The organism is Streptomyces sp. NPDC039430 (assembly GCF_055639435.1).
Genome location: NZ_JBVKAK010000001.1, coordinates 1,060,534 through 1,118,204, shown reverse-complemented (window position 1 = coordinate 1,118,204; position 57,671 = coordinate 1,060,534). Strand labels below are relative to the sequence as shown.

The window sequence follows — 57,671 nt, the reverse complement described above, 5'->3', positions numbered from 1 at the left end:
AATCGGGACCCAGCGCTGGATCTCGGGGTCCTGGCAGGCCGCGAGGACGTCATCGACGTCGTCCGGCGTGAGGGGGCGCAGCAGCAGGCGCTCGGTGGTGAGAGTGACGGGTTCCATAGCCGGATTCTGCTGAGCCGGGTCCCCCGGCACGAGTGCTTTTCCCGTCTCACCGGCACCTTCCACGGGTCCCGCGCGTTCTCCTTGCGGGTGTCGGCGGGCCCGCGTGACCTCGGCCCTCCCGGCGCGGGCGGGTCCTCGCTTACGATGGCCGTTGCGGTGGGGCCCGCCTGCCGTGCCCGCGCCCGTGTCCGTATCCGACCCACGTGCCAGGCCCGACCGGCAAGGAGACCAACCTCAGTGTCCGTCTTCAACAAGCTCATGCGTGCAGGCGAAGGCAAGATCCTGCGCAAACTGCACCGCATCGCGGACCAGGTCAACTCCATCGAAGAGGATTTCGTAACCCTCTCCGACGCCGAGTTGAGGGCGCTCACCGCCGAGTACAAAGAGCGGTACGCCGACGGTGAGAGCCTTGACGACCTGCTCCCCGAGGCCTTCGCGACCGTCCGCGAGGCGGCCAAGCGCGTCCTCGGCCAGCGTCACTACGACGTGCAGCTGATGGGCGGAGCCGCCCTGCACCTCGGCTATGTCGCCGAGATGAAGACCGGTGAGGGCAAGACCCTCGTCGGCACGCTGCCCGCGTATCTCAACGCGCTGTCAGGCAAGGGCGTCCACCTGATCACGGTGAACGACTACCTGGCCGAACGCGACTCCGAGATGATGGGCCGCGTCCACAAGTTCCTGGACCTCAAGGTCGGCTGCATCCTGGCGAACATGTCGCCCGCGCAGCGCCGTGAGCAGTACGCCTGTGACATCACGTACGGCACGAACAACGAGTTCGGGTTCGACTACCTGCGCGACAACATGGCGTGGTCCCAGGAGGAGCTGGTCCAGCGCGGCCACAACTACGCCATCGTCGACGAGGTCGACTCGATCCTCGTGGACGAGGCCCGTACGCCGCTGATCATCTCCGGCCCCGCCGACCAGGCCACCAAGTGGTACGGCGACTTCGCCAAGCTGGTCACCCGGCTGACGAGGGGCGAGGCGGGCAACCCGCTCAAGGGCATCGAGGAGACCGGCGACTACGAGGTCGACGAGAAGAAGCGCACCGTGGCCATCCATGAGCCCGGTGTGTCCAAGGTCGAGGACTGGCTGGGCATCGACAACCTGTACGAGTCGGTGAACACCCCGCTCGTCGGTTATCTGAACAACGCCATCAAGGCCAAGGAACTGTTCAAGAACGACAAGGACTACGTCGTCATCGACGGCGAAGTCATGATCGTCGACGAGCACACCGGCCGTATCCTCGCCGGCCGCCGTTACAACGAGGGCATGCACCAGGCGATCGAGGCGAAGGAAGGGGTGGACATCAAGGACGAGAACCAGACCCTCGCCACGATCACCCTGCAGAACTTCTTCCGCCTCTACGGCAAGCTCTCCGGCATGACCGGTACGGCCATGACCGAGGCCGCCGAGTTCCACCAGATCTACAAGCTGGGCGTCGTGCCGATCCCGACGAACCGGCCCATGGTCCGCTTGGACCAGTCCGACCTGATCTACCGCACCGAGGTCGCCAAGTTCGCGGCGGTCGTGGACGACATCGCGGAGAAGCACGAGAAGGGGCAGCCGATCCTGGTCGGCACCACCTCGGTCGAGAAGTCCGAGTACCTCTCGCAGCAGCTCAACAAGCGCGGTGTCCAGCACGAGGTGCTCAACGCCAAACAGCACGACCGGGAGGCGACGATCGTCGCCCAGGCCGGCCGCAAGGGCGCCGTCACCGTCGCCACGAACATGGCGGGACGCGGTACGGACATCAAGCTCGGCGGCAACCCCGACGATCTCGCGGAGGCGGAGCTGCGCCAGCGCGGCCTGGACCCCGTCGAGCACGTCGAGGAGTGGGCCGCCGCCCTGCCGGCCGCGCTGGAGAAGGCCGAGCAGGCGGTGAAGGCGGAGTTCGAGGAGGTCAAGGACCTCGGCGGGCTGTACGTCCTGGGCACCGAGCGGCACGAGTCGCGCCGTATCGACAACCAGCTGCGCGGTCGTTCCGGCCGCCAGGGCGACCCCGGCGAGTCCCGCTTCTACCTCTCCCTCGGCGACGACCTGATGCGGCTGTTCAAGGCGCAGATGGTCGAGCGCGTGATGGCCATGGCCAATGTGCCGGACGACGTCCCGATCGAGAACAAGATGGTGACGCGCGCCATCGCCTCCGCCCAGTCCCAGGTCGAGCAGCAGAACTTCGAGACGCGTAAGAACGTCCTGAAGTACGACGAGGTGCTCAACCGCCAGCGTGAGGTCATCTACGGCGAGCGGCGCCGCGTCCTGGAGGGCGAGGACCTGCAGGAGCAGGTGCGCCACTTCATGGACGACACGATCGACGCGTACATCCAGGCGGAGACCGTCGAGGGCTTCGCCGAGGAGTGGGACCTCGACCGGCTGTGGGGAGCCTTCAAGCAGCTCTACCCGACGAAGGTCACGGTGGACGAGCTGGAGGAGGCGACGGGCGACCGCGCCGGGATCACCGCCGAGTTCATCGCGGAGTCCGTCAAGGACGACATCTACGCCCAGTACGAGGAGCGCGAGAACCAGCTCGGCTCGGACATCATGCGCGAGCTGGAGCGGCGCGTGGTGCTGTCCGTCCTGGACCGCAAGTGGCGCGAGCACCTCTACGAGATGGACTACCTCCAGGAGGGCATCGGCCTGCGGGCCATGGCGCAGAAGGACCCGCTGGTCGAGTACCAGCGCGAGGGCTTCGACATGTTCAACGCCATGATGGACGGCATCAAGGAGGAGTCCGTCGGCTATCTGTTCAACCTGGAGGTCCAGGTCGAGCAGCAGGTCGAGGAGGTCCCGGTGCAGGACGCGGCCGAGCGTCCCTCGCTCGCCAAGAAGGACGACGCGGTGCCCGCGGGCACCGCGCGTCCGGAGATCCGCGCGAAGGGTCTCGACGCGCCGCAGCGGCCCGACCGGCTGCACTTCTCCGCTCCCACGGTGGACGGCGAGGGCGGCATCGTCGAGGGCGACTTCCAGAGCGCCGAGGGGCCGACGCGGTCGACGTCGGACGGGATGACGCGCGCCGAGCGGCGTAAGGCCCAGAAGGGCACGAGCGGCGGGCGTCGCCGCAAGAAGTAGGCCGCCGCCAAGCCTCCGCCGGAGGCGGTACGACGGACGAGGGCGGGCCGGGGCGCACAGCGAGTGCGCGCCCCGGCCCGCCCTCATGTGCGCCGCCACGTCCGTCCCCTCCCGTCCCTCGTCCGTCCGCCGTCCCCTCCTGTCCCTCGTCCGTCCGCCGTCCGCTCCCTGTACGTCCCTCATGCGCGTTCTCCGCCGAGCTCGACCGCGGCGCAGCGCCAGCGCAGGTCGGCGCCCTGTTCCAGCCGGAAGGCCATCGCGCGCACCTGGTCGCCCGCGGCGATGCTGGCGGCGGCCTCTACCGCTCCCGGGCGTGGCTGGAAGGCGCGGCAGGTACGGATGACGGGACGGGCGCCCCGTGCCCTGAGCGGGGTGCCGGGCGCGAGCCGGACGAGTTGCTCGTACGCCTCGCCGATGGTCTGGCCGAGCATCCAGTGCACGGGGCGGTGGCCGCTGAGGACGGCGAGCAGGCGCTCCGCGAAGAGTTCGTGCGGCGGCGGGAGGTGCGGGCGCCGCTGCGGGCGTACGGCGCCCGGCCTGCGCTGGTCGCGCCGGCCGGGCGGCCTCGCGGCGGCGGTGGTCCGGCCCCTCGCCGTGTCGGCCGCCGTGGTGGTGTTGCCGCCCGCAGCGACGGTGCTGCCCGGAGCGACGGTGCTGCTCGAAGCCGCGGTGCCGCTCGGGGCGGTGGTGCCGGTCGCCGTGGTGGTACTGGTCGTGTTCACGCAGATCGCCCCCGTTCTGCCCGGCCAGTTCGACTACCGGCCGGTAACTTCTGTTGGGGGATCTTTTACGGGCCCTTGGGGGACGCCCGCAAGACCGGTGCCGACGCGGAGCGCGCGGGGCCGGAATCACCTATCAGGGTGACCGGCGGACGATACCGGGCCCGGCGGCGAGGTGGCGTGCGGTGCCCGGTGGACGCCTGGGGGCTCCATGAGCGTCACCCCGAAGAGGGACTCCCGCACGTATCCTTAGGTGCTCTCCCGACTACGAAAGCGGCCAGCCATGCGCGTCTACGTCCCCCTGACCCTTCCTGGCCTCGCTGAGGCGCACAAGGCGGGTGAGCTGGGACCGGGACCGCTGACCGCGTACGCGGTGACCCCCGGGCTGCGCGAGTGGTACGTCTCCGACGACATCGAGGAACTGGAGTACGCGGCCCTCAACCGCGCCGCGGCCGCCTCGCTCCGGCTGCTCGCCGCCGATCCGGCGGCCGGGCGCCGCCGGGTGGTCGTGGCGGCCGATGGACCGGACCGGGAGGCCGTGTCGGATCCCGACCGCGGACTCGACGACGCGGGCCTCGGCGAGGTGCGGATCGCCGACCCGATCGCGCTGTCGAAGGCGGCCGCGGTGCACGTCGACTCCGACGAGGCGGACGCCGATGTGTCGGCCGCGGCGGCGGCACTGGGCGCGGCCGACCACGGGGACGACGACGCGCAGTTCACGGTGGACGGCGCGGAGGACCACGAACTGCTCTGGTACGGCGTCCAGGAGATCCCCAACCTGATCGGCTGAGCGGCCGACGGCGGCCCTCGCGGAGTTCCGGCGGGGCCGTTGTCAGACCCGGCCGGTACCGTTTTCGGCATGGGGAAGCAGAACACGCATCTGGTCTGGGACTGGAACGGCACCATCCTCGATGACATCCAGGCGGTCATCGGGGCGACCAACGCGGCCTTCGCGGAGATAGGGCTGGAGTCCATCACGCTGGACACCTACCGCGAGCTGTACTGCGTCCCGGTCCCGAAGTTCTACGAGCGGCTGATGGGCCGCCTGCCCAGCGACGCCGAGTGGGCCGTCATGGACGAGATCTTCCACCGGCACTACACGGAGCGGCGGACCGGCTGCGGGCTCACGGAGGGCGTCGAGGAACTGCTGGCGCAGTGGCGGCTGGCCGGGGACAGCCAGTCGTTGCTGAGCATGTACGGGCACGAGCAGCTGGTTCCGGTGGTGCGGGGATACGGGATCGAGAGCCACTTCGTCCGTGTCGACGGCCGGACGGGCCCGTCCGGCGGCAGCAAGGCGGTGCACATGGAGCGGCATCTGACCGCGCTGGCGTCGACGGGCGCGATATCCGCCGAGCGGACGGTGGTGATCGGCGACGCGGTCGACGACGCGCTGGCGGCGGCGCATGTGGGCGCGCGTGCCGTGCTGTACACGGGGGGTTCGCACAGCCGGGCCAGCCTGGAGGCGGTGGGCGTACCGGTGGTGGACACGCTCGCGGAGGCGGTCGAGACGGCGCGGCGCCTGACGTCCTGACGGAGACGGCGCGGCGTCTGACGCCTGACGCCGCGCGCGGCGTCAGGCGTCAGGACGGGACAAACGGGGGAAGCGCCGGGGCTCCGCCGGTCAGGTCACCGGGGCCTTGGCGCGCAGCACGGTGAGGAACTCGCGCATCCAGGCCGGGTGGTCGGGCCAGGCGCGGGACGAGACGAGCGTGCCGTCCACCACCGACTCGGTGTCCTGGAACGTGGCCCCGGCCGCCTGCATGTCCAGCTCCAGGGCCGGATACGCCGTCACCCGGCGGCCGGCCAGCTCGCCGATCGCGGCCGTCAGCAGCGGCCCGTGACAGATCTGGGCGACGGGCTTGTCGGCGTCGAAGAAGGACTTGAGGATCTTGCGCAGCTCCGGGTCGCCGCGCAGATACTCGGGGGCGCGGCCGCCCGGGATGACCAGGGCCGCGTACTGCGTCGCGTCGACCTCGGCGAAGGCCAGATCGGCGGGCCAGGTGTAGCCGGGCTTCTCGGTGTAGGTGTCGAAGCCGGGCTCGAAGTCATGGACCACGAACTGAAGCTTCTTACGGGTCGGAGCGGCGATATGGACCTCGTATCCCTCCTCGCGCAGGCGCTGGTACGGGTAGAGCACTTCCAGCGACTCGGCGGCGTCGCCGGTGACGATCAGAACCTTGGCTGCCATGACTGCTCCCGGAGAGAGTGTGTCGGTCTGTCCATCTGTCGACCAGTGTCGTCCTGTGGACCAGTGTCGTCCCGGTCGGCGCGCGTCGGCGAGGGTGCGTCGGCGAAGGGCGCCGTGCCGGGCGCAGCGGTGAGCCCCCGATGGGCGTCCGTGTCGCTGTCCAGAGTGTCAAAGTTGATACCCCGTATTTGTACACATGCGGCCCATGACGGCGCCCCGGTCAAGGGCGATAGCCTGGTGCCCGTGATCAGCGCGATATGCCGTGGGGGCAGCGAAGCCCCCCGCCTGCGCCCGGAGCGCGACAGCGCCCGGGCGATCGCTGGTCCCCCAGGACCGGTCCCCTCGGGACAGGAATCGGGGCAGGATCTTGACCCGGGTCGACTGCCAAAATTGGCCAATAACGCCCCGGACATCTCTCATCGCGGCATAACGTCGACTCAGACCGGAAACCCCGCGTCGTGGCGTTGTGTCGCTTCCTTCACCTACGTCACGCAACGGCGCGCGACAGGAGCCAGAGGACATGCAGACCAAGCTGGACGAAGCCAAGGCCGAGCTGCTCGAACAGGCGGCTCGGGCCGCTGAGAACAGCCCGGTGGGGGGAACCGGGGGGCTGGGGGCCCGCCCCCGGAAGGACGAGGCCTCGGCCGGATCCCGCGGCGCCGGCGGCCAGGAGGACGGCCCCGACCGGGACGGCCTTCTCGCGTACCTCCAGCGCTACTACCTGCACACCGCTCCCGAGGACCTGGCGGACCGCGACCCGGTCGACGTCGTCGGGGCGGCGCTCTCCCACTACCGCCTGGCCGGGAATCGCCCCCAGGGCACGGCGAACGTACGGGTGCACACCCCGACCGTCGAGGAGAACGGCTGGACCTGCCGCCACTCCGTGGTCGAGGTCGTCACCGACGACATGCCGTTCCTGGTCGACTCCGTCACCAACGAGATCTCGCGCCAGGGCCGTGGCATCCACGCCGTGGTCCATCCTCAGATCGCCGTACGCCGCGACGTCACCGGCAAGCTGATCGAGGTGCTGCCCGAAGAGGCGGTCACCTCCGCGGCGCCCCGGCACGACGTCTTCATCGAGTCCTGGATCCATGTCGAGATCGACCGCGAGACCGACCAGGCCGATCTCCGGCAGATGACCGCCGATCTGCTGCGGGTCCTCTCCGACGTCCGCGAGACCGTCGAGGACTGGGAGAAGATGCGGGACGCCGCGCTGCGCATCGCCGAGGAACTGCCCAGCGAGCCGACCGCCGACGATCTGCGCGACCAGGAGGTCGAGGAGGCCAGGGAGCTGCTGCGCTGGCTCGCCGCCGACCACTTCACCTTCCTCGGCTACCGCGAGTATCAGCTGACGGACAGTGACGCGCTCTCCGCCGTGCCCGGCACCGGTCTCGGCGTGCTGCGCTCCGATCCTGCGCACACCGGCGACGAGGACCACCCGGTCAGCCCGTCCTTCAGCCGGCTGCCCGCCGACGCCCGCGCCAAGGCACGTGAGCACAAGCTGCTCGTCCTCACCAAGGCCAACAGCCGCGCCACGGTCCACCGCTCCGGCTATCTCGACTACGTCGGCGTCAAGAAGTTCGACGCCAAGGGCAATGTCGTCGGCGAGCGGCGCTTCCTCGGGCTCTTCTCCTCGGCCGCGTACACCGAGTCGGTCCGCCGGGTGCCGGTGATCCGCCGCAAGGTCGCGGAGGTCCTGGAGAGCGCGGGGCTCTCGCCCAACAGTCACGACGGCCGTGATCTGCTCCAGATCCTGGAGACCTATCCACGCGACGAGCTGTTCCAGACGCCCGTCGACGAACTCCGCTCGATTGTCACCAGCGTGCTGTATCTCCAGGAACGCAGGCGCCTGCGCCTCTACCTCCGCCAGGACGAGTACGGGCGCTACTACTCCGCCCTCGTCTATCTGCCGCGTGACCGCTACACCACGGGCGTCCGGCTCCGGCTGGTCGAGATCCTCAAGGAGGAACTCGGCGGGACCAGTGTCGACTTCACCGCGTGGAACACAGAATCGATCCTCTCCCGGCTGCACTTCGTCGTCCGGGTCCCCCGGGGCACCCAGCTGGCGAAGCTCACCGACGCCGACACCGAGCGGATCGAGGCCCGGCTCGTCGAGGCCGCCCGCTCCTGGGCCGACGCCTTCGGCGAGGCGCTGACCGCCGAGTGCGGTGAGGAGCGCGCCGCCGAACTTCTGCGCAGGTACGGCTCCGCCTTCCCCGAGGGCTACAAGGCCGACCACTCCCCGCGCGCCGCCGTCGCCGACCTGGCCCATCTGGAGGCGGTCACCAGCGCCGAGGCGGGCTCGGACTTCGCGCTCTCGCTGTACGAGCCGGTCGGCGCCGGCCCCGGCGAGCGCCGCTTCAAGATCTACCGCTCGGGCGAGCAGGTCTCCCTCTCCGCCGTCCTGCCGGTGCTCCAGCGGCTCGGCGTCGAGGTCGTCGACGAGCGCCCGTACGAACTGCGCTGCTCGGACCGTACCCACGCCTGGATCTACGACTTCGGCCTGCGGCTGCCCCAGGGCGGCGGCGGTGACTTCCTCACCGAGGACGACCGTCAGCGCTTCCAGGACGCCTTCGCCGCCGTGTGGACCGGAGCCGCGGAGAACGACGGCTTCAACTCCCTCGTCCTGCGGGCGGGTCTGGACTGGCGGCAGGCGATGGTGCTGCGCGCGTACGCCAAGTACCTGCGCCAGTCCGGCTCGACCTTCAGCCAGGACTACATGGAGGACACCCTCCGCAGCAACGTCCACACCACCCGGCTGCTGGTCTCCCTCTTCGAGGCCAGGATGTCGCCGGGCCGTCAGCGCGCCGGCATCGAGCTGACGGAAGCGATGCTGGAGGAGCTGGACGGTGCCCTGGACCAGGTCGCGAGCCTGGACGAGGACCGCATCCTCAGGTCCTTCCTCACCCTCATCAAGGCCACGCTGCGGACCAACTTCTTCCAGCGCGCCGGCGACGGCGACAAGGCGGAGAAGGGGGAGAAGGGGGAGAAGGGCGAGCCGGGCCGGAAGACCGCCGCGGGCGAACAGCACAGCTATGTGTCGATGAAGTTCGACCCGCAGGCCATCCCCGATCTGCCCGCGCCCCGCCCGGCGTACGAGATCTGGGTGTACTCCCCGCGCGTCGAGGGCGTCCATCTGCGCTTCGGCAAGGTCGCCCGCGGCGGTCTGCGCTGGTCCGACCGGCGCGAGGACTTCCGTACGGAGATCCTCGGCCTGGTCAAGGCGCAGATGGTCAAGAACACCGTGATCGTGCCAGTCGGCGCCAAGGGCGGCTTCGTCGCCAAACAGCTGCCCGACCTGGCCGCGGACCGGGACGCCTGGCTGGCCGAGGGCATCGCCTCGTACAAGATCTTCATCTCGGCGCTGCTCGACATCACGGACAACATGGTGGCGGGCGAGGTCGTGCCGCCGGCCGATGTGGTCAGGCACGACGAGGACGACACATATCTGGTCGTCGCCGCCGACAAGGGCACCGCGAGCTTCTCCGACATCGCCAACGACGTCGCGGTCGCCTACGACTTCTGGCTCGGGGACGCCTTCGCCTCCGGCGGCAGCGCGGGCTACGACCACAAGGGCATGGGCATCACGGCGCGCGGCGCCTGGGAGTCCGTCAAGCGGCACTTCCGCGAGCTGGGCCATGACACCCAGACCGAGGACCTCACGGTCGTCGGTGTCGGCGACATGTCCGGTGACGTGTTCGGCAACGGCATGCTGCTCTCCGAGCACATCCGGCTGGTCGCGGCCTTCGACCACCGGCACATCTTCCTCGACCCGCACCCGGACGCGGCCACCTCGTACGCGGAGCGCCGCCGGCTGTTCGAGCTGCCGCGCTCGTCGTGGGCCGACTACGACAAGGAACTGCTGTCGCAGGGCGGCGGAATCCACCCGCGCACGGCCAAGGCGATCCCCGTCAACGCGCATGTCCGTGAGGCGCTCGGCATCGAGCCCGGTGTCTCCAAGCTGACGCCCGCCGAGCTGATGAAGGCGATTCTCCAGGCGCCTGTGGACCTGCTGTGGAACGGCGGCATCGGTACGTATGTGAAGGCCTCCACCGAGACCGACGCCGACGTCGGCGACAAGGCCAACGACTCGATCCGTGTCAACGGCGAGGACCTGCGGGTCAAGGTCGTCGGCGAGGGCGGCAACCTGGGGCTGACCCAGCTCGGCCGTATCGAGTTCGCCCGCCGCGGCGCCGGCGGCGAGGGCGGCAAGGTCAACACCGACGCCATCGACAACAGCGCGGGCGTCGACACCTCCGACCACGAGGTGAACATCAAGATCCTGCTCAACAGCCTGGTCACGGACGGCGACATGACCGTCAAGCAGCGCAACACCCTGCTCGCCGCGATGACCGACGAGGTCGGCGCGCTCGTGCTGCGCAACAACTACGCGCAGAACACCGCGCTCGCCAACGCCGTGGCCCAGGCCCCGTCCCTGCTCCACGCCCACCAGCGGTTCATGCGCCGTCTGGTGCGCGACGGACATCTCGACAGGGCGCTGGAGTTCCTGCCCAGCGACCGGCAGATCCGCGAACTGCTCAACGCGGGCAAGGGCCTGTCCCAGCCCGAACTGGCCGTGCTGCTCGCCTACACCAAGATCACGGTGGCGGAGGAGCTGATCCACACCGAGCTGCCCGACGACCCCTATCTGCGCAAGCTGCTGCACGCGTACTTCCCGCAGGCGCTGCGGGAGAAGTTCGCCGAGCAGATCGACGCGCACGCGCTGCGCCGCGAGATCGTGACGACGGTGCTCGTCAACGACACCGTCAACACCGGTGGTTCGACCTTCCTGCACCGGCTGCGGGAGGAGACCGGGGCGTCGACCGAGGAGATCGTGAGGGCCCAGGCCGCGGCCCGGGAGATCTTCGGGCTGAACGCCGTCTGGGACGCCGTCGAGGCGTTGGACAACCAGGTGGCGGCCGATGTCCAGACCCGGGTCAGGCTGCACTCCCGCCGGCTGGTCGAACGCGGTACGCGCTGGCTGCTGGGCAACCGGCCGCAGCCGCTGGAGATCGCGGGGACCATCGAGTTCTTCGCGGCGAGGGTCGAGCGGGTCTGGGCGCAGCTGCCCCCGATGCTGCGCGGCGCGGAGCTGGCGTGGTACCAGCGGATCCTGGCGGAGCTGACCGAGGCGGGAATCCCGGAGGAGCTGGCCCTGCGGGTGGCGAGCTTCTCGTCCGCCTTCCCGACGCTCGACATCGTGGCGATCGCGGACCGTACGGACCAGGACCCGCTGGCCGTCGCCGAGGTGTACTACGACCTCGGTGACCGGCTGCGGATCACCCAGCTGATGGACCGGATCGTGGAGCTGCCGCGGGCCGACCGCTGGCAGTCCATGGCCCGTGCCTCCATCCGCGAGGACCTGTACGCGGCGCACGCCGCGCTGACGGCGGACGTACTGGCCGTGGGCGACAGCGACTCGACGCCCGAGGAGCGCTTCATGGCGTGGGAGCGGAAGAACGCCGCGATCCTCGGCCGTTCGCGGGCCACGCTGGAGGAGATCCAGGGGTCGGACGCGTTCGATCTGGCGAATCTGTCGGTCGCGATGCGGACGATGCGCACGCTGCTGCGTACGCACAGCTGAGCGGTTCACCGAGGGAGGGGCGCCCGGCTCGCGATGAGCAGGGCGCCCCTTCTCGCGCGTCAGCCCCGGAGGCCCCGGGGCCACAGGGGCCTCCGGGGCTACTTCTTCTTGCCGGTGAACTCCTCGTACGCCGCGACGACATCCCCTGCCGGGCCGTCCATCCGCAGCGTCCCCGACTCCAGCCAGAGCGCCCGGTCACAGGTGTCGAGGATGGACTTGTTGCTGTGGCTGACCAGGAAGACCGTGCCGGCCTCCGCGCGCAGCTCGGCGATGCGCTCCTGGCTGCGGCGCTGGAACCTCGCGTCGCCGGTCGACAGCGCCTCGTCGATCAGCAGTACGTCATGGCTCTTGGCGGCGGCGATCGAGAAGCGCAGCCGGGCGCCCATCCCCGAGGAGTACGTGCGCATCGGCAGCGAGATGAAGTCGCCCTTGTCGTTGATCCCGGAGAACTCCACGATGTCGTCGTAGCGGCCACGGACCTGCTCCCGTGACATGCCCATCGCCAGCCCGCCGAGGATGACGTTCCGCTCGCCGGTCAGATCGCTCATCAGCGCCGCGTTGACGCCGAGGAGCGAGGGCTGACCACGGGTGAAGACCTTGCCACGGGACGGCGGCAGCAGCCCCGCGATCGCCTTCAGCAGGGTCGACTTGCCGGACCCGTTGGAGCCGATCAGTCCGATGGCCTCCCCTTTGTACGCGGCGAAACCGACGCCCTTGACGGCGTGCACCTCGCGCGCGCCGGGCGCCGAGCGGCGCGAGACGATCCGGCTCAGCGCCGAGGTGGCGCTGCCCCGGTCGCCCCGGGTGCCGTGCACCGTATAGGTGACATGGACGCCGTCGACGACGACGGTGGGGACGCGTTCCGGCGCGGTCGACCGCCCGGAGCTGTCCGTACCCGCGCCCGTGTCCGCCTCCGTATCCGTGCCCGCGTCCGTGCCCGTGTCCTTCTCCGTGCTCTTCCTCTCCTCAGCCACGTCCGTACTCCTCCTCGGCCTTCCAGAAGAACAGGAACCCGCCGACGCCCGCGAGCAGCGCCCAGCCGAGGGCGGCGGCCCAGACGTGCGGGGGCAGCTGACCGGCCGTGTAGCTGTCGATGAGCGCGAAGCGCACCAGATCGATGAAGACGGCGGCCGGGTTGTACCGCAGGATCACCGTCACCACATGCGGCAGATCGCCGCCGCCCGTGACCTTGTCGACGCTCCACATCACGCCCGACACATACATCCAGGTGCGCAGCAGGAACGGCATCAGCTGCGAGATGTCCGGCGTCCTGGCCGCGAGCCTGGCCACGGCCATCGAGACACCGGTGTTGAAGAGCGACTGGAGCAGCAGGGCCGGCAGCGCGAGCAGCCAGCCGACCGCCGGGTACTGGCCGAAGCAGACCAGGATCACCACCAGCGCGCCCATGGAGAACAGCAGTTGCTGGAGCTGCTGGAGCGCGAGGGCGATCGGCAGGGCGGCGCGCGGGAAGTGCAGGGCCCGTACGAGACCGAGGTTGCCGGAGATCGCGCGGGTGCCGGCCATGATCGAGTTCGAGGTGAAGGTCCAGATGAAGACGCCCGTGACCAGGAACGGGACGAAGTCCGGTATGCCGTGCTTGGTGTTGAGCAGCACACCGAAGATGAAGTAGTAGACCGTCGCGTTCAGCAGCGGGGTCATGATCTGCCAGATCTGGCCCAGCTTCGCCTGGCTGTACTGGGCGGTCAGCCGGGCGGTCGCGAAGGCGCCGATGAAATGCCGGCGCGACCACAGGGCGCGGACATAGGCGGGCAGGGCGGGGCGGGCGCCGCTCACGGTCAGGCCGTGGCGGCGGGCGAGGGCGCTGAGATCGGTCCCGGTGCCTGTATCGGGCTCCGGGACCGCTGAGGCCGGTGTGGCCGGTGCGATCGTCTGGCTCACGAGGGGTCGCTTTCGACGGGGTTCCGAGGACGGTCCCGGCGACGGAACGGGTACGTATCGTCGTAACGCCAAAGGTAGGACGGAGTACGTCGCAACGCAACCGTGTCGTCGTCACGCCGCACGGCGCTATGCTCGTACGCGATGACTACCGACCCCGCTGCCGACTCCCGCGCCACGGACCCCCGGACCAGCGCCCCGCGCACCGCACGCCGCGTCCCGGCGGGAGCCGCCGTGCTCCGCGAGGACGTCACCGACGCCATCCGCGCCGCCGTCTTCGAGGAACTGGCCGCCGTCGGCTTCGCCCGGATGTCCATCGAGGGCATCGCGCGCCGGGCCGGGGTCGGCAAGACCGCCGTCTACCGCCGCTGGAAGTCCAAGCTGGAGCTGGTCCTCGATCTGGTCTCCGCGTTCGCGGCGCAGGGGCTGCCCGCCCCCGGGACCGGTTCGCTCCACGGCGATGTGCGCGCCCTGCTCGAAGTGGCCTCCCACGCCCTGCGCCACCCGGTGGCCTCGCGGGTCATCCCGGATCTTCTGGTGGAGGCCGCCCGGCACCCCGAGATCTCCGACGCGATCAAGGCGGCGCTGCTCGACGGACAGCGGGGGATCGCCGCGGTGATCGTCCGCGCGGCGGTCGAGCGCGGTGAGCTTCCCGAGGGCGCGGACGCCGACCGGGCGCTGGATCTGATCGTCGGACCGCTCTACTGGCGGCTCGTGGTGGTCAGGAGCGACCTGCCCCCGGGCTATCTCGACGATCTGGCGGCCTCGGCGGTCGCGGCGCTCGGCCACCACGACTGACCGGCGCCCGCCCGCTGCCCGAGCGAAGCGGCCCCCGGCGGGTTCGTCGTGCCGCCGAGGAAGACATGGCGTACGACCCGCTCCGCCGCCCGCCCGTCGTCGTATGGAGACGATGACGCTGAACCGGGTCATGGCCCGGGAACGGCCGGCGGGGTGGACCGGTTACGCCGGGGCCGGCGCACGGGGGACGCGCGGAACAGGTGTCCGGCCCCGACAGCGCGACGGGGGAGGACCGGCCGCCCCGCGGCCCGTCCTCCCCCGCCCCACACCGTTGTCCGTCACCCACACCGTCGTAAGTGCGGCTACGTGGGCGTTACTTGACGGCTCCCGCCATCACGCCCGTCACGAACTGCCGCTGGAACGCGAAGAACACGACCAGCGGGATGATCATCGACACGAAGGCGCCGGGCGCCAGGACGTCGATGTTGTTGCCGAACTGCCGTACCTGCTGCTGGAGCGCGACGGTGATCGGCGGGTTCTTCGAGTCCGCGAAGATCAGCGCGACCAGCATGTCGTTCCAGACCCAGAGGAACTGGAAGATGCCGAGCGAGGCGATCGCCGGACCGCCCAGCGGCATCACGACCCGTACGAACAGGCGTATCTCGCCCGCTCCGTCGAGCCGCGCGGCCTCCAGCAGCTCCCTCGGGATCTCCGCGAAGAAGTTCCGCAGCAGGAAGATCGCGAAGGGCAGACCGAAGGCGACATGGAAGAGCACCACGCCGAAGGTCGTCTCGAAGATGCCGACGGCGCCGAACAGCTTCGAGACCGGGACCAGCGCCACCTGTACCGGGACCACCAGCAGCCCCACGACCACCAGGAACCACCAGTCGCGCCCCGGGAAGTCCATCCACGCGAAGGCGTATCCGGCGAGCGAGCCGATCACCACGACCAGGAGCGTCGCCGGGACGGTGATCACGATCGTGGAGAGCAGCGAGTTGGTGATGATGTCGTTGTCGAAGAGCCGCGAGTAGTTCTCGGTGGTGAGCTGCGCGGGCGCGGTGAACACCTGCCACCAGCCGCTCGCGCTGATGTCCGTGGCGTCGCGCAGCGAGGAGATCAGCAGACCGATCGTGGGCATCAGCCAGAACAGACCCACCAGGACCAGGAAGACCCGCATCACCCCGCCGCCCGCGCGGGCGGCGATCCGGCCGGCGAGGGGCTGCTTCGCCTTGACCTTGATCGCACCGTCGTTCGTGGTCATCGGCGAGTCTCCCTTCGCATGCGTCGTATGTTGAACAGCATCACCGGGATCACCAGCAGGAGCAGCAGTACGGCGATGGCGCTGCCCACGCCGAGATCCGCGTCCGTACCGAACGACGAGCGGTAGAGCTGGAGCGCCAGCACGTTCGCGTCGTCCTGGGACGAGCCCGGCGCGATGATGAAGACCAGGTCGAAGATCTTCAGCACATTGATCATCAGCGTGACCATGACGACCGCGAGCACCGGCGCCAGCAGCGGCACGGTGATCCGGCGGAAGACCTGCCACTCCGTGGCACCGTCCACCCGTGCGGCCTCCATGAGTTCACGGGGCACACTCGCGAGCCCCGCCGCGATCAGCACCATCGCGAACCCGGCCCACATCCAGATGTAGCTGCCGATGATGGCGGGCGTGACCAGGGAGGGCCCGAGCCAGTCCACGCCGTTGTACGGCTCCCTGAAGTTGGCCGCGGGCAGCCTGAGCTGGGCCCCGTCGGCCGCTTCCGGCAGGCTGAACGTACCGTCGGCGCCCGCGGTCGTGGAGGCGACGACCTTGCCGTCCTTGACCGCCTCCACCGCGATGCCCTTGAGGCCCAGCTCCTTGGCGTCGATGACATTGGGCTTGCCGCCGCCGCCCTTGGTGAAGTCCAGCCAGGCGGTGCCGGTGACCCGGCCGTCCGCCGGCCGCGCGGCCTTGGCGGGCGCCGCGTCGGACGGCATCTTCGCGGGCGCCACGCCGACCAGCGGGAGCAGGACCTCCGTCCCGGCTCTCGCGGGCTCCTTGGTGACGAACGCGCCGCCGCCCGCCGGTTTCAGCGGATGCACCGGCAGCGGACGCGCCCTGGGGAAGGCCGCCGACTCGTTGAACGTGTCGTGCACACCCACCGCGACCGCGTTGGCGATGCCGCGCTCCGGGTCCTGTTCGTACACGAGCCGGAAGATGATGCCCGACGCGAGCATCGAGATCGCCATCGGCATGAAGATGACGAGTTTGAAGGCCGTGCTCCAGCGCACCCGTTCGGTGAGTACGGCGAAGATCAGCCCGAGCGCGGTGGCGATGGTGGGCGCCACCACCACCCAGATCGCGTTGTTCTTGACCGCGGTCAGGATGGTGTCGTCGGAGAAGAGCTCGATGTAGTTGTCGAGTCCGGCGAAGCTGTCACCGGACTTGTCGAAGAAGGACCGGTAGACCGAGAACCCGATGGGGTAGACCACGAGCGCGCCCAGCAGCACCAGCGCGGGCAGCAGGAAGCCGGCCGCGACGAGTTTGCGTGTGCCTGTCACGCTCTTGCGTTTGCCCTTGGCGGGGGGCACCGCCGTGGTGCCCCCCGAGACCGCCGACTTCATCGCGTCAGCTCGTGTACGCCTTGGCCGCGGCCGCCTCCAGCTGCTGCTGGATCGCCGCGACGTCCTTCGGGTTCTTCAGGAAGTCCTGGAGCGCCTTCCACTCGCCCTTGCCGGGGGTACCGCCGAACGACTGCGGCATCTGGTCCGACATGTCGAAGCGGAAGTCGTCGCCCGCGGCGATCAGCGCCTTGGCGATGTCGCGCTGGACGTCGTTCGGGTACGCGGCGGGGTCCAGGGACTTGTTCGGCGAGACGAATCCGCCCGTCTCCGCCCAGATCTTCGCGGCGTCCGTGGACGCCAGGAAGGTCAGCAGCGCCTGCGCGCCCTTGGTGTCCTTGAGCGCCACGGCCGCGTCGCCACCGGTCACCACCGGGGCGTCGGGGCCCACCGCGGGGAACGGGAAGACCTTCGCGTCCGTACCGATCTTCGCCTCGGTCTGGCCGATGTTGACGCCGACGAAGTCACCCTCGAAGACCATCGCGCCCTTGGGCTGGTCGCCGCCGGTGAACGTCTGGGTGACGGACGCGGGGAACTCCGTCTGGAGCGCGCCGTCCGTACCGCCCGCGATCAGGTTCGGCTTGCCGAAGAGCTGGCCGAGCGTGGTCAGCGCGTCCTTCACGGAGCCGTCGGTCCACTTGATCTCGTGCTTGGCGAGCTGGTCGTACTTCTCCGGGCCCGCCTGGGAGAGGTAGATGTTCTCGAACCAGTCGGTGAGCGTCCAGCCGTCCGCGCCCGCGACCGAGACCGGCGTGACACCCGAGGCCGAGATCGTCTCGGCCGTCTTCAGCAGGTCCTGCCAGGTCTTGGGGGCCACGGCGCCCGCGTTCTCGAACGCGGCGTTGTTGTACCAGACCAGCGACTTGTTGGCGGCCTTGAAGTACACGCCGTACTGCGTGCCGTCCACCGCGCCGAGGTCCTGCCAGCCCTTGCTGTAGTTCTTCGCGAGCTGGGCCTTGGCCTCGGCGCCGGCCGGCTTGGCCCACTTCTTCTCCACGGCCTGCTGGATGGCGCCGACCTGCGGCAGCATCGCGACATCCGGCGGGCTGCCACCGGCTATCTTCGTCCCGAGGAAGTTGACGATCGGGTCCTGCGCGGGGACGAACGTGACCGTCGCACCGGTGCGCTTCTCGAACTCGCTGAGGACCTTGGTGAAGTTCTCCTGCTCGGGGCCGGTCCAGACGGCCGCGACCTGGATCGTCTCGCCGTTCAGCTTGGGCAGTTGGACCGTGGCGGCGGGCGCCTTGCTCGCGGTGTCGCCCGAGCCCTTGTCGTCGCTGGAATCGCCGCCGCAGCCGCTGAGGGCCACGGCGCCGACGGCGACGATCGCCACCGCTGCCCGGCGCGTGCCGAGCCCGTTCCTGCCGAGCCCGCCCCTGTCGGTCCCAAGAGCCTTGTTAGCTCTACGAGTTGTGCGCATCACTGCCCCGTCTCTCCCGTGTGCGTACGGATCTACGCAAGCGGGACCGGCGACGCGGCCGTGACGTGGCAGCGCTGCACTCGTCCCGTGCGCACAGTCCTACGCCGCGTGGGAGGGCGCCGCAATAGCCTTCCCGGTCCGGGACCGTTGATCGTGATGGGCTCGTGACGTGCCACGACGGACGTATGCCCTGTCCGGGGATCTTCAGGGGTGAGCCGGGGTCAGTGGTGCGACAGGTACGGCGTCGACGGATCGGGCGGCCCGTTCGAGAGCGCTCGCGAGCAGGGCCAGATCCGTCGGACCGTTGCCCAGCTCCCTGACCGGCCGGCGGGCCGGCGGGTCGCCCATCCGCTCCCATTCCAGGGGCACGACCGTGGGCCGCAGCGTCGCCGTACGCGGGATACGGCCGGTGACCCGCCCGCCCTGGAACGGCGTGACGCGGCCGTCCGGATGGCCGAGCCGGCCGCGGCCGGGCGCCGGGTCGTCCGGGGACGGCGCGACGGGCGGCGCGTCCAGCACGACCCGCAGCCGCGCGCCCTGGGCCAGCTCCGTGTCGACCGTGCGGTCGGGGCGGGCCGAGGTGGCCACCAGATGGACGCCGAGCCGCTCGCCCTCCCTGGCCACGGCCTCCAGGGCCCGTACGACCGAACCGGCCGCGGGCCGGCCGGGACTGCCGAGGGCGGGCGCGACCAGCGCGTCGAAGTCGTCGACCAGCACGATGAGCCGGGGGAGGGGCGCGGGGTCCTGGGACCGCTGCCGCGTCTGCGGCTGTTCCGTACGGGCCGAGGCGGTCCTGAGCCGGAGCGTGCCGTTCGCGTGCGGATCCGGGTCGCCGCGGTGCGGGTCGGTCCGGTGGGGCTCGGTCCGGTACGGGTCGGGGTGGTGCTGGTCCGTACCGTACTGCTCGGCCGCGCGCGGATCGCCACCGCGCGAGTCGCCACCGCGCTGATCGGTTCCGCGCTGATCGGTTCCGCGCTCGGGGCGGGACTCGCCGCGCCGGCCCGCCCGCTGCTCGGCGGCGCCCGGCGCGCGCTGGCCGACTATCCGCTCCGCCACCTCGTGCCGGTTGTGCCACTCCGTGAAGTCGAGCCGTCCCAGCAGTTCGGCCCGGCGCTTCAGCTCGGCCCCCAGCGCCTGCGCGAACTGCCGCATCCTGACCGGGTCGGAGGCGATCAGATGCTCGGTCACATGGGGCAGTTCCGTACAGACGGACAGCCCCTCGCCGCGCTCGCCCCCGGCGCCGTCGACCAGCAGCAGCCCCAGCCGGTCGGGCCGGCCGGCGGCGGCCAGCGAGGCGGCGACGGAGCGCAGCAGCTCCGTACGGCCGCTCCCCGCCGGCCCCTCGATCAGCAGATGCGGGCCCTCTTCGGTCAGATCGACGCTCACCGGGCCGCGCGGACCGGCGCCCAGGACCGCCGTGCAGTCGCCGGTGCGGTCGGCGGCGGACGCCCACCGGGCCATCAGGGACGCCGGGGTGGCCCGCGCCAGCCCCAGCTCGTCGAGCAGCCGGGCGGTGCGCGGGAGCGCCGCGGCGGGCCGCCCCCGGCCGCCGCCCCCCGAAGCGCGCAGCGGCGCCAGCGCCCGCCCGAAGCGGTCGGCCCAGGCCGTCGAGACCGCGTCCACGACGGCGACCGTGCCATGCCCGGCGGGCTGTCCCACCGCTGTACGCAGCAGCCGCAGCGCGGTGGCCACATCACCGCTCAGCAGGGCGACGGCCCCGCACTCGCGGAAGGGGAGCGAGGCCGCGCACGCCATCTCATAGGTCGCGGCGATCGGGGAGAGGGGCGAGGCGGCGTCCGTCTCGGCGAGACAGAGGACATGGACACCCGCCGCAGCGCCCGCGCCCGCCAGCTGCGCCGCCGACTCGCGCAGCGCGGCGGTCCCGGGGTCGCCGTCGACGATCACGATCGTGTACGGCCCGTCGTGACGGGCGGCGGCCTCCGTGATGGTCCACGGGTCGGCCGACGCCCAGCCGGGCCCCATGGGGCCGTCGTCGAGCCGCCGGGTCAGCTCGGCTGTCCTGGCCGCCGCCTGCTCGCGGTCGTAGGCGAGCAGCAGCCGGCAGTCCTGGCCGTGGGTGGGCCGTACATGCGGCAGCCAGCCGAGCCAGCCCCAGTCCCGTCTGCGCTCCTCCAGGCTTCTCGTACGGTCCGCGCTGATCAGCACGATCTCCAGATCGGCGGGGGAGTGCAGCGCGGCGAGCTGCGCCACGACCGCCCTGGCCAGCCCCGCCAGCCGCTCCCTGGGGCCCGCGAGGCCGAGCGACCCGGCCTCGCGCAGGCCGACGGTGACCGGTACGGAGGGCACGGGGCCGCCACCGTCCGGAGCGGCCCGGTCGGCCGTGCCGAGCCGTACGGCGAGCGCCTCGGGATGGCGGCTGTCCCGCTCCCACAGCCGGGGTCCCGGGCCGAGCGCCGTCAGCAGGACCGCGGCCGGATCGGGCCAGGTCTCCGCGCGCGGGGCGCGCCCGGCCGTACCGGCGGCGGGCAGCGGGCCGGGGCCGGACTCCGGCAGCTCCTCGCCGCGGCTTCCGGCGAGCCGCCGGGCCCAGGCGCCTATGCCGCCACGCCGTCTGGCCGCCGCGTCGGGTGTCTCGGTCCCGCGCGCGGGCGTGCCCTGCCGCCGCGAACCGGACGTCCTGCTGTGCGACTGCGGGCCGTCCTCGGCGCCGCGCGCGTCCACGCCCCCGGTATCCGCGACCGCGCCCGTCCCGTACGCCGGGTCCGGCGCCGCCGCCCTGCTGTGCGTGCCGTCGGGGGAGCCCGCCGCCGGGCGGCTGCCGAAGTGCGTGTCGGCGCTGCGGGGGTCGGGCAGGCGCGGGGCGCCCGGGGGGTTGCCGTACCGCGGGCCCAGGACCCGGCTCGACGCGCCGGAGGGGACGGACCCGCCGTACGCGCGGGGCGCGTGCCCCTCGCCACGGCTCCGGGTCTCCTCGGCCGGGGCCTCGCCCGGTCCGGCCGCCGCGCCCGGCGCGGCCGGACCGTGGGCGGGAGCGGGCTCGCGCCGCGCGCCGCCGTACTGCGGACCCGGTGAGGCGCCCGCGGGGCCGTACGAGGAACCGTCCGTCGCGTAGCCGCCGGTGCCGTACGCGCCCGTCTCGGGGCCGGTGGCCGCCGTCGCGCCGCCGTCGCCGTGGACCGGGGCGTGGGCCTCCGACGAGCGGTGCGCGCCGCCGCCCTGGCCGCTCTCCGCGCCCTGCGGGAGCGGGCCCCGGCCGTCCTTGCCCGGCCGGACGATCCGCAGATGGCCCTCGCCGTCCGGCGCCGTCGGCAGCGTGGCCGTACGCGCCCCGACCGTGAGCCGGAGGGCGGACTCACCGAGCCGCAGCAGCGCGCCGGGCGGGAGCGGGACCGGCCGGCCGCCCACCGCGACGCCTTCCAGCGTCGTCCCGTTCGTGGAGGAGAGGTCCGCGACCGAGACCCGGCCGTCCTCGCCGACCGTCACCGCGCAGTGCAGCCGCGAGACGTCCGGGTCGTCCAGCGGCACATCGGCCTCCGCGGACCGGCCGATCCTGATCTGTCCGCCGTGCAGCAGATGCACCCCGCCCGCGTCGGGGCCCGCGACGACATGGAGCTGGGCCGGGACGTCGTCGGCGGGCGCGTCGTCCTCGCCGGGGACCTGGAGCGAGAGCACCGCGCCGTCGATCAGCGGCGGCTCGCCGAGGGTGCGGCGCTGGGCGTCGAGCCGCTCGCGGCCCGCGTAGAGGACGACGGCGCCCGAGGAGGCGTCGAGGCCCGAGACGGCCGTGGCGAGCCCGGAGGCGACGGCGGCCAGCGCCGTACCCGCCGGGGCGGTGACGAGCACGTCGCACGCGCGCGCGGCGGCATGGCCGCTGCGCGGCGCCAGGACGGTCAGCCGGATCTGCATCGCCGTCAGCGGTCCCTTCTGCGCGGGGTGCCCGACAGAGGAATACCCACTGATCTCCCCCCACCGCGCACGGACGCGTCGTCCGGTACAGGTCGGCACGGGGCGGTGTGAATCCCCACTCCACACGTCACGTGCTGGGGGCATCCTCGCACCTGCCACTGACAACACGCCCGGGTACCGCCGACAAGTGATCTTGAATAGTCGGCTGTTGGCGCAAAAGTGCCTGCTTGGGAACGGCTTCGAGACTCCTCGGGACCGGGTGTGATGTCGTCCGCCCCGCTCCTCCGCAACCATCCGTACGATGCGAGCGTCTTTCTTCCGAACCCGACCGGACCCGGACCGGGTCGGTTCGGGACCGTATCCGTGCGGGATCGGAGTGGGACCGGAAGAGGACGGAACGGGTGACTTGCGGGGCCCGTCTAGAGTGGGTCGGAGACCCGGCGGGGCCGGGGGATGAGACGACCACGACCAGCAGGGAGCGCATGACGTGCGGCCGGTAGGCAGCAAGTACCTGCTTGAGGAGCCGCTGGGACGCGGCGCCACGGGCACCGTCTGGCGAGCCCGTCAGCGTGAGACCGCGGGGGCCGAGGCGGCCGTGGCCGGCCAGCCCGGCGAGACCGTCGCGATCAAGGTCCTCAAGGAGGAGCTGGCGAACGACGCGGATGTCGTGATGCGCTTCCTGCGCGAACGCTCCGTACTGCTCCGCCTCACCCACCCCAATATCGTGCGCACCCGCGACCTGGTGGTCGAGGGCGATCTCCTCGCGCTCGTCATGGACCTGGTCGACGGTCCCGACCTGCACCGCTATCTGCGCGAGAACGGGCCGTTCAGCCCCGTCGCGGCGGCCCTGCTGACCGCGCAGATCGCGGACGCGCTCGCCGCCAGCCACGCGGACGGCGTCGTGCACCGCGACCTCAAGCCCGCCAACGTGCTGCTCAGGAACGACGGCGAGCGGCTGCACCCGATGCTCACCGACTTCGGTATCGCGCGCCTCGCGGACTCCCCGGGACTGACCCGCACGCACGAGTTCGTCGGCACGCCCGCCTATGTCGCGCCGGAGTCCGCCGAGGGCCGCCCGCAGACCTCCGCCGTCGACATCTACGGCGCGGGCATCCTGCTGTACGAACTGGTCACCGGACGCCCGCCGTTCGCCGGCGCGACCGCGCTCGAAGTGCTCCAGCGCCACCTCAGCGAGGAGCCGCGCCGCCCCACCACCGTGCCCGAGCCGCTGTGGACGGTCATAGAGCGCTGCCTGCGCAAGGACCCGGACCAGCGGCCGAGCGCCGAGAACCTCGCCCGCGGGCTGCGGACCGTCGCCGCCGGTGTCGGCGTGCACTCCACGCCCGCCCAGGTCGACGCCGCGCTCGGCGTCGGCGCGCTCCTCGCGCCCGACCCGGCGCCCGCGCCCGTGCCCGACACACCGGGCGCGGCCGACCCGACGCAGGTCCTGCCCAGCAACGCCGGCTCGTACGACCCGAACGCGGCGACCAGCGTCATGCCGTCCACCGGTCCCGGCGGCGGTCCCGGCGGTCCTGGTCACGGCCCCGGAGCCGCCGACCCCACCTCGGTCATGCCGCCGGTACCGGCGGACCCCGAGGGCCCGCACCCCTGGCAGGGCCAGATGCGGGCCGCCCGCGACCGCAACGAGCAGACGCAGGTCCAGTACCTCGACCCGAGCCAGGACCCGCTGCGCCGCCGCCCGCAGCGGCAGCCCCAGCACCCGCCCCAGCAGCCGCCCGGACACCAGCGCCCCCCGCAGCCGCCCCAGCGCCAGCAGCGGTACGCGCCGCCCCCGCAGCAGCAACAGCCCTACGCCCCGGCGCCGCGACAGCAGTACGCGCCCCCGCAGCCGCCGCCCCAGCAGCCGCAGGCACCGGCCCCCCGCCAGCAGCGCGAACCGCGCCCGCCCCGCCAGCGCAACGCCAACCCGATGCGGATCCCCGGTCTGGGCTGCCTCAAGGGCTGTCTGTTCACGCTGGTCCTGCTCTTCGTCGCGGGCTGGCTCATCTGGGAACTGACGCCGCTTCAGGACTGGGTGGCCCAGGGCCAGAGCTACTGGACCGCGATCGGTGACGCGATCTCGACGGTGACGGACTGGATCTCGGCGCTGGGCGGCACGAACTCGGGCCAGTGACGGGGGCACGCGTGGCCGGGGGATGAGGGACCTATCCCCCGGATCGTGCTATTTCCCCCGCCGAAGCGGGTGACGGTGCCGACCAGGGCACGGAACACCCCGATACCCGCGTACTTTGAGGGGCAACGCCAGCCGCTGAGGGAGCAGTCTTGGCACGGAATATCGGCAGCCGGTACACCGCCCACCAGATCCTGGGACGGGGCAGCGCCGGCACGGTGTGGCTCGGGGAAGGGCCCGAGGGCCCCGTCGCCATCAAACTGTTGCGCGAGGACCTCGCGTCGGACCAGGAGCTGGTCGGGCGCTTCGTCCAGGAGCGCACCGCCCTGCTCGGACTCGACCACCCCCGGGTGGTCGCCGTCCGTGACCTCGTGGTGGACGGCAACGACCTCGCGCTCGTCATGGAGCTGGTCCGCGGTACGGATCTCCGTACGCGCCTCGACCGCGAGCGCCGCCTCGCCCCCGAGGCCGCGGTCGCGATCATCGCGGACGTCGCCGACGGACTCGCCGCCGCGCACGCCGCCGGCGTCGTCCACCGCGACGTCAAGCCCGAGAACATCCTGCTCGACATGGAGGGCCCGCTCGGCCCCGGCGGCGCGCACCCCGCGCTGCTCACCGACTTCGGTGTGGCCAAGCTCATCGACACCCCCCGGCGCACCAAGGCGTCCAGGATCATCGGCACCCCCGACTATCTGGCCCCCGAGATCGTGGAGGGCCTGCCGCCGCGCGCGGCCGTCGACATCTACGCCCTGGCCACCGTCCTGTACGAGCTGCTCGCGGGCTTCACCCCGTTCGGCGGCGGCCACCCCGGCGCCGTGCTGCGCAGGCATGTGACCGAGACCGTCGTACCGCTGCCCGGTATCCCCGAGGAGCTGTGGCAGCTGCTCGTCCAGTGCCTGGCCAAGGCCCCGGCCTCCCGGCTGCGCGCCTCGGAGCTGGCGGCGCGGCTGCGGGAACAGCTGCCGACGCTCGCGGGCATCCCGCCGCTGGACGTGGACGAGCCGGACGCGGAGCCCGCGGAGCGGCCGTACGAACCGGAGTCGCCGACGGCGTCCGGGCCGTCGGCGACCGAGGAGCCACGCCGCCGGGGCGCGGTCCCGCTCGTCCCCGGCGCGGTGCCGGACTCCAACCGGGACACGCATACGAGCATGCGGGTGCCGGGGCCGGACGAGCTGGCGGGCGGGGCGCGCGGTACGGCGCGGGCGCCGCGGTCTCCGGGGCAGCGGCGGCCGGGATCGGCGCGGCACAAGGCGGAGGCGGTGCGGAAGCGCCGGATCACGCTGGGGGCGGTGGCGGTGCTGGTGCTCGCGGTGGTGGGGGTGGGGGGCTGGCTGGCGATGGGCGGGGACGGCGCGGAGGCGCCGCGGGACTCCCAGCGGACGACATCCCCGGCGCCGTAGCGCCTCCCGGCGGGGTGCGGGTGCGCCTGTGGCGCGGGGTGCGGTGTGCGCCTGCGGCGCAGTGGCCGGTGGGTGGTGCGGGTGCCGGGGCCTCCGGAGGTCCGTGTCCGGACGGCACGCTCGCCCTCGCGGAGGTTCCCGAGGAACGAGGGAATCGAGCACGGTCGACCGTCGACAGTGGCTCAGAGCGCCCGGAGGCGAACCGAGCCCTCAAAAAACAGGGGTTACGCTGGTGCCGTGGCAGTCGTCGATGTATCCGAAGAGCTGAAGTCCCTCTCCTCGACCATGGGGTCGATCGAGGCCGTCCTGGACCTCGACAAACTGAGGGCCGACATCGCCGTGCTTGAGGAGCAGGCCGCGGCCCCGTCCCTCTGGGACGATCCCGAGGCGGCCCAGAAGATCACCAGCAAGCTTTCGCACCTGCAGGCCGAGGTCCGTAAGACCGAGGCGCTGCGCGGGCGCATCGACGACCTGGAAGTGCTCTTCGAGCTGGCCGAGGCCGAGGACGACGCGGACACCCGCGCCGAGGCCGAGTCCGAGTTGCTGTCGGTCAAGAAGGCGCTGGACGAGATGGAGGTCCGTACGCTCCTCTCGGGCGAGTACGACGAGCGCGAGGCGCTCGTCAATATCCGCGCCGAGGCCGGTGGCGTGGACGCCGCGGACTTCGCCGAGCAGCTTCAGCGCATGTATCTGCGCTGGGCCGAGCGGCACGGCTATCCGACGGAGGTCTACGAGACCTCGTACGCGGAGGAGGCCGGCATCAAGTCGACCATCTTCGTCGTCAAGGCGCCGTACGCCTATGGCACGCTCTCCGTGGAGCAGGGCACCCACCGTCTCGTCCGGATCTCGCCGTTCGACAACCAGGGCCGCCGCCAGACCTCGTTCGCGGGTGTCGAGGTGCTCCCCGTGGTGGAGTCCAGCGACCATGTCGAGATCGACGAGTCCGAGCTGCGCGTCGATGTCTACCGCGCCTCCGGGCCCGGCGGGCAGGGCGTCAACACCACCGACTCCGCGGTGCGTATCACGCATATCCCGACCGGCATCGTGGTCTCCTGTCAGAACGAGCGCTCCCAGATCCAGAACAAGGCGAGCGCCATGAACGTCCTCCAGGCGAAGCTGCTCGAACGCCGCCGTCAGGAGGAGCAGGCCAGGATGGACGCCCTGAAGGGTGACGGCGGCAACTCCTGGGGCAATCAGATGCGTTCCTACGTTCTGCACCCGTACCAGATGGTCAAGGACCTGCGGACGGAGTTCGAGGTCGGCAATCCGCAGGGTGTGCTCGACGGTGAGATCGACGGATTCCTGGAAGCCGGAATTCGCTGGCGCAAGCAGCAGGACAAGTAAATTCGCGCTTTGTCGACAAGGGAACTGCCGTTCGTAGGGCGGCAGTTCCCTTTTACGTCACAGTTGCATCCCCGCACGCCGGACAACTGACGCGATATCGGTCATCGCACGCGCAACGACCTTGACGGGTATATGAAAACCGGCGACGCTGGCGCGTGGCATGCGTAATTCGGGGCGCGTGAGACCGGGGGCGGAGTACGCGAACCCCCAGCGGCCGCTGCCCCGGACGCTGCACCACTGACGAATGAGCTACTGGGGGTAGCAGCCAGATGACCAAAAAGACGCGGATCCGCGTGGCACGTGTGGCGGCCGGCGCGGTGATCGCCGCGGGCGCCTCGCTGACCATCGCGGGCGCCGCTCAGGCCGTCGGTATTGGCGTGTCCACTCCGATCGCCGATGTCGGCCTGGGTATCGGTAACGAGGACACCACGGGTGGCACCACGGACGGTGGCACCACCGACGGCGGCGCGACGGTCGGCACGACCGTGGGCGGCACCACGGACGGTGGGACGACCGACGGTGGTACGACGGACGGCGGGACCACCGATGGTGGGACCACGGACGGCGGGACCACCGATGGTGGGACCACGGACGGCGGGACGACCGATGGTGGGACCACGGATGGTGGGACGACCGACGGTGGCACCACCGATGGTGGGACGACTGACGGTGGTACGACGGACGGCGGGACCACCGATGGTGGTACGACGGACGGCGGGACGACCGACGGTGGCACCACCGATGGTGGGACGACTGACGGTGGTACGACGGACGGCGGGACCACTGATGGTGGGACCACGGACGGCGGGACCACGGACGGTGGGACGACCGATGGCGGCACCACCGATGGCGGGACCACCGATGGTGGCAGCACGGACGGTGGCACCACCACCGGCGGTGGCGCCGACGGCGGCTCCACCGGTGGCGCGACCACGGGTGGCGACAACACCGACACCGACAGTGTCGGCTCGCAGCCGGTCGAGCAGGGTGCGGCCAAGGAGGAGCTGGCGGAGACCGGCGCCGCCGAGACCACGTTCCTGCTGATCGGTGCCGCGACCATGATCGCCGGCGGCATCGGCTTCCGGATGCTGCCGCGTCTGGTCGGCGGCGGTCGTACGGCCGTCTGACCGGTGTAGTACGGACCGCTCCGCGGTCCACACCGCAGGCACGTGAAAATGAGGGGCCCGGACACCTGTCAGGCGTCCGGGCCCCTCATTCGTGGGTTCTTCGGTGGGTCACGTGGGTCCGAGGTCGTTCAGGTCCTACGGGACGGAGGTCACGCGGGCTGATACGCGGCCATCAGCGCCACCGCCGCGACGAGCACCACCAGCAGTGTGAGCAGCGCCACCGGGCTCAGGCCGCCCAGGGGGCCCTGCTGCTGAAGACGCTCCCTGTTGGCGCGGCACACGCGACAGCGGCCCTCGCTGACGGGTCCCGCGCAGTTGGCGCACACCAGTCTGTCGTAGGTCATGCGCATTCCTCCTCACCGCGCGGCGGAGCCGCAGCCAGTGTCTCTCCGCTCAACGCTCCGGGAAACACGACCGTTCCCCCCTCCACTCTGCCAGTTCCCGGCCGTTTCGGCGCGGTCGGCCGGATTCCTGGTGGACCTCACCGCTGGCGGCCCGGTGCCATCCGTGATAAATCGGCCCAAGCCCGTCCCCGGGCATCGTTCCAACAACGGACGCGGACTGCGCGCGGCAGCGCGGTTCGCGTAAGGTCTCGCTCACCTACTCCCGGCCGACCGTGGTGCACCCGTGATCCGATTCGACAACGTCTCCAAGACCTACCCGAAACAGAACAGCCCCGCTCTGCGCGATGTCTCCCTTGAGATCGAGAAGGGCGAGTTCGTCTTCCTCGTCGGCTCGTCCGGTTCCGGAAAGTCGACCTTCCTGAGACTGCTTCTGCGCGAGGAGCGCGCCAGCCACGGCATGGTGCACGTCCTCGGCAAGGACCTCGCGCGCCTGTCCAACTGGAAGGTGCCGCAGATGCGCCGCCAGCTGGGCACCGTCTTCCAGGACTTCCGGCTGCTGCCGAACAAGACCGTGGCGCAGAACGTCGCGTTCGCGCAGGAGGTCATCGGCAAGTCCCGCGGCGAGACCCGCAAGTCCGTACCGCAGGTCCTCGATCTCGTCGGCCTCGGCGGGAAGGAGGACCGGATGCCCGGTGAGCTCTCCGGTGGTGAGCAGCAGCGCGTCGCGATCGCGCGGGCCTTCGTCAACCGTCCCATGCTGCTCATCGCGGACGAGCCGACCGGCAACCTCGACCCGCAGACTTCGGTCGGCATCATGAAGCTGCTGGACCGCATCAACCGCACCGGTACCACCGTCGTGATGGCGACCCACGACCAGAACATCGTCGACCAGATGCGCAAGCGTGTGATCGAGCTGGAGAAGGGCCGTCTCGTGCGCGACCAGGCACGCGGCGTCTACGGCTACCAGCACTGAGCCTTGAGCACACCGAGTACCGCGCACCGAGTACTGAGCACCGAGCATTGAGTACCGAAAGCTGAAAGGACGCCATGCGCGCCCAGTTCGTCCTGTCGGAGATCGGCGTCGGTCTTCGCCGAAATCTCACGATGACCTTCGCGGTCATCGTCTCCGTAGCCCTCTCGCTCGCCCTGTTCGGCGGCGCGCTGCTCATGCGCGAGCAGGTCAGCGTGATGAAGGACTACTGGTACGACAAGGTCAATGTCTCCATCTTCCTCTGCAACAAGAACGACGCGGCGACCGCGCCCCAGTGCGCCAAGGGCTCGGTCACCAGCCAGCAGAGGCAGCAGATCGAGGCCGATCTGAAGAAGATGGACCTCGTCGAGACGGTCCACCACGAGACGGCCGACGAGGCGTACAAGCACTACAAGGAGCGCTACGGCGACACCCCGCTCGCCGCGACGATCACCCCGGACCAGATGCCGGAGTCCTTCCGCGTGAAGCTTGAGGACCCCGAGAAGTACAAGGTGGTGGCGACGGCCTTCGCGGGCCGGGACGGGGTCGAGTCCGTCCAGGACCAGCGCAACATCCTGCAGAACCTCTTCGACCTGATGAACGGCATGAATATCGCGGCGCTCTGTGTGATGGCGCTGATGCTGGTCATCGCGTTGATGCTGATCGTGAACACCGTTCGCGTATCGGCGTTCAGCCGGCGCCGGGAGACCGGGATCATGCGGCTCGTCGGCGCCTCCAGTTTCTATATCCAGATGCCGTTCATCATGGAGGCCGCGTTCGCCGGACTGATCGGTGGTGTGGTGGCCTGCGCCATGCTGCTGGCGGGCCGCTACTTCCTGATCGACAACGGTCTCGCGCTCGCCCAGAAGATGGAACTCGTCAACTTCATCGGCTGGGACGCGGTGCTGGCCAAGCTTCCGCTGGTGCTCGCCATCGGTCTGCTGATGCCCGCCGTGGCCGCTTTCGTCGCGCTGCGCAAGTACCTCCGGGTGTGACAAGCGCCCCTGGCGCGGAGGCGACAAGCACCGTTCTGCCGTTCGGTGTTGTCCTAGACTCAACCTCATGTCGGGTTCCGAGTTGCACCAGTTGCACCGAACGTCCCGCGGTGTACGCCGCGGGACGGCCCTGACATTGCTTTTCGCGGGCGTGCTCGGCACCGCCGTGGCGACGGGCGTCCTGCCGTACGGCGAGGAGGACGCGCCCCGCGTCCACACCCGGCCCGTGGCGTCGACGGCCGACCGCGACGAGGTCGCCAGGGCCGCCGCCGAGGCCATGGCCAACGGCAAGTCCGGTACGGAAGCGGCCGAGGAGGTCGTCAGCCGCAGCGGCGACCGCTGGGGCTCGGTGTACGACAAGAACGAGTACGAGGAGTTCCAGCAGGCCCTCGACGGCTCGTACACTGGCGTCGGGCTGTGGGCGAGACGTACCGCCGACGGTCTGGTCGAGGTCACCCGGGTCCATCCCGGCGGTCCCGCGCAGCGGGCCGGTATCGGACCGGGCGACATCATCAGGGACATCGACGGCCGCGGCATCAGGAAGCGGCCCGTCACGGAGGTCATGGCGCTGCTGCGCGGCGGGGGGAAGGGCGACGGCGCCTCCGTCGTCGGGACGACCGTCGTGCTCGGACTGGAGCGGGACGGCCACCGCTGGACGGAGAGCCTGCGCCGCGCCCGGCTCACCACCGAATCCGTCACGGTCGACACGATCGAGGGCGGCGCGCTGCGGATCACGGTCGACGCGTTCACCAAGGGGACGGGCCAGCGGGTACGGGACGCGGTCCGGGCCGCGCCGAAGGGCGCCGGAGTCCTGCTCGACCTGCGGGGCAACGCGGGCGGTCTGGTCGCCGAGGCCGTCACCGCCGCCTCCGCCTTCCTGGACGGCGGTCTGGTCGCCACGTACGACATAAGGGGCGAGGAGCGCGCGCTGTACGCGGATCCCGGCGGCGACACCGGCCGCCCGGTGGTGGTGCTGGTGGACGGCGGCACGATGAGCGCGGCCGAACTGCTCACCGGTGCCCTCCAGGACCGCGGCCGGTCCGTCACCGTCGGCTCGCGCACCTTCGGCAAGGGCTCGGTCCAGATGCCGAGCGCGCTTCCCGACGGCTCCGTCGCCGAGCTGACCGTCGGCACGTACCGCACCCCGGCCGGCCATGGGGTCGACGGCCGCGGCGTCACCCCGGATCTCCAGGTGAGCGAGCGCGCCCAGGACCGGGCGAGGTCGGTACTGAGCGGGCTCGGCGGCGCGGAGTAAAGAAGTTGCGCCGGGGTGAGAAAATGGCGGGACTATGGCTAAGGAAACTGGGCGCAAACTGATCGCGCAGAACAAGAAGGCGCGGCACGACTACCTCATTATCGACACGTATGAGTGCGGTCTCGTGCTGACGGGTACCGAGGTGAAGTCCCTGCGCCAGGGGCGGGCCTCCCTGGTGGACGGATTTGTCCAGATCGACGGACATGAGGCGTGGCTGCACAACGTCCATGTGCCGGAGTACACGCAGGGGACCTGGACCAACCACTCCGCCCGGCGCAAGCGGAAGCTGCTGATGCACCGGGTCGAGATCGACAAGCTGGAGTCGAAGTCGCAGGAGACCGGTCACACGATCGTGCCCCTCGCGCTGTACTTCAAGGACGGCCGGGCGAAGGTCGAGATCGCGCTGGCGAAGGGCAAGAAGGAGTACGACAAGCGGCAGACGCTGCGCGAGAAGCAGGACCGGCGCGAGACCGACCGGGCGATCTCGGCGGTGAAGCGGCGCCAGCGGGCCTGACCGGACCCGTCGGCGCTCCCGGCCGGCGCCGCTTCGGCCGGGCCGCGGTGGAATAGGCTGGCACCGTCGTGCGTTGGTCACGTACGATGGGCCTCGCACCTCACAGCGGGTGCACGCTCGAAAACGAGCACGTTTGAAAAAACAACATGGGGATGATCGGTTTCGACAGCGGATGTCGAAGCAGGTGAAGCGAGCCGAGGAAGCGGCAATGATCTCGTAAACCATATGTCGCAAACAATAATCGCCACTTCTAAGCGCGATTCCTCCGCCTTCGCCCTCGCTGCCTAATCAGCAGCTAGCGAAGACTCTGCGGAGTGTCAGCCCGGGGCTGTTCCCGACCCGGATCCTGGCATCAGCTAGGGAACTAAACCTCTGAGCCCGGTCACGGGGAGCAGAGGGAAACCAAACAGTGACTGAGCCCGTCGGAGACTTGTCCGTGTGATCTCCGGGGCCGAGAAAAGCGAAACGGACTGCGCTCGGAGAAGCCCTGGTTCCGCACCGTTGGACGCGGGTTCGATTCCCGCCATCTCCACAATTCCCATGTTTCAATTGAATACCGCAGGCGAAGGCCCCGCTGCTCAGGCAGCGGGGCCTTTGTCGTGCCCGAAGCGCCCGAAGTGCCCGAAGCGGCGCGCCCCGGCCGCCGCGCAGAGCAGCGCGAGGAGCGCGGCGCAGAGCGGAAGGGCGTAGCCGCGGGCCGGGTCGGTGTGCTCCACGGTCCAGCCACCGGCCGCCGCGCCGGCGGCTATACCGGCCAGCAGCGCCGTGACGGCCAGCGTCATCCCCTCGTTGAGCCGGCTCGCCGGGGTGAGGCGCTGCACGAGCGTCATGCCCGTCACCATCGTCGGGGCCGTCGCCGCGCCCGCGATCAGCAGCGCGCAGGCGAGCAGCGGCAGCGCCATGGACCCCGGCGCCCCCGTGGTGGCCGCGAGCAGGGGCAGGGCCAGCAGCGCCGACATCGCGGCGACGCACCACACCAGCCGCCGGCCGACGCGGCGGGCCGGGCGCAGCGTGCCGAGGAGCAGCCCCGCGGCGCACGAGCCGGCGGCCTGGAGCGCGAGTACCGCGCCGGCCCACGCCTGGTGACCGCGGTCGTCGGCGAAGGCCAGCGTGACGACCTCCGTCGCACCGAACACGGCGCCCGTGGCGAGGAAGACGGCGAGCAGGGCGGCCAGCGCGGGCGAGTGGAGCGGGGCGCGCGCCGCGTCCGTACGGCCGGTGGCGGGCGGCTCGGTGGAGCGCTGCGCCGCGAAGACCAGTACGCCGGTGAGCAGCAGGACCGCGCCGGTCAGCGTGCCCGCCTCCGGGAAGAGCGCGGTGCACAGGAAGGCGGCCAGTACCGGGCCCAGCATGAAGCAGAGTTCGTCGGCCGCCTGCTCGAAGGAGTTGGCGGTATGCAGGGCCGCGGCGTTCTCCGGGGTCGCGCCCCGGTGCAGATGGGCCCAGCGGGCGCGGGACATCCCGCCGGTGTTGGGGGTGGTGGCGGTCGCGGCGTAGGCGGCGAAGAGCGTCCAGTCCGGTGCCTCGTACCGTACGCACAGCACCAGGGCGAGCGAGGCCAGCGCGGCGATCGCGGCGGCGGGGACGGCGACACGGGCCTGTCCGTGGCGGTCGACGAGCCGGGCGGTCCGCGGCGCCACCAGCGCGGTGGCCGCGAGGCCGGTGGCGGTGACGGCGCCGGCCAGCGCGTACGAGCCGCGCGATCCGGCGATCATGATCACGGCGCTGACGCTGAACATGCCCATCGGCAGCCGGGCGAGCAGATTCCCGGCGGTGAAGGCGCGGGCACCGGGGATCGCGAAGAGCCGTGCGTACGGATTGCCGCGGCGGCGCGCCGTCCCGGGCGGGCGCGCCGCTTTCGCCGCTTGCGACGGGTCCGGCTCCGATCGCTCCGCCGGCTCTGGTGCGCTCGGCGGATCGGGTTCGGCCGGATCGGGTTCGGCAGCGGGGCCGAAACGGGCGTCGTACCGCCGTGCCAGGACCAGGCTGTCGCCCGTGACGGCCAGCAGGGGAGTGTCGGGTGCGGGGGAGTACGGCATGTCCTCACCCTCGCCGTACGCCCCGCGCCCGGTCCAACACCTGCTCCGTGGGCATTCACGCGTGCGTGTTGTCAGTGGTGTGTTGTTGAATGCGGCATGGCCCGAGACATCGACCCCCGGCTGCTCCGCGGCTTTGTCGCCGCCGCCGAGGACCTGCACTTCACCCGGGCCGCCGCCCGGCTGTACGTCGCCCAGCAGGCGCTGAGCCGCGACATCCGGCGGCTGGAGCGGGAGCTGGGCGCCGAGCTGTTCGTACGGACCACGCGCCGGGTGACGCTGACCGCCGAGGGCGAGCGGCTGCTGCCGTACGCCCGGCGCGTGCTGGCGGCCCAGGACGCGCTGCTGGCCGCCCGCGCCGCCGGCGAACGGCCGCTGCTCGTGGATCTCAACACCGAGGGCATGGTCTCGGGGTCCGTGCTGGCGCGGGCACGCGAACTTGCCCCGCGCCTTGAGCTGATGGCCCGCTTCGAGAGCGGCCTGACCCGCGCCGCCGGCGAGATCCTCGCCGGCCGGCTCGACGCCTCCTTCGGATACGCCGACGGGCTCGCGCCCGCCCTCCGCTCCGGCCTCGACCATCAGCTCGTACGGTACGAGCCGCTCGCCGTGCTGCTGCCGTACGACCACCCCTTGGCCGACCGCGCCGAGATACCGCTCGACGCGCTCGCGGGCGAGCGCGTGTACGCGGGGGCGGGCAACCCCGGGACCCTGGAGTGGACGGATCTGGCGCGGCGCCTCTTCGCCGGGCGCTCCATCGCACTCGCCCCGCCCGCGCCGATGGCGGTCGGCGCCGAGGAGTTCCGGCGGGTGATGGCGAAGCACCGTACGCCCGTACTCGCCGTGGTCGACTTCCCGGAGATGCCGGGGGCGGTGCTGCGCCCGCTCGTCGGGCCCGTCCCCCTGTCACCGCTGTCGCTGGTGTGGCGCAAGGGGCTGAAGCATCCGGGAGTCGACGCGCTGCGCGCCGCCGCCGACGCGCTCGCCGCACGGGAGGGGTGGCTGGAACGTATCCCCGGGAGCTGGCTCCCCGACGCCGCCACCCCTGTCGGCGCTCCGATGCCCGACAACCCGTGAAACGGAACCGGGCGTCGCCGGGCAGGCGGGACTGTGAGGACAGGCCCTACGGCAGCCGGCAGTCCCAGCGCACCGGGGTGCTGTTCCAGCGGCCGTAGGCGATGCCGTCGTCGGTCAGCGCCGTCACCTCGCCGGTGGGGAAGGGCGTGGAGTCCGTGGGCAGCGACCGCGTGACGCCGTTCTGGATCAGCCACAGCTTGGTGTCCGGCGTGGTGCGCACGACCACCGAGCCGTGCCGGTTGACCGCCTGCGGCTCGCCCGTACCGAGCGCGTCGGGGCCGGTGGCCCCGTTCGGCCAGCTCAGGATCATGGTCGGGTCCGTGGCGTAGACCTCGGATCCGAGGACCGTGCCGCCCGCCACGGCCTCGGCCGCCGACCCGGTCTCCGGTCCCGGCCGGTGCTCGGGGAGGCGCTCCACCGTGCCGTCGGGGTTCCAGCGGGCCGCGTGCGTGGAGGCGTCGGAGGCCCCGGCGGTCCAGCCGACGACGGTGCCGTCGGCATCGATGTCGGTGCCCCGCCCGCCGGAGTCCCCCGGAGGCAGAGCCAGCGGACGCACCTCGCCGTCCCGCGTCCAGACCACCGGCACGGGCCGCTCCCCGGGGACGCCGGAGGCTCCGGAGACCGTGCCGTCCTCGTTCACGGCCGTCGGGAGGGCGTCGAAGCCCGGCTCGACACCGGGGAGTTCGGTGAACGCGCCGTTCCGGTAGAGCCACCCGGCCGACCGGTAGGTCTCCGAGTCGAACTCGGACCCCACGATGTCGCCGTGGGCGTTGATGCCCATGGCGCCGGTGCGGGCGGTGCCCAGGTCCTCGGGTACGCCGTCGGCCCACCGGACCAGGTGATACACGAAGTCCTGGTCCATCATGTAGCCGACCTGGAACCGGCCGGTGGGGTCGGCGTCGGACACCCCGACCCGGTAGGCCCCGGCGGGCACGGCGAGCTGTTCCCTGACACACGGCTCGCCGTACGCCCCGGCCGGCCCGGTCGCCGGTCCGGCCACCGGCTCAGTCGTGCGCCCGGCCACCGGCTCGGCCGCCGTACTCGTGGCGGGCCAGGCGGTGCCGGCCGTGGCCACCAGCGTGAGGGCGAACAGAACGCCTCTGGTTCGTGCGATGGATCGCAAGATGTCCCCCCGTGGGCATGCGCTCCGGACGTTTCCGGACCCGCGTCGGCTCCATATGCGCAGAGGCACGGAAACGGATGATGACGTACCGTCAAATTCCTCGCACGGTACGAGCGTTCCGGCTACTCCTCGATGGCCCCGCCGATCCGTCGCAGATGCCGGCGGAAGGTGTACTCCGGGTCGGCGGCGCGCCGCGCCAGATAGTCGTCGAAGGCCGTCTGCCGGCGCAGCGTCTCGCCCGCCACGATCTTGCGGGCCTGTTCGCGCTCGGTCTCCCGGATGCGGTGCGCGGTCGCCAGTACCTCGTCGGCGTGCTCGGCGGCGACGAACAGCACGCCGTCCTCGTCGCCGAAGACCAGGTCGTCCGCGCTCACCACATGCGCCCCGAACCGGGCGGTGTCCAGCGCCTCGGGCTCCCGCTCGTCCAGCCGTACCGGGCCGGGCGGGTAACCGCCGTAGCTGAACACCGGAAGGCCGATCCCGGCCAGCTCCGAGGTGTCCCGGTGGAGCCCCCACACCGCCAGACCGCTCACCCCGGCCGCCCGCGCCTCCAGCACCGCCAGATCGCCGACGCACGCCTCGTCCGTCCGGCCGCCGTTGTCGATGACCAGCACATCACCCGGCTCCGCCCGGCCGAACACCTCCAGGAACACATCCACGCTCCCGTAGTGCCGCACCGGCAACGCGCGCCCCGCGAGGCGATGACCGGGTACGACGGCACCGATCCCGGCCGGCGCGACGCGCAGCGGCACGTCGTGGCGGACACAGGCGTCGGCCACCAGCGGTGTGGACAGATCGGCGAAGACCTTCAACACGGCGAACTCCCTGGCTTCTGCTCCCTGACCGTCGGCGGCGCACGGATACGCCGGACGGCGAAGCGATCCTAAGTCCTGTCCGGCACGGCCCGGCGGCTCCCTGTGCCGGCTGCGGCCGGGGTCAGCGGGCGACCGGGAGCGCGGAGCTTTCCCGGACGATCAACTCCGGTGTCAGCAGGACGTGTTCCTCGGCGCCCCGCGGGTCACCGATCCGCGTCAGGAGCAGCCGGGTGCACGCCCGGCCGACTTCTTCCAGGGGCTGGCGGACGCTGCTGAGGCTGGGGGAGAGCAGGCCGGCGGCGGAGGAGTCGTCGAAGCCGACGACCGCGACATCGCGGCCCGGGAGGCGGCCGCTGTCGCGCAGGGCGCGGTAGCAGCCGAGGGCGAGGGTGTCGCTGGCCGCGACGACCGCAGTGGTGCCCGCCGGGAAGAGGCGGGCGACCGCGTCGCGTGCGGCGTCGACGTCGTCCCTCGCGCTGACCCGCAGATCACGGATGGACAGGCCGTGCCGGCGCATCGCCTCGCGCCAGCCGCGGGCCCGGTCGTCCCCGACGCCGGAGCCGCGCGGCCAGCCGAGGAAGGCGATCCTGCGGTGGCCCAGCGAGACGAGGTGATCGACGGCCGTCGCCGTGCCGTGGCCGCCGTCGACGTCCACCCAGTCGCCGACCGAACGGGCCGACCAGGGGCGGCCGAACGCCACGAACGGAATGTCGCGCTTGCGCAGCCAGCCGGGGCGCGGATCGCCGCGATAGGTGTTGCTCAGGACGAACGCGTCGACCGACTGCTCGCGCAACAGCTCGGCGTAGCAGTCGGGTTCGTCCGCCGCGTCCATGGGCGCGGCGAACAGCAGGACGCGGTATCCGGCCTCGTTGGCGGAGTCCGAGAAGGCGCGCAGGAAGTGCTCCATCACCGGCCGGGACACCCCGTCGGGCGTCGCCTGGACGCCGTAGCCGATCAGCCGGCTGGAGCGGGTGCGCAGCGAGCGCGCGGCCTGGTGCGGCCGGTAGTCCAGCTCCGCTATCGCCCGCTGGACGCGTTCCAGGGTCTGCGGGGCCAGCAGCTCGGGGGAGTTGAGAGCGTTGGACACCGTCTGGGGCGACACCCCCGCCCGCTGGGCGACCAGTGCCAGCGTGGCCGGCTTGTCCTTGCGCCCGCCGGACGTGGTCGTACGTGCCATCAGTCGCCTCCGTCTCCGGTCCGGGTGCCGTTCACTCGACAAGCGGTGGTACCGCGCCAGTTCGGGGTGGCATGCGGGGCGGTCGGTGTTCGATCTTGTCGCATACAGAATCCCATACGGACGCACGGGCCTCGCCGTTCGACGTAACAGCTCTGTTCCGCACACGATCTGAGTCTCTGTCATATGCGCGGCGCGCGGAAGTCGGTTTTTCCGGGGCGCCGTCGACTCCGGCGGTATACCTTCACGGGCCCCGGCCGGGCCGTACCGGCGGCGGTGGAACGCGTGCGGGCCCACCGGGAGGTGTGGGTCCCGGCGGCGAACCCGTACGTACGTGACGGTGGGGCCGCGGCCGTGCGTAACGTCGCCGAAATGCCCGTGGACCGAGCCTGTTACGCGTATTTGACAGGCTCGGCCGCTTCATCCGTACGGCGCCACGCGCGCAGGCGGGCGGGGCGAGCGGGAGGGGAGCGGCATGGACGCCCACGGGCACGGCCCCCTCGCGGGCTTCACGATCGGGGTCACCGCCGCCCGCCGCGCCGGCGAACTCGGCGCGCTGCTCCGGCACCGCGGCGGCGCCGTCGTCCATGCCCCCGCCCTGCGGATCGTGCCGCCCGCCGAAGACACGGACCTGCTCGCCGCGACCCGGGAGCTGATCGACCGGGTGCCCGACGCGGTCGTGGCGACCACGGCCGTCGGCCTCCGGGGCTGGATCGGGGCCGCCGGCGGATGGGGTCACGGCGAGGAACTCCTCTCCTGTCTGCGCGGCGCCGAACTGCTCGCCCGCGGGCCCGGGGCCGAGGGCGCCCTCCGGGCCGCCGGGCTCACCGAGGCGTGGTCGCCCGGCTCCGCGTCGATGGCCGGGGTCCTCGACCGGCTGCTGGGGGAGGGCGTCGAGGGCCGCCGGATCGCGGTCCAGCTGCACGGGGAGCCGCCGCCCGGGTTCGTGGAGGCGCTACGGGCGGGCGGCGCCGAGGTCGTCGTCGTATCCGTCCACCGCTGGATGCCCCCGGAGGATCTCGTTCCGGTCGACCGGCTCATCGACGCGGCCGTCGCCCGCGCCGTGGACGCCGTCACCTTCACCAGCGCGCCCGCCGCCGCCTCCCTGCTGTCGCGCGCCGATGAGCGCGGGCGGCTGCCGGAGCTGCTGGCGGCCCTGCGCCACGACGTCCTCGCCGCCTGCGTCGGGCCCGTCACCGCCCAGCCGCTCCGGGCGCGGGGCATCGACACCGTCCAGCCGGACCGCTTCCGGCTCGGGCCGCTCGTCCAGGCGCTCTGTACGGAGCTGCCGGGGCGCGCCCGTACGCTGCCGGTCGCGGGCCGCCGCGTCGAGATCCGCGGCCACGCGGTCCTGGTCGACGGCGAGCTGCGGCCGGTGCCGCCCGCCGGAATGGCCCTGCTGCGCGCGCTGACCCGCAGGCCCGGCTGGGTGGTGTCGCGGGCGGATCTGCTGCGGGCGCTCCCCGGCTCGGGCCGCGACGAACACGCCGTCGAGACGGCGATGGCCCGGCTGCGGGCCGCGCTGGGCGCCCCCGAGCTGATCCACACCGTGGTCAAGCGCGGCTACCGGCTCGCGCTGGACCCATCGGCCGGCTCCAGGTACGCGGAGGCGTGAGGCACACGCAGGCGGACGCGTCAGACCCGTGCGCGCGGGCGCGTCAGACCGGTGCACGAGGACGTGTCAGGTCGTCCCCCTGCGCGGACGCGTCGAGCGGAAGGCGGTAGGCGGCCGCCCCGTGGGTACCGTACGAAGATGGCCCATGACACCTCGATCCGCCTCAGGCCCGCCAGCCCGGACGACGCCGAACGCGTCGCCGAGGCGCTCATCCGCAACAGGGACCATCTGAGCCCCTGGGAGCCGGACCGCCCCGCCGACTTCTACACCCCCAGGGCCCAGGCGAACCGGCTCGCCGATCCCGCCGTCCGGCGCTGGCATCTCGTGGACGGCGCCCGTGTCGTCGGCGAGGCGACCCTCCACAACATCGCGCTCGGACCGTTTCGGAGTGCGAATCTCGGCTACTGGATCGATGCCGCGTACACCGGCCGCGGCCTGGCGACCCGCGCGGTCGAGGAGGTCTGCCGCACCGCCCGTGAGGAGCTGGGCCTGCACCGCGTCGAGGCGGCCGCGGTCCTCGCCAACGCCGCCTCGCAGCGCGTGCTGCGCAAATGCGGCTTCGAGCTGATCGGTACGGCTCCGCACTATCTCCACATCGACGGCGAGTGGCGCGATCACCACCTTTTCCAACGCGTCCTGCACAACGGCCCGCCGAACGCGGCCGGGTAGGACCCTTCGGCCGAAACCGCCATCGGCAGCAGGGGTTCCGGCCGCGTCCCGGGGCGGGCACTCTGAGGAGGACGGCACCCACGGTGAACCCGAGGCGGTGACAGGCACATGACGGCGGGCACGGCGGCGGGCATGGGCTCGTACGAGTGGCGGTTCGACTCCGGGCGCATCTGCCTGGATCTGGTGGCCACGGGAGAACGGACTTCCAGAGGCCGGGAGCGGCTCGACGACGCCGCGCCGCTCGGCCGGTGGCTGGTCGGCGCGGGGCTGGTGCCCGAGGGCACGCCGCTCGCGGGTGTCGACGCCCGCTGGGTCCGGTCCTTCGCCGAACTGCGCGACAGAGTGGGGCAGTTGGTACACGCCGAGATCGACGGGCGGGAGGCCGCCGGCGCGCTGGAGCGGGTGAACACGCTGGCCGCGGGGGCGCCGCCGGGTATCAGGGCGGTACGGGACGAGGACGGTGATCTCGTACGGGCACTGAGCGCCGAGCCTGAGTGCGACGCGCTGCTCGCCGCCGTGGCCAGGGACGCGGTGGAGCTGCTCACCGATCCCGCCGCGCGGGCCAGGCTGCGGGAGTGCGAGGGCGACAGCTGCCGGCGCGTCTACCTGGACACGTCGCGCGGCCGGCGCCGGCGGTGGTGCTCCAGCGAGGTGTGCGGCAACCGCGAGCGGGTCGCCAGGCACCGCCGCAGGGCGGCTCTCGCCCGGTCCTGACGCGCGGCCCGGCCGGGCTTTCCCGACGAACCCCGACGGGACTTTCCGTAAGGTTGTTGCGCGATTTTCAGACAACTACCGCACGGTATCTCTGCGAGTCCGAGACATGCCCTCCACGTGTCCTCCATCAATCCCGCACGGGTCCCGGACCGGCGCGAACCCCCTCATGCCGCCTTGCTTCACCCTCCCTCCCGACGCAAAAGATCTTGAAAGTTTTTGCGCCGGCCATTGAGTGCGCTCCCCCGGGCGTCCGTAGTGATGAGGGAGAAGCAGCCATGAAGGTCTCGACCGGGAGGTTTAGGTGCGCAAAGATGCGGCCGTGGCCGATGACCGCCCTCACCGGGCCCGACACCGGAGCGCGGCACCGCGCGCCAACACCTCCGTCCCCGACGAGGAGATGATGCGCGCCCTCTACCGGGAACACGCGGGACCGCTGCTCGCCTACGTCATGCGTCTCGTCGCGGGCGACCGCCAGCGCGCCGAGGACGTCGTACAGGAAACGCTCATCCGTGCCTGGAAGAACGCCGGTCAGCTCAACCGGGCGACCGGCTCTGTCCGACCCTGGCTGGTGACGGTCGCCCGGCGCATCGTCATCGACGGTCACCGCAGTCGGCAGGCCCGGCCGCAGGAAGTCGACCCGTCGCCGCTGGAGGTCATGCCCGCGGAGGACGAGATCGACAAGGCGTTGTGGCTGATGACGCTCTCGGACGCGCTTGAGGATTTGACCCCTGCCCACCGGGAAGTACTCGTGGAGACGTACTTCAAGGGACGCACGGTCAACGAGGCGGCCGAGACGCTCGGCATACCCAGCGGGACCGTGCGTTCCCGTGTGTTCTACGCACTACGGTCGATGAAGCTCGCGTTGGAAGAAAGGGGGGTCTCGGCATGACCACGCACGAGCAGTACGGACTGGGCGACGAAAGTACTGTGCATGAAGCCGTCGGAGCGTACGTCCTCGGAATTCTGGACGATGCCGAGGCCACGGCCTTCGAGACGCATCTGGCCGGCTGCCGGATCTGCGCCGTCCAGCTGGAGGAGTTCTCCGGGATGGAGCCGATGCTGGCCATGCTGGCGGACGATCCCGACCCGTTCCTCGCGCCCACCCCGCTGACCCAGCCCCCCGTGCCCCTCGCACAGCTGCCGACGCCCTCCGTGTCCGTGCGGCCCAGCCCGGGATTGCTCGGCAGGCTGGTCGACGAGGTCGCCGTCAAGCGCGCCCAGCGCAAGCGCCGGGGGCTGTATCTGGTCGCCGCCGCCGCGGTGCTGATCATCGGCGGGCCCGTGGGCGTCGGGATCGCCACCTCGGGCGGCGCCGAGCCGGGCCCGGCGGTGGCGCGGGAGCGCACGCCGGCCCAGGAATTCGCCCGAATGCCGGGCAAGATCGGTGCCACGGACACCGTCACCAAGGTCAGCGCCGCCATCGCCATGGAGCCGAAGGCCTGGGGCACCCGCACCGCCCTGGAGCTGAAGAATGTGAAGGGCCCGCTCAAGTGCAGTCTGGTCGCCGTCTCCAAGACCGGCGAGCAGGAGGTCGTCACCTCGTGGTCGGTCCCGGCATGGGGGTACGGCATCCCCGACAGCCCGGACGAGAACGGCAAGAAACCGCTCTACGTCGAGGGCGGTACGGCCATGGAGAGCAATGACATCGATCACTTCGAGGTCCGTACGTTCGACGGCAAACGACTGGTGGAAGTCGACGCCTGACATACCCGCCCCCTTCGCGTACGGTTGACGGCTGCCCAATGCACGTCATGAAGGGGGCCTCGGTGGCCGCGCAGGATGCCGCTGTAGAAACCGCTGGACCCGCCGTCGATCCCGTACGCGACACGGAGCGCGACTCCGTACGCGACCGCGAGATCGGCGTCGAGCAGCGCCATCTGGACCAGGTGTACCGCCGCCTTGAGGAGAAGATCCACGAGGCGGAGTTCCTGATGAACGACGCCGCCCAGAGGGGGCAGGTCGGCACGCCGGGAGCCCTCGCCGAGCGTGACGCCCAGGTGTTCCGCGCCGGGATCCACCTCAACCGGCTGAACAACGAGTTCGAGGACTTCCTCTTCGGGCGGATCGACCTCCTCCGGGGCAAGGACGGCAAGAAGGGCCCGGACGGCGCGTACACCTCGGTCGAGCCCGCCGACGACGCGATCGGACCCGACAGCACCGCCGAGATCGCCGAGACACTGCACATCGGCCGTATCGGAGTCCTGGACTCCGACTACTCGCCGCTGGTCATCGACTGGCGCGCGCCCGCCGCCGCGCCGTTCTACCGCGCCACCCCGGTGGACCCCGGCCGGGTGGTACGGCGCCGGGTCGTCCGCTCCAAGGGGCGCCGGGTCCTCGGTGTCGAGGACGATCTGATGCGCCCGGAGCTGACCGCCTCGCTGGACGGCGCGGCGCTGGCCGTCATCGGGGACGGCGCGCTGATGGCCGCGCTCGGCCAGGCGCGCGGGCACACCATGCGGGACATCGTCTCCTCCATCCAGGCCGAGCAGGACCTGGTCATCAGGGCCCCCGCCGCCTCGGTCACCGAGGTCTCGGGCGGTCCCGGCACGGGCAAGACCGCCGTGGCGCTGCACCGCGCCGCGTATCTGCTCTACCAGGACAGACGGCGGTACGCGGGCGGCATTCTGGTCGTCTCGCCGACGCCGCTGCTCGTCGCGTACACGGAGGGCGTGCTTCCGTCGCTGGGCGAGGAGGGGCAGGTCGCGATCCGCGCGGTCGGGTCGCTGGTGGACGGCGCGGAGGCGACGGCGTACGACGAACCGGCGGTGGCGCGGGTCAAGGGCTCGGCGCGGATGCTGAAGGTGCTCCGGAAGGCGGCCAGAGGGGCGCTGGAAGGTTCCTTCCCGGCGGTTTCCGGGTCGCGGAGCCGTGATCAGTGGGGACAGCCGGCCTTCGGCGAGGACCTGGACGGGCGACCGGACGGCGAAGGGGGCGAGGGCGGGGACACCGCGGGGGCCGCGCCCGTACGCACCGATCTGCTCCGGGTCGTCGCCTTCGGCCGCAGGCTGGAGCTGGAGGCCGGCGAGCTGAACCGCATCCGGCAGTCCGTGCTCAGCGGCACCGCGCCCGTCAATCTGCTCAGGCCGCGCGCCCGGAGACTTCTGCTGGACGCCCTCTGGGCGAAGTCCGGATCGGCGCAGCGGCACACCGACCCGGAGCTCGCCGCCGAACTGCGCTCGTCCTTCGACGAGGACGTCACGTCCGAGGACAGCTTCCTCGCCTTCCTGGACGCCTGGTGGCCCGAGCTGACCCCGCGCGGGGTGCTCGCGGCGATGGCCGACGAGCGGCAGCTCGGCCGCTGGTCGCGACGGATCCTCAACCAGGGCGAGAACCGCCGGCTGGCCCGCTCCCTGAAGCGGCTGGGACCGGACGGCGCGGGCCCGCTCTCCGTCCACGACGTGGCCCTCCTGGACGAGCTGGAGACGCTGCTCGGCTCGCCGCCCCGGCCCAGGAAGCGCCGCGACCTCGACCCGCTGGACCAGCTGACCGGCCTTGAGGAGCTGATGCCGCAGCGCGAGGAGTCGCAGCGCGAGCGGGCCGAACGGCTGGCGGCGGAGCGCACGGAGTACGCGCACGTCATCGTCGACGAGGCGCAGGACCTGACCCCCATGCAGTGGCGGATGGTCGGCCGCCGGGGCCGGCACGCCACCTGGACGGTCGTCGGCGACGCCGCGCAGTCGTCCTGGTCGGACCCGGACGAGGCGGCGGAGGCCCGTGACGAGGCGCTCGGCACCCGCCCGCGCCGCCGCTTCACCCTGACCGTGAACTACCGCAACCCCGCCGAGATCGCGGAGCTGGCGTCGAAGGTCCTGGCGCTCGCCATGCCCGGCATGGAGTCACCGCGCGCGGTGCGCTCCACGGGCGTACGGCCGCGCTTCCGCGTCGTGGAGAACGGCGACCAGGCCGCGACGGTACGCGCGGAGGCGCGGCGGCTGCTCGACCAGGTGGACGGCACGGTCGGTGTCGTCGTCGCCATGAACCGGCGTGCGCAGGCGGCGCGCTGGCTGGCCGGTCTCGGTGACCGCGTGGTGGCGCTGGGCAGCCTGGAGGCCAAGGGGCTGGAGTACGACGCGACGGTCGTGGTCTCCCCGGCGGAGATCGCGGACGAGTCGCCGGCCGGTCTGCGGGTGCTGTACGTCGCGCTCACCCGGGCGACCCAGCAGCTCACGGTGGTCTCGGGGGCCCGCGACGAACCGGACGCGCAGGGCGTGCCGGACCTGCTGCGGGACTGATTCCGGGGCCGGTCCCGCGGCCTGCCGCGGGACCGGTCCGGGATTGACCGGCAGTCAACTCGCACGAAGGGAATCACTTACCGGGGTGGTTTGTTAGCCTGGGGGTGGCACCGGCTCGATCCAAGCCCCCGGGCCCAACCTTCGTCGCTTCGAGCGACCACTTGCCGCGAGGCGAGCATGGCGGGCCGGTGCCACCTTCACGTCAGCTTCGTGTCAGCACCACAGAGGTGTCGGCGGGCCTTCACCAGACCTTGGTGAAGGCCTGTTTTCGTCTCACATCATGGGAGACGGCGTTCCGTAGATAAAGGTCTTTACCTGTTACCAGTCGGTAGGTGCGACCATCTGAAGGCTCCGCCGTCGACGTGGGTCGGGTGGGGCGGCAATGAGGCTAGGGAAAGAAGAGGGACTCGGTCATGGCAACGGCGCCCAGCGTCTCGTACTCGATGACGGTCAGGCTGGAGGTGCCCGCGAGCGGTACCGCGGTCTCCCAGCTGACCACGGCCGTGGAGTCCTCCGGCGGCTCGGTGACCGGCCTGGACGTGACCGCCTCCGGCCACGAGAAGCTGCGGATCGATGTCACCATCGCCGCCAGCTCCACCGGGCACGCGGAGGAGATCGTCGAGCAGCTGCGCGGCATCGAGGGCGTCATCCTCGGCAAGGTCTCCGACCGTACGTTCCTGATGCACCTCGGCGGCAAGATCGAGATGCAGTCGAAGCACCCCATCCGCAACCGTGACGACCTCTCGATGGTCTACACCCCGGGTGTGGCCCGGGTCTGCATGGCGATCGCCGAGAACCCCGAGGACGCCCGGCGGCTGACCATCAAGCGCAACTCCGTCGCGGTCGTCACGGACGGCTCCGCGGTGCTCGGCCTGGGCAACATCGGCCCCAAGGCCGCGCTGCCCGTCATGGAGGGCAAGGCGGCCCTCTTCAAGCGGTTCGCCGGTATCGACGCCTGGCCGCTCTGCCTGGACACCCAGGACACCGACGCCATCGTCGAGATCGTCAAGGCGATCGCCCCCGGCTTCGCGGGCATCAACCTGGAGGACATCTCCGCGCCCCGCTGCTTCGAGATCGAGGCGCGGCTGCGCGAGGCCCTGGACATCCCGGTCTTCCACGACGACCAGCACGGCACCGCGATCGTGGTGCTCGCGGCCCTGACCAACGCGCTGCGTGTGGTGGGCAAGGGCATCGGGGACGTACGCGTCGTCATGTCCGGCGCGGGCGCGGCCGGTACGGCCATCCTCAAGCTGCTGATCGCGGCGGGCGTCAAGCACACGGTGGTCGCCGACATCCACGGTGTGGTGCACGCGGGCCGCGAGGACCTGGTCGAGGCCGCCCACGAGTCGCCGCTGCGCTGGATCGCCGACAACACCAACCCCGAGGGCGTCACCGGCACGCTCAAGCAGGCCGTGGCCGGCGCGGACGTCTTCATCGGTGTCTCGGCCCCGAACGTGCTGGACGGCGACGACGTGGCGGCCATGGCGGACGGCGCGATCGTGTTCGCCCTCGCCAACCCCGACCCCGAGGTCGACCCGGCGATCGCGCGCGAGACGGCGGCCGTGGTGGCCACCGGCCGCTCCGATTTCCCCAACCAGATCAACAACGTGCTGGTCTTCCCCGGTGTCTTCCGCGGCCTGCTGGACGCCCAGTCCCGCACGGTCAACACGGAGATGATGCTGGCGGCGGCGGCCGCGCTCGCCGACGTCGTCACCGAGGAGGAGCTGAACCCGAACTACATCGTGCCCTCGGTCTTCAACGACAAGGTCGCGGGCGCGGTGGCGGGCGCGGTGCGCGACGCCGCCAAGGCGGCCGGCGCGGACGTGACGGCTCCCGTCACCCAGGTCTGACCCGGAGGGGCCCGGGGCCCGGGGACGCGCCGGCCCCCGGGCAGCGCGAAGTACGCCCCCACCGCACGGGCCGAAGTGTGACCAGGCCCACCACGGGGCCCGGTCACGCTACCCAGGACTGCGGTACATCTCACGTCCGTCCGGTGCCCGGCGCGTCGCGATTCGCCGCGCCCCACGGGCCCCTCTAGGGTGGCGGACCATGAGCACCGCCGCTCCAGGGAGGTTTTCAGGGCCTCCGGCGGGCTCAAGGGCCCCAAGGCTCCAAGGAGTCTCCACAGAGTCGACGGAACGTCACGACGACGAGGCAGTGGCGCTTTTCGTGTGACTCCGGAGGGTGCCGGATTGGCTTTCCCGCCGCTGGTGGGGGCAGGATGCGTATTCGGGCGCGAGGGTCTGTCAGCAGACCCGGGTCCGGGGACTGTCCGAGGGCCCTGGCAGCATCGGCTTCGATCTCACGCCTTACAGGCAAGAAGAACACGGGAGTAACAACATGAACCGCAGTGAGCTGGTGGCCGCCCTGGCCGACCGCGCCGAGGTGACCCGCAAGGACGCCGACGCTGTGCTGGCCGCTCTCGCCGAGACGGTCGGTGAGGTCGTCGCCAAGGGCGACGAGAAGGTCACCATCCCCGGCTTCCTGACCTTCGAGCGCACCCACCGTGCCGCTCGGACCGCTCGTAACCCGCAGACCGGCGACCCGATCCAGATCCCGGCCGGCTACAGCGTGAAGGTCTCCGCGGGCTCCAAGCTCAAGGAAGCCGCCAAGGGCAAGTAACACCCATAGGCGACACGCAGGGGCGGCCACCCGAACCGGGTGGCCGCCCCTGGTGTGTGCGGCCGTCTGGGGGCCGTCAGAAGCCGCCCAGGGGCGCCCGCCGGCCCCGGGGACGCCGTCGGCCCCGCTCCGGGGAGAGCGGGGCCGACGGTGTGACGGGTGCGAGGGGTGTGACGGTGCGTCAGACGAGCGCGCCGCCCGGCAGCTCGACCTTCGCGCCCAGCTCGACGAGCTTGTCCATGAAGTTCTCGTAGCCGCGGTTGATCAGGTCGATGCCGTGGACCCGCGACGTGCCCTGCGCCGCCAGCGCCGCGATCAGATACGAGAAACCGCCGCGCAGGTCGGGAATGACCAGATCCGCGCCCTGGAGCCGGGTCGGGCCCGACACCACCGCGGAGTGCAGGAAGTTGCGCTGGCCGAAGCGGCAGTCCGAGCCGCCCAGGCACTCCCGGTAGAGCTGGATGTGCGCGCCCATCTGGTTGAGCGCGGAGGTGAAGCCCAGCCGCGACTCGTACACCGTCTCGTGGACGATGGAGAGCCCCGACGCCTGCGTCAGCGCCACCACCAGCGGCTGCTGCCAGTCGGTCTGGAAACCGGGGTGCACGTCCGTCTCCAGCGCGATCGCGTTGAGCGAGCCGCCCGGATGCCAGAACCGGATGCCCTCGTCGTCGATCTCGAAGGCGCCGCCGACCTTGCGGTAGGTGTTGAGGAACGTCATCATCGAGCGCTGCTGCGCGCCGCGGACGTAGATGTTGCCCTCGGTGGCCAGCGCCGCGGACGCCCAGGAGGCCGCCTCCAGACGGTCCGGCAGCGCCCGGTGCGTATACCCGTCCAGCCGGTCGACACCGGTGATCCGGATCGTCCGGTCGGTGTCCATGGAGATGATCGCGCCCATCTTCTGCAGCACGCAGATGAGGTCCTCGATCTCCGGCTCCACGGCGGCGTTGGACAGTTCGGTGACGCCCTCGGCGAGTACGGCCGTCAGCAGCACCTGCTCCGTCGAGCCGACCGAGGGGTACGGCAGCCGGATCTTCGTGCCGCGCAGCCGCTGCGGCGCCTCCAGGTACTGGCCGTCCTCGCGCTTCTCGATCGTCGCGCCGAACCGGCGCAGCACGTCGAAGTGGAAGTCGATCGGCCGGCCGCCGATGTCACAGCCGCCGAGACCCGGGATGAACGCGTGGCCGAGCCGGTGCAGCAGCGGTCCGCAGAAGAGGATCGGAATGCGCGACGAGCCCGCGTGGGCGTCGATGTCGGCGACATTGGCACTCTCGACATGGGTCGGGTCGAGGACCAGCTCGCCCGGTTCGTCGCCGGGGCGTACGGTCACGCCGTGCAATTGCAGCAGTCCCCGTACGACCCGTACGTCGCGGATGTCGGGCACATTGCGCAGTCTGCTCGGGCCGCTGCCGAGAAGCGCGGCGACCATGGCCTTCGGCACCAGGTTCTTCGCGCCGCGAACGCGGATCTCACCCTCCAGCGGGGTTCCGCCGTGAACAAGCATTACATCGTCTGTGCCGGTCATGAATCTCGCGTTCCGGAGTGGGCGGGCGGGTGGCCAAGGAAAAGGGTAAGGGGCCGGGACCCCGGTCCCGTAAGGCCAGGGGAGCGGCCGGCACACACGTGACACGTAATTGAAGCGGTTCGACACGTACGGTTCCCGCTTACTCGCGGAGGGTCACCATTCCAATTTCCGGGAAATCGCGCACTCCCTTCGGCGCCGTGTGTGCTGAGCTGCGTTCACGCGTACTGTGCCGGGCGCGCCCCGCGCGCGGCGAATTTGCGGGATCATGTCTCGCATGACCGAGGTGTCCTCGCTCACAGGGCGGCTGCTTGTCGCGACTCCCGCCCTGGCCGACCCGAATTTCGACCGCGCGGTGGTGCTCCTGCTCGATCACGACGAGGAGGGCTCGCTCGGCGTGGTCCTCAACAGGCCCACGCCCGTGGGTGTCGCGGACATCCTGGAGTCCTGGGGGGAGCTGGCGGGGGAGCCCGGCGTGGTCTTCCAGGGCGGTCCCGTCTCGCTGGACTCGGCCCTCGGCCTCGCCGTGATCCCAGGCGGCGAGGGGCCGTTGGGGTGGCGCAGGGTGTACGGGGCGATCGGCCTCGTCGATCTGGAGACCCCGCCCGAGCTGCTCGCGCGGGCGCTCGGCTCGCTGCGGATCTTCGCCGGCTACGCGGGCTGGGGCCCCGGCCAGCTGGAGGAGGAGCTGCGCGAAGGAGCCTGGTACGTCGTCGAGTCGGAGCCGGGCGACGTGTCGTCGCCGAGCCCGGAGAGTCTGTGGCGGGCGGTGCTGCGCAGACAGCGCAGCGAGCTGGCCATGGTCGCGACATATCCGGATGATCCGTCCCTCAACTGACGATCCGGACGGCTCGGCCCGTTCCGTCGGCGCGCCGATCGCTCCGGCCGTCGCCGCTCGGCGTGTCGTCGGCGTGTCGGCGCGATGCGTGAGCGTGCGGCTCCGGAGTGCATGGACCCGGAGCCTCCGGGATCCCCCGGGCGTGGGTACCCTTGGCTGTTATGAGCACTCTTGAGCCCGAGCGCGGGGCAGGTACGGGAACCCTCGTGGAGCCGACACCTCAGGTGTCGCACGGCGACGGCGACCACGAGCGCTTCGCCCACTACGTCCAGAAGGACAAGATCATGGCGAGTGCCCTCGACGGCACTCCCGTGGTCGCACTGTGCGGAAAGGTCTGGGTGCCGGGGCGCGACCCCAAGAAGTACCCGGTCTGTCCGATGTGCAAGGAGATCTACGAGTCCATGGGTCCCGGCGGGGACAAGGGCAAGGGCAAGGACAAGGGCGGCAAGGACAGCGGCAAGAAGTAGCGACCGCTGGTCCACCGTCGGAGACGGCCTCCGGGGCGCACGCACGCGTGCGCCCCGGAGGCCGTCCCGCGTTGTGGGGGGTGGCCTGCGGTCACAGATTGGTTGAGACCACTTGTCGGCGACTTCCAGCCGCGCTTAATCTCCTGCGAGTTGTGCAGCACGAAACGTTCGTTGCGCATGGTGCAACGCCGACCCGTAGGGATCCCGGATGAAGCTTTCCTCCCGCATGGCCTTCCCGGTGGCGGCACTCGCCCTCGCCGGCCTCACCGCCACCGCCTGCGCCCCGCAGACCTCCGACACCAGCGCGACGAAGGACGAGAAGAGCGGCACGCTGCGCGTCTGGCTCTTCCAGGAAGTCAACAACAAGCCCAAGGAGCAGGTCGTCGACGCCGCGGTCGCCGCCTTCGGCGAGAAGCACGAGGGCACGAAGGTCGAGATCGAGTACATCCCGGTCGAGACCCGCGCCCAGCGCATCAAGGCAGCCTTCAACGATCCGAAGAGCGCGCCCGACCTGATCGAATACGGCAACACCGACACGGCCGGATACGTCAAGGACGGCGGACTCGCCGACGTCACCAAGGAGTTCGAGGCCTGGGACGAGGCCAAGGACACCGACCCGACCGCCCGGGAGTCCGTCACGGTCGACGGCAAGATCTACGGAGCGCCGCTCTTCGTCGGCGTCCGCGCGCTCTACTACCGCACCGACGTCTTCAAGGAGTTGGGGATAACCGCCCCCAAGTCGCAGGCCGAACTCATCGCCACGGCCAAGAAGGTCCACAAGGCGAAGCCGGAGCTGTACGGGCTCGCGGTCGGCGGCGCGTACACCTACGGCGCGATGCCGTTCCTCTGGGCGAACGGCGGCGAACTGGCGGAGGAGAGCGGCGGTACGTACAAGGCCGCGGTCAACAGCCCGGCCGCCCGCAAGGGCATCGAGGCGTACACCTCCCTCTTCGGCGACGACAACTGTCCGGCCGCCAAGTGCGCCTCGATGGGCGGCAACGCGACGGTGACCGCCTTCGCGTCCGGGAAGGCCGCGATGGCGATCGGCGGCGACTTCAGCCACCAGGCCGTCGAGGCGGGCACGGTGAAGGGCAAGTACGCGGTCGTGCCGCTGCCCGGCGTCGAGGCGGGCTCGGTCGCGCCGGCCTTCGCGGGCGGCAACAACATCGGCGTACTGAAGAGCAGCGCGCGCCGCACGCTCGCCGTCGACCTGATGAAGTCGTTCACCGGCAAGGAGACCCAGGCCAAGCTGTTCGACGCGATGGGCTTCCTGCCCACGTACACGGACGTACTGGCCGACTCCGCGAAGAAGCAGCCGTTCATCGAACCCTTCGTCACGACCCTGGACGCGGGCGCCAAGTTCGTCCCCGCGTCACCGGGCTGGGCGCAGATCGACTCCTCGCTCGTCCTGCCGACGATGTTCCAGGAGATCGTCAGCGGCCGTAAGGACGTCGCCGCGGCGTCGGACGACGCGGCGAAGAAGATGGACGCGGCGTTCTCGTCCGCGGGCTGAACGCCATGACGACCGAAGCCGGCCGGATCGAATCCGGCCGTAAGGCCACCGGGGGGCAGGGGCCCGTCCGCGAGGCCCGGCAGGCACCCCGTGAGGCCCGGCGGACCCCCCGCCGGGCCGGCCGGGCCGGCTGGACCCCCTGGCTCTATCTCGCGCCCGCGCTCGTCGTCCTCGGCGGGCTGCTGGTCTACCCGATCTACCAACTCGGCCTGATCTCGTTCCTGGAGTACACCCAGGCACAGGTCAGCGGCGGGGAACCGACCTCCTTCAAGGGCTTCGGCAACTACACCGCGCTCTTCGGCGACAGCCAGTTCTGGCAGGTGCTGCTGGCGACCGTGCTGTTCGCCGCGGCGTGTGTCGTCGCCACCCTCGCGGTCGGCTGCGCGCTCGCCGTCCTGCTGACGCGCGTACGGGCCGTGCCGCGGCTCGCGCTGATGCTCGCCGCGCTCGGCGCCTGGGCCACGCCCGCGATCACCGGCTCCACGGTCTGGGTGTTCCTCTTCGACCCGGACTACGGCCCGGTCAACCGGCTGCTGGGGCTCGGCGACTTCTCCTGGACGTACGGCCGCTACAGCGCCTTCGCGCTCGTCCTGTTCGAAGTGGTGTGGTGCTCGTTCCCGTTCGTGATGGTGACCGTCTACGCGGGCATCAAGGCCATCCCCGGCGAGGTGCTGGAGGCGGCCTCGCTCGACGGCGCCTCGCAGTGGCGGATCTGGCGGTCGGTCACCGCGCCCATGCTGCGGCCGATCCTGGTGGTCGTCACCATCCAGTCGATCATCTGGGACTTCAAGGTCTTCACGCAGATCTATGTGATGACGAACGGCGGCGGAATCGCCGGCCAGAATCTCGTGCTCAATGTCTACGCCTATCAGCAGGCCTTCGCGTCCTCGCAGTACAGCCTGGGCTCGGCGATCGGCGTGATCATGCTGCTGATTCTGCTGGCCGTCACGCTCGTCTATCTGCGACTGATCCGACGCCGGGGAGAAGAACTGTGAACCTGCTCGGTATTCGCCGTCCCTGGCGGCTGCTGGCGGAGGCATCGGCCCTCGTCATCGCCGTGATCGTGGCTTTTCCGCTGTACTGGATGGTCCTCTCCGCGTTCAAACCGGCCGGTGAGATCCAGTCCACGGAAGCCCGTCCCTGGACGCTCTCGCCGTCGCTCGACTCGTTCCGCCGGGTCTTCGAACAGCAGGAATTCGGGAGGTACTTCCTCAACAGCCTGGCGGTCGCGGGAACGGTCGTGATCGCCTCCGCGCTCATCGCGTTCCTGGCCGCCACGGCCGTGACCCGGTTCCGTTTCCGATTCCGTACGACCCTCCTCATCATGTTCCTCGTCGCGCAGATGGTGCCGATCGAGGCGCTGGCCATCCCGCTGTTCTTCCTGATGCGGGACGCCGGGCTGCTCAATACGCTCGGCTCGCTCGTCCTGCCGCATCTCGCCTTCTCGCTTCCGTTCGCCATCTGGATGCTGCGCGGATTCGTCAAGGCCGTCCCCGAGGCGCTGGAGGAGGCCGCGTACATCGACGGCGCGAGCCGTACCCGGTTCCTGTGGCAGATCCTTTTCCCGCTGGTCTTCCCCGGGCTTGTCGCGACGAGTGTCTTCTCCTTCATCTCGACCTGGAACGACTTCCTGTTCGCCAAGTCCTTCATCATCAGCGACACCTCGCAGTCGACCCTTCCGATGGCGCTGCTGGTCTTCTTCAAACCGGACGAGAACGACTGGGGCGGGATCATGGCCGCGTCTACGGTGATGACCGTTCCCGTACTGGTTTTCTTTGTGCTCGTACAACGGCGTCTGGTCTCCGGACTCGGCGGCGCCGTCAAGGATTAGAGGTGGACTTCATGGATCTGATCCCGGACCCCAGGCGGGCCTGGCCGGCACAGCCCGGAGCGGGTGTCTTCCCGCTCGACGGCGAGACCGTGATCGAGGCGCAGCCCGGCACGGAGGGCGTGGCGCGGTGGTTCCGCACCGCCGTCGGAGCCGCGACGGGGCTGCCGTTCGCGGACGACGCCGGTGTCATCGGCGCCGAGGACAACCGGATCGTCCTGGGGATCAGCCCGGACATCGCACGCGAACTGGGCCCCGAGGGGTACCGGATCAGCGTCGACGCCGAGGCGATCCGTATCGAGGGCGGCGCCGCGGCAGGGGTCTTCTGGGGCGCGCAGACCGTCCGCCAGCTGCTCGGGCCCGACGCGTACCGCAGGGCGCCGCTGGACCCCGCGCGCGCGTGGTCCGTACCGATGACCCTCATCGAGGACGCGCCCCGCTTCGGCTGGCGGGGGCTGATGCTCGACGTGTCACGCCACTTCATGCCCAAGGACGGCGTCCTGCGCTATCTGGACCTGCTCGCCGCCCACAAGCTGAATGTCTTCCACTTCCATCTCACCGACGACCAGGGCTGGCGCGTCGAGATCAAGAAGTATCCGGGACTGACGGAAGTCGGCTCCTGGCGCTCGCGCACCAAATGGGGCCACCGCGCCTCCGAGCTCTGGGAGGAGAAGCCGCACGGCGGTTACTACACCCAGGACGACATCCGCGAGATCGTCGCGTACGCCGCCGAGCGGCATATCACCGTCGTCCCCGAGATCGATATCCCGGGGCATTCGCAGGCCGCCATCGCCGCGTATCCGGAACTCGGCAACACCGATGTCGTCGACACGACCTCCCTCACCGTCTGGGACACCTGGGGCGTTACCGCGAACGTACTCGCCCCCACCGACAACACCCTGCGGTTCTACGAGGACGTCTTCGAGGAACTGCTCACGCTCTTCCCCTCCACCTTCATCCACGTCGGGGGCGACGAGTGCGTCAAGGACCAGTGGAAGGAGTCACCGGCGGCCCAGGAAAGGATCGCGCGGCTCGGTCTGGCCGGCGAGGACGAGCTCCAGTCCTGGTTCATCCGGCACTTCGACCGCTGGCTCACCGACCGCGGCCGGCGGCTGATCGGCTGGGACGAGATCCTGGAAGGCGGTCTGGCGCCGGGCGCGGCCGTGTCGTCCTGGCGCGGCTACGCGGGCGGGATCGCCGCCGCGAAGGCCGGCCACGACGTCGTCATGTGCCCCGAGCAGCAGGTGTACCTGGACCACCGCCAGGCCGCGGGCGACGACGAGCCGATGCCCATCGGGTACGTACGCACCCTGGAGGACGTCTACCGGTTCGAACCCGTGCCGCCGCAGCTCACCGAGGAGGAGGCGGCCCATGTCCTCGGCACCCAGGCCAATGTCTGGACCGAGGTGATGCAGGACAGCTCCCGCGTCGACTACCAGGTCTTCCCGCGGCTCGCCGCCTTCGCCGAAGTCGCCTGGTCGGACCTCCCGGCCCCCGCCGAACGTGATTTCGCCGACTTCGAGCAGCGCATGACGGAGCACTACCGGCGCCTTGACGCGTTCGGGGTCGAATACCGGCCGCCCGGCGGTCCGTTGCCCTGGCAGCGCCGCCCCGCCCCCAACGGAGACAATGCCAGCCTGGGGCGCCCGATCGAGGGAGCGCCCCCAAACGTGTGAGCCCACGGGGAGATGGCCACCCCGGAACGGTGTCCCTGGGACCGTGGTAGTTCGTACGGATGAGTAATCCGTATGGACAAGTCGCACAACGACCGCTGAAGAGTGGCATTCCGTATGTGACGGCGAAGAGGTGCGAAACCGGACCTTCCCCCTGGTGGGGGACGGATACGTCCTTCGCGGACCCTCGCGTCGGGCGGACCGGAAGATGTGCCAGAGTTGCCACGTCCGGTCTGTGAGCACGTACGGTACGGCAACACAGGCGGGAGACCGGGACACCGGAAAGGGGCAGCTGGGTTGACCACGCACGCACCGCAGACGGCGCAGTTCGTGACGCTGCCGGCCTCGCTCGACGAGGCCGTGGCGGCGCTCACCGCGATGCCTGCCGCCGTGCCCGTCGCGGGTGGAACCGATCTCATGGCGGCCGTCAACAAGGGCCAGCTGCGGCCCGCGGGACTCGTCGGCCTCGGTCGGATCAGCGAGCTGCGCGGCTGGCACTACCAGGACGGTCACGCCCTCCTCGGCGCCGGACTCACCCACGCGCGCATGGGCAGACCGGACTTCGCGGCCCTCATCCCCGCGCTCGCCGCGTCCGCGCGCGCCGCGGGCCCGCCCCAGATCCGTAACGCGGGGACGCTCGGCGGCAATATCGCCACCGCGGCCCCGACCGGCGACGCGCTGCCCGTGCTCGCCGCGCTGGAGGCCGATCTGGTGATCGGGGGACCCGGCGGCGCGCGCCGTGAGATCCCCGTCTCGCATCTGCTGGCCGGCCGCGAGATGCTCGCGCCCGCCGAACTCATCGGCTTCGTACGGGTGCCGCTGCTGCACGCCCCCCAGGTCTTCCTCAAGGCGACCGGACGGACGGGGCCAGGCCGGGCCACCGCGTCCGTGGCCGTCGTGCTGGACCCGGCGCGGCGCGGCGTGCGGTGCGCGGTCGGCGCGATCGCGCCGATGCCGCTGCGCCCGCTGGAGGCGGAGCGCTGGATCGCCTCACTGATCGACTGGGACGGCGCGCGCGGGCTCGCGCAGGAGGCGCTCGCCGCCTTCGGCGAGTACGTCGCCGCGGCCTGTATCCCGGACCCGCCCGCGCCGGCCGACGGGGGCGAAGTGCCCCCGCCGTCGCCCGCCGTACTGCATCTGCGGCGCACGGTCGCCGCACTGGCCCGACGAGCACTGGGGAGGGCGCTGTCGTGACCACCAACGAGAACTCCGGTAACGGCTCGGGGGCCCCCGAGGGGCAGGGCGGCTGGCAGCCGGTCCCGCAGGGCGGGGAGTACGACGGCGAGTCGACCGCCTTCGTGCACCTGCCCCCCGAGGACACCTTCGACGCGCCGCTGGCCGCGCCGGGGCATGGGTACGTACCGCCGCAGATCGTGCCGCCGGCGCAGCTCGACCCGTCGGTGGCCGACGGCCAGGGCGGGGTCCACTGGCCGGACCCGCAGCAGGGCGGAGCACAGGACCACGCGCCGTACGCGCAGGG

The 57,671-nt window shown here is 71.2% G+C and carries 44 protein-coding genes, 1 other RNA gene and 1 pseudogene (2 of these 46 only partly in view); 31 read left to right on the top strand and 15 right to left on the bottom strand.

Annotated elements, in window-relative coordinates; all coding sequences use genetic code 11:
• Positions 1 to 117: the 5' portion of a GNAT family N-acetyltransferase gene (locus ACZ7LS_RS04785; RefSeq protein ID WP_385137229.1), read on the bottom strand. The gene continues 498 nt to the left of window position 1, outside the view; 117 of the gene's 615 nt are visible here — the first part of the coding sequence; its start codon is at positions 115 to 117; its stop codon lies beyond the left edge, outside the window.
• Between the two features lie 240 nt (positions 118 to 357).
• On the opposite strand from ACZ7LS_RS04785, the gene secA reads away from it, so the two are divergent.
• The gene (gene secA, locus ACZ7LS_RS04780; protein WP_382530775.1) at positions 358 to 3,186 is read left to right on the top strand and encodes a preprotein translocase subunit SecA; all 2,829 of its coding nucleotides are present in this window, start codon (positions 358 to 360) and stop codon (positions 3,184 to 3,186) included.
• Positions 3,187 to 3,365: 179 nt separating this feature from the next.
• Here secA and ACZ7LS_RS04775 read toward each other — a convergent pair.
• A pseudogene (locus ACZ7LS_RS04775) lies at positions 3,366 to 3,764 on the bottom strand (Rv3235 family protein); the annotation flags it as partial.
• A gap of 424 nt (positions 3,765 to 4,188) precedes the next feature.
• Here ACZ7LS_RS04775 and ACZ7LS_RS04770 point away from each other — a divergent pair.
• Both ACZ7LS_RS04770 and ACZ7LS_RS04765 read left to right on the top strand, forming a co-directional pair.
• Positions 4,189 to 4,695: a DUF6912 family protein gene (locus tag ACZ7LS_RS04770; RefSeq protein ID WP_385136685.1), complete on the top strand. Its 507-nt coding sequence runs from the start codon at positions 4,189 to 4,191 to the stop codon at positions 4,693 to 4,695.
• 69 nt (positions 4,696 to 4,764) lie between these two features.
• Positions 4,765 to 5,436: an HAD family hydrolase gene (locus ACZ7LS_RS04765; RefSeq protein ID WP_382530973.1), complete on the top strand. Its 672-nt coding sequence runs from the start codon at positions 4,765 to 4,767 to the stop codon at positions 5,434 to 5,436.
• 90 nt (positions 5,437 to 5,526) lie between these two features.
• Here the strand turns inward: ACZ7LS_RS04765 and ACZ7LS_RS04760 are convergent, their stop codons facing one another.
• Entirely contained in the window at positions 5,527 to 6,093 is a 567-nt protein-coding gene (locus tag ACZ7LS_RS04760; protein WP_382530975.1) for a DJ-1/PfpI family protein, read from the bottom strand.
• A gap of 520 nt (positions 6,094 to 6,613) precedes the next feature.
• Here ACZ7LS_RS04760 and ACZ7LS_RS04755 point away from each other — a divergent pair.
• Positions 6,614 to 11,677: an NAD-glutamate dehydrogenase gene (locus ACZ7LS_RS04755; protein WP_385136687.1), complete on the top strand. Its 5,064-nt coding sequence runs from the start codon at positions 6,614 to 6,616 to the stop codon at positions 11,675 to 11,677.
• 98 nt (positions 11,678 to 11,775) lie between these two features.
• On the opposite strand, the gene ACZ7LS_RS04750 is transcribed toward ACZ7LS_RS04755, so the two are convergent.
• Both ACZ7LS_RS04750 and ACZ7LS_RS04745 read right to left on the bottom strand, forming a co-directional pair.
• Entirely contained in the window at positions 11,776 to 12,492 is a 717-nt protein-coding gene (locus ACZ7LS_RS04750) for an ABC transporter ATP-binding protein (RefSeq protein WP_385136706.1), read from the bottom strand.
• A gap of 151 nt (positions 12,493 to 12,643) precedes the next feature.
• Complete coding sequence (locus tag ACZ7LS_RS04745; RefSeq protein WP_385136688.1) at positions 12,644 to 13,576, bottom strand: ABC transporter permease; 933 nt, start codon at positions 13,574 to 13,576, stop codon at positions 12,644 to 12,646.
• Positions 13,577 to 13,717: 141 nt separating this feature from the next.
• Here ACZ7LS_RS04745 and ACZ7LS_RS04740 point away from each other — a divergent pair, with 141 nt between their 5' ends.
• Positions 13,718 to 14,371, top strand: coding sequence for a TetR/AcrR family transcriptional regulator (locus ACZ7LS_RS04740; protein WP_382530093.1), 654 nt, complete (start codon positions 13,718 to 13,720; stop codon positions 14,369 to 14,371).
• 313 nt (positions 14,372 to 14,684) lie between these two features.
• Here ACZ7LS_RS04740 and ACZ7LS_RS04735 read toward each other — a convergent pair whose 3' ends face one another.
• The 4 genes from ACZ7LS_RS04735 to ACZ7LS_RS04720 form a co-directional block, all read right to left on the bottom strand.
• The gene (locus ACZ7LS_RS04735) at positions 14,685 to 15,572 is read right to left on the bottom strand and encodes a carbohydrate ABC transporter permease (protein WP_129769401.1); all 888 of its coding nucleotides are present in this window, start codon (positions 15,570 to 15,572) and stop codon (positions 14,685 to 14,687) included.
• The gene (locus ACZ7LS_RS04730; protein ID WP_382530096.1) at positions 15,569 to 16,915 is read right to left on the bottom strand and encodes a carbohydrate ABC transporter permease; all 1,347 of its coding nucleotides are present in this window, start codon (positions 16,913 to 16,915) and stop codon (positions 15,569 to 15,571) included. The genes ACZ7LS_RS04735 and ACZ7LS_RS04730 overlap by 4 nt, the downstream gene beginning before the upstream one ends.
• Before the next feature lie 4 nt (positions 16,916 to 16,919).
• Positions 16,920 to 18,332 (bottom strand): ABC transporter substrate-binding protein, encoded by a 1,413-nt coding sequence (locus ACZ7LS_RS04725; protein ID WP_382530098.1) that lies wholly within the window; start codon positions 18,330 to 18,332, stop codon positions 16,920 to 16,922.
• A 204-nt stretch (positions 18,333 to 18,536) separates the two neighbouring features.
• Positions 18,537 to 22,199, bottom strand: a complete 3,663-nt coding sequence (locus ACZ7LS_RS04720; protein ID WP_385136691.1) for an FHA domain-containing protein — start codon at positions 22,197 to 22,199, stop codon at positions 18,537 to 18,539.
• Positions 22,200 to 22,686: 487 nt separating this feature from the next.
• Between ACZ7LS_RS04720 and ACZ7LS_RS04715 the strand changes: the two genes are divergently transcribed.
• From ACZ7LS_RS04715 to ACZ7LS_RS04700, 4 genes are all read left to right on the top strand, one after another.
• Positions 22,687 to 24,333, top strand: a complete 1,647-nt coding sequence (locus tag ACZ7LS_RS04715; protein ID WP_382530101.1) for a serine/threonine-protein kinase — start codon at positions 22,687 to 22,689, stop codon at positions 24,331 to 24,333.
• 149 nt (positions 24,334 to 24,482) lie between these two features.
• On the top strand, positions 24,483 to 25,730 hold the full coding sequence (locus tag ACZ7LS_RS04710; RefSeq protein ID WP_382675614.1) for a serine/threonine-protein kinase: 1,248 nt from the start codon (positions 24,483 to 24,485) through the stop codon (positions 25,728 to 25,730).
• 237 nt (positions 25,731 to 25,967) lie between these two features.
• The gene (prfB, locus tag ACZ7LS_RS04705; RefSeq protein ID WP_030355145.1) at positions 25,968 to 27,074 is read left to right on the top strand and encodes a peptide chain release factor 2; all 1,107 of its coding nucleotides are present in this window, start codon (positions 25,968 to 25,970) and stop codon (positions 27,072 to 27,074) included.
• A gap of 269 nt (positions 27,075 to 27,343) precedes the next feature.
• Entirely contained in the window at positions 27,344 to 28,201 is an 858-nt protein-coding gene (locus ACZ7LS_RS04700; RefSeq protein WP_385136693.1) for a hypothetical protein, read from the top strand.
• A gap of 149 nt (positions 28,202 to 28,350) precedes the next feature.
• Here the strand turns inward: ACZ7LS_RS04700 and ACZ7LS_RS04695 are convergent, their stop codons facing one another.
• A complete protein-coding gene (locus tag ACZ7LS_RS04695) occupies positions 28,351 to 28,545 on the bottom strand; it encodes a hypothetical protein (protein WP_030355143.1) in 195 nt (64 codons plus the stop codon).
• Positions 28,546 to 28,828: 283 nt separating this feature from the next.
• On the opposite strand from ACZ7LS_RS04695, the gene ftsE reads away from it, so the two are divergent.
• From ftsE to ssrA, 5 genes are all read left to right on the top strand, one after another.
• Positions 28,829 to 29,518: a cell division ATP-binding protein FtsE gene (gene ftsE, locus ACZ7LS_RS04690; RefSeq protein ID WP_030355142.1), complete on the top strand. Its 690-nt coding sequence runs from the start codon at positions 28,829 to 28,831 to the stop codon at positions 29,516 to 29,518.
• A gap of 74 nt (positions 29,519 to 29,592) precedes the next feature.
• Positions 29,593 to 30,510 (top strand): permease-like cell division protein FtsX, encoded by a 918-nt coding sequence (gene ftsX / locus ACZ7LS_RS04685; protein ID WP_129769109.1) that lies wholly within the window; start codon positions 29,593 to 29,595, stop codon positions 30,508 to 30,510.
• A gap of 67 nt (positions 30,511 to 30,577) precedes the next feature.
• Positions 30,578 to 31,765: a S41 family peptidase gene (locus tag ACZ7LS_RS04680; RefSeq protein WP_385136695.1), complete on the top strand. Its 1,188-nt coding sequence runs from the start codon at positions 30,578 to 30,580 to the stop codon at positions 31,763 to 31,765.
• A gap of 34 nt (positions 31,766 to 31,799) precedes the next feature.
• Positions 31,800 to 32,279: an SsrA-binding protein SmpB gene (gene smpB / locus ACZ7LS_RS04675; protein WP_382530110.1), complete on the top strand. Its 480-nt coding sequence runs from the start codon at positions 31,800 to 31,802 to the stop codon at positions 32,277 to 32,279.
• A gap of 148 nt (positions 32,280 to 32,427) precedes the next feature.
• Positions 32,428 to 32,814: a transfer-messenger RNA gene (ssrA, locus tag ACZ7LS_RS04670) on the top strand.
• 43 nt (positions 32,815 to 32,857) lie between these two features.
• Here the strand turns inward: ssrA and ACZ7LS_RS04665 are convergent.
• Positions 32,858 to 34,318, bottom strand: coding sequence for an MFS transporter (locus tag ACZ7LS_RS04665; protein WP_385136697.1), 1,461 nt, complete (start codon positions 34,316 to 34,318; stop codon positions 32,858 to 32,860).
• Positions 34,319 to 34,414: 96 nt separating this feature from the next.
• Between ACZ7LS_RS04665 and ACZ7LS_RS04660 the strand changes: the two genes are divergently transcribed.
• Positions 34,415 to 35,389 carry a LysR family transcriptional regulator gene (locus ACZ7LS_RS04660; RefSeq protein WP_382880832.1) on the top strand — a complete coding sequence of 325 codons (975 nt, stop codon included), beginning with the start codon at positions 34,415 to 34,417 and terminating at the stop codon, positions 35,387 to 35,389.
• Positions 35,390 to 35,435: 46 nt separating this feature from the next.
• On the opposite strand, the gene ACZ7LS_RS04655 is transcribed toward ACZ7LS_RS04660, so the two are convergent.
• From ACZ7LS_RS04655 to ACZ7LS_RS04645, 3 genes are all read right to left on the bottom strand, one after another.
• Complete coding sequence (locus ACZ7LS_RS04655) at positions 35,436 to 36,512, bottom strand: hypothetical protein (RefSeq protein WP_382530116.1); 1,077 nt, start codon at positions 36,510 to 36,512, stop codon at positions 35,436 to 35,438.
• Between the two features lie 122 nt (positions 36,513 to 36,634).
• A complete protein-coding gene (locus tag ACZ7LS_RS04650) occupies positions 36,635 to 37,327 on the bottom strand; it encodes an RraA family protein (protein ID WP_385136699.1) in 693 nt (230 codons plus the stop codon).
• 121 nt (positions 37,328 to 37,448) lie between these two features.
• A complete protein-coding gene (locus ACZ7LS_RS04645; RefSeq protein WP_382675589.1) occupies positions 37,449 to 38,504 on the bottom strand; it encodes a LacI family DNA-binding transcriptional regulator in 1,056 nt (351 codons plus the stop codon).
• A gap of 472 nt (positions 38,505 to 38,976) precedes the next feature.
• On the opposite strand from ACZ7LS_RS04645, the gene ACZ7LS_RS04640 reads away from it, so the two are divergent.
• The 8 genes from ACZ7LS_RS04640 (at position 38,977) to ACZ7LS_RS04605 (ending at position 48,353) form a co-directional block, all read left to right on the top strand.
• Positions 38,977 to 40,116 (top strand): uroporphyrinogen-III synthase, encoded by a 1,140-nt coding sequence (locus tag ACZ7LS_RS04640; RefSeq protein WP_382675586.1) that lies wholly within the window; start codon positions 38,977 to 38,979, stop codon positions 40,114 to 40,116.
• A gap of 138 nt (positions 40,117 to 40,254) precedes the next feature.
• Entirely contained in the window at positions 40,255 to 40,785 is a 531-nt protein-coding gene (locus ACZ7LS_RS04635; protein ID WP_382530122.1) for a GNAT family N-acetyltransferase, read from the top strand.
• A gap of 108 nt (positions 40,786 to 40,893) precedes the next feature.
• On the top strand, positions 40,894 to 41,499 hold the full coding sequence (locus ACZ7LS_RS04630) for a CGNR zinc finger domain-containing protein (RefSeq protein ID WP_382530124.1): 606 nt from the start codon (positions 40,894 to 40,896) through the stop codon (positions 41,497 to 41,499).
• A 301-nt stretch (positions 41,500 to 41,800) separates the two neighbouring features.
• The gene (locus ACZ7LS_RS04625; protein ID WP_129769098.1) at positions 41,801 to 42,388 is read left to right on the top strand and encodes a sigma-70 family RNA polymerase sigma factor; all 588 of its coding nucleotides are present in this window, start codon (positions 41,801 to 41,803) and stop codon (positions 42,386 to 42,388) included.
• Positions 42,385 to 43,203, top strand: coding sequence for an anti-sigma factor family protein (locus ACZ7LS_RS04620; RefSeq protein ID WP_382530126.1), 819 nt, complete (start codon positions 42,385 to 42,387; stop codon positions 43,201 to 43,203). Before ACZ7LS_RS04625 ends, ACZ7LS_RS04620 begins: the two co-directional genes overlap by 4 nt.
• A gap of 62 nt (positions 43,204 to 43,265) precedes the next feature.
• Positions 43,266 to 45,731, top strand: a complete 2,466-nt coding sequence (locus ACZ7LS_RS04615; RefSeq protein WP_385136702.1) for a HelD family protein — start codon at positions 43,266 to 43,268, stop codon at positions 45,729 to 45,731.
• Between the two features lie 413 nt (positions 45,732 to 46,144).
• Positions 46,145 to 47,581, top strand: coding sequence for an NAD-dependent malic enzyme (locus ACZ7LS_RS04610; protein WP_382675575.1), 1,437 nt, complete (start codon positions 46,145 to 46,147; stop codon positions 47,579 to 47,581).
• A 490-nt stretch (positions 47,582 to 48,071) separates the two neighbouring features.
• Positions 48,072 to 48,353: an HU family DNA-binding protein gene (locus tag ACZ7LS_RS04605; protein ID WP_004571953.1), complete on the top strand. Its 282-nt coding sequence runs from the start codon at positions 48,072 to 48,074 to the stop codon at positions 48,351 to 48,353.
• 181 nt (positions 48,354 to 48,534) lie between these two features.
• Here the strand turns inward: ACZ7LS_RS04605 and murA are convergent, their stop codons facing one another.
• Positions 48,535 to 49,875, bottom strand: a complete 1,341-nt coding sequence (gene murA, locus ACZ7LS_RS04600) for a UDP-N-acetylglucosamine 1-carboxyvinyltransferase (protein ID WP_382531067.1) — start codon at positions 49,873 to 49,875, stop codon at positions 48,535 to 48,537.
• Positions 49,876 to 50,149: 274 nt separating this feature from the next.
• On the opposite strand from murA, the gene ACZ7LS_RS04595 reads away from it, so the two are divergent.
• The 8 genes from ACZ7LS_RS04595 to ACZ7LS_RS04560 form a co-directional block, all read left to right on the top strand.
• Positions 50,150 to 50,710 carry a YqgE/AlgH family protein gene (locus ACZ7LS_RS04595; RefSeq protein WP_382531065.1) on the top strand — a complete coding sequence of 187 codons (561 nt, stop codon included), beginning with the start codon at positions 50,150 to 50,152 and terminating at the stop codon, positions 50,708 to 50,710.
• A 161-nt stretch (positions 50,711 to 50,871) separates the two neighbouring features.
• A complete protein-coding gene (locus ACZ7LS_RS04590; RefSeq protein ID WP_385136704.1) occupies positions 50,872 to 51,177 on the top strand; it encodes a DUF3039 domain-containing protein in 306 nt (101 codons plus the stop codon).
• 208 nt (positions 51,178 to 51,385) lie between these two features.
• On the top strand, positions 51,386 to 52,690 hold the full coding sequence (locus ACZ7LS_RS04585; protein ID WP_382521139.1) for an extracellular solute-binding protein: 1,305 nt from the start codon (positions 51,386 to 51,388) through the stop codon (positions 52,688 to 52,690).
• A gap of 5 nt (positions 52,691 to 52,695) precedes the next feature.
• The gene (locus ACZ7LS_RS04580; RefSeq protein ID WP_382521141.1) at positions 52,696 to 53,685 is read left to right on the top strand and encodes a carbohydrate ABC transporter permease; all 990 of its coding nucleotides are present in this window, start codon (positions 52,696 to 52,698) and stop codon (positions 53,683 to 53,685) included.
• Between the two features lie 2 nt (positions 53,686 to 53,687).
• On the top strand, positions 53,688 to 54,521 hold the full coding sequence (locus ACZ7LS_RS04575; protein ID WP_356508833.1) for a carbohydrate ABC transporter permease: 834 nt from the start codon (positions 53,688 to 53,690) through the stop codon (positions 54,519 to 54,521).
• A gap of 11 nt (positions 54,522 to 54,532) precedes the next feature.
• Positions 54,533 to 56,194, top strand: a complete 1,662-nt coding sequence (locus tag ACZ7LS_RS04570) for a beta-N-acetylhexosaminidase (RefSeq protein WP_382521143.1) — start codon at positions 54,533 to 54,535, stop codon at positions 56,192 to 56,194.
• A 294-nt stretch (positions 56,195 to 56,488) separates the two neighbouring features.
• Complete coding sequence (locus tag ACZ7LS_RS04565) at positions 56,489 to 57,385, top strand: FAD binding domain-containing protein (RefSeq protein WP_382521145.1); 897 nt, start codon at positions 56,489 to 56,491, stop codon at positions 57,383 to 57,385.
• Positions 57,382 to 57,671, top strand: the beginning of a protein-coding gene (locus tag ACZ7LS_RS04560; RefSeq protein WP_385132407.1) for a (2Fe-2S)-binding protein. Its footprint extends 1,315 nt past the window's final position; only the first 290 of its 1,605 coding nucleotides appear in the window; the start codon lies at positions 57,382 to 57,384; its stop codon lies beyond the right edge, outside the window. The genes ACZ7LS_RS04565 and ACZ7LS_RS04560 overlap by 4 nt, the downstream gene beginning before the upstream one ends.

What these genes read in the sequence shown, in the direction of transcription:
- ACZ7LS_RS04635 (WP_382530122.1), top strand. Translation starts at nt 40,255, where the DNA reads ATGGCCCATGACACCTCGATCCGCCTCAGGCCCGCCAGCCCGGACGAC.
- ACZ7LS_RS04585 (WP_382521139.1), top strand. Translation starts at nt 51,386, where the DNA reads ATGAAGCTTTCCTCCCGCATGGCCTTCCCGGTGGCGGCACTCGCCCTC.
- ACZ7LS_RS04680 (WP_385136695.1), top strand. Translation starts at nt 30,578, where the DNA reads ATGTCGGGTTCCGAGTTGCACCAGTTGCACCGAACGTCCCGCGGTGTA.
- ACZ7LS_RS04735 (WP_129769401.1), bottom strand. Translation starts at nt 15,572, where the DNA reads ATGACCACGAACGACGGTGCGATCAAGGTCAAGGCGAAGCAGCCCCTC.
- ACZ7LS_RS04640 (WP_382675586.1), top strand. Translation starts at nt 38,977, where the DNA reads ATGGACGCCCACGGGCACGGCCCCCTCGCGGGCTTCACGATCGGGGTC.
- ACZ7LS_RS04610 (WP_382675575.1), top strand. Translation starts at nt 46,145, where the DNA reads ATGGCAACGGCGCCCAGCGTCTCGTACTCGATGACGGTCAGGCTGGAG.
- ftsX (WP_129769109.1), top strand. Translation starts at nt 29,593, where the DNA reads ATGCGCGCCCAGTTCGTCCTGTCGGAGATCGGCGTCGGTCTTCGCCGA.
- ACZ7LS_RS04730 (WP_382530096.1), bottom strand. Translation starts at nt 16,915, where the DNA reads ATGAAGTCGGCGGTCTCGGGGGGCACCACGGCGGTGCCCCCCGCCAAG.
- ACZ7LS_RS04725 (WP_382530098.1), bottom strand. Translation starts at nt 18,332, where the DNA reads ATGCGCACAACTCGTAGAGCTAACAAGGCTCTTGGGACCGACAGGGGC.
- murA (WP_382531067.1), bottom strand. Translation starts at nt 49,875, where the DNA reads ATGACCGGCACAGACGATGTAATGCTTGTTCACGGCGGAACCCCGCTG.
- ACZ7LS_RS04580 (WP_382521141.1), top strand. Translation starts at nt 52,696, where the DNA reads ATGACGACCGAAGCCGGCCGGATCGAATCCGGCCGTAAGGCCACCGGG.
- ACZ7LS_RS04660 (WP_382880832.1), top strand. Translation starts at nt 34,415, where the DNA reads ATGGCCCGAGACATCGACCCCCGGCTGCTCCGCGGCTTTGTCGCCGCC.
- ACZ7LS_RS04770 (WP_385136685.1), top strand. Translation starts at nt 4,189, where the DNA reads ATGCGCGTCTACGTCCCCCTGACCCTTCCTGGCCTCGCTGAGGCGCAC.
- ACZ7LS_RS04765 (WP_382530973.1), top strand. Translation starts at nt 4,765, where the DNA reads ATGGGGAAGCAGAACACGCATCTGGTCTGGGACTGGAACGGCACCATC.
- ACZ7LS_RS04720 (WP_385136691.1), bottom strand. Translation starts at nt 22,199, where the DNA reads ATGCAGATCCGGCTGACCGTCCTGGCGCCGCGCAGCGGCCATGCCGCC.
- ACZ7LS_RS04700 (WP_385136693.1), top strand. Translation starts at nt 27,344, where the DNA reads ATGACCAAAAAGACGCGGATCCGCGTGGCACGTGTGGCGGCCGGCGCG.
- ACZ7LS_RS04695 (WP_030355143.1), bottom strand. Translation starts at nt 28,545, where the DNA reads ATGACCTACGACAGACTGGTGTGCGCCAACTGCGCGGGACCCGTCAGC.
- ACZ7LS_RS04570 (WP_382521143.1), top strand. Translation starts at nt 54,533, where the DNA reads ATGGATCTGATCCCGGACCCCAGGCGGGCCTGGCCGGCACAGCCCGGA.
- ACZ7LS_RS04620 (WP_382530126.1), top strand. Translation starts at nt 42,385, where the DNA reads ATGACCACGCACGAGCAGTACGGACTGGGCGACGAAAGTACTGTGCAT.
- ACZ7LS_RS04760 (WP_382530975.1), bottom strand. Translation starts at nt 6,093, where the DNA reads ATGGCAGCCAAGGTTCTGATCGTCACCGGCGACGCCGCCGAGTCGCTG.
- ACZ7LS_RS04590 (WP_385136704.1), top strand. Translation starts at nt 50,872, where the DNA reads ATGAGCACTCTTGAGCCCGAGCGCGGGGCAGGTACGGGAACCCTCGTG.
- ACZ7LS_RS04740 (WP_382530093.1), top strand. Translation starts at nt 13,718, where the DNA reads ATGACTACCGACCCCGCTGCCGACTCCCGCGCCACGGACCCCCGGACC.
- smpB (WP_382530110.1), top strand. Translation starts at nt 31,800, where the DNA reads ATGGCTAAGGAAACTGGGCGCAAACTGATCGCGCAGAACAAGAAGGCG.
- ACZ7LS_RS04630 (WP_382530124.1), top strand. Translation starts at nt 40,894, where the DNA reads ATGACGGCGGGCACGGCGGCGGGCATGGGCTCGTACGAGTGGCGGTTC.
- ACZ7LS_RS04665 (WP_385136697.1), bottom strand. Translation starts at nt 34,318, where the DNA reads ATGCCGTACTCCCCCGCACCCGACACTCCCCTGCTGGCCGTCACGGGC.
- ACZ7LS_RS04755 (WP_385136687.1), top strand. Translation starts at nt 6,614, where the DNA reads ATGCAGACCAAGCTGGACGAAGCCAAGGCCGAGCTGCTCGAACAGGCG.
- ACZ7LS_RS04645 (WP_382675589.1), bottom strand. Translation starts at nt 38,504, where the DNA reads ATGGCACGTACGACCACGTCCGGCGGGCGCAAGGACAAGCCGGCCACG.
- ACZ7LS_RS04605 (WP_004571953.1), top strand. Translation starts at nt 48,072, where the DNA reads ATGAACCGCAGTGAGCTGGTGGCCGCCCTGGCCGACCGCGCCGAGGTG.
- ACZ7LS_RS04595 (WP_382531065.1), top strand. Translation starts at nt 50,150, where the DNA reads ATGACCGAGGTGTCCTCGCTCACAGGGCGGCTGCTTGTCGCGACTCCC.